Source organism: Streptomyces olivaceoviridis (assembly GCF_014650115.1).
Classification (GTDB): domain Bacteria; phylum Actinomycetota; class Actinomycetes; order Streptomycetales; family Streptomycetaceae; genus Streptomyces; species Streptomyces olivaceoviridis.
This window is the reverse complement of record NZ_BMUI01000013.1, coordinates 1-56,115: the sequence shown is the minus strand read 5'-3', so window position 1 is coordinate 56,115 and position 56,115 is coordinate 1. Positions and strand designations below refer to the sequence as shown.

Annotated in this window: 53 protein-coding genes and 1 pseudogene (1 of these 54 only partly in view); 17 read left to right on the top strand and 37 right to left on the bottom strand. The window is 72.7% G+C overall.

Going from position 1 to position 56,115, the window contains the following annotated elements; translation table 11 throughout:
* From rocD to IE273_RS23985, 8 genes are all read right to left on the bottom strand, one after another.
* On the bottom strand, positions 1-519 hold the 5' end (the start) of the coding sequence (gene rocD, locus IE273_RS24020; protein ID WP_189817244.1) for an ornithine--oxo-acid transaminase. It extends 699 nt beyond the left edge of the window; only the first 519 of its 1,218 coding nucleotides appear in the window; the start codon lies at positions 517-519; the stop codon falls past the left edge of the window.
* Positions 519-1,328, bottom strand: a complete 810-nt coding sequence (ddaH, locus tag IE273_RS24015; protein WP_189817243.1) for a dimethylargininase — start codon at positions 1,326-1,328, stop codon at positions 519-521. Before ddaH ends, rocD begins: the two co-directional genes overlap by 1 nt.
* Positions 1,329-1,481: 153 nt before the next feature.
* Entirely contained in the window at positions 1,482-1,967 is a 486-nt protein-coding gene (locus tag IE273_RS24010; protein ID WP_189817242.1) for an Lrp/AsnC family transcriptional regulator, read from the bottom strand.
* Positions 1,968-2,004: 37 nt separating this feature from the next.
* Positions 2,005-2,184 carry a hypothetical protein gene (locus IE273_RS24005; RefSeq protein WP_189817241.1) on the bottom strand — a complete coding sequence of 60 codons (180 nt, stop codon included), beginning with the start codon at positions 2,182-2,184 and terminating at the stop codon, positions 2,005-2,007.
* A gap of 91 nt (positions 2,185-2,275) precedes the next feature.
* A complete protein-coding gene (locus IE273_RS24000; protein ID WP_189817240.1) occupies positions 2,276-3,226 on the bottom strand; it encodes a cytochrome c oxidase assembly protein in 951 nt (316 codons plus the stop codon).
* Between the two features lie 100 nt (positions 3,227-3,326).
* Positions 3,327-4,352 (bottom strand): 6-phosphofructokinase, encoded by a 1,026-nt coding sequence (locus IE273_RS23995; protein ID WP_014671267.1) that lies wholly within the window; start codon positions 4,350-4,352, stop codon positions 3,327-3,329.
* Between the two features lie 252 nt (positions 4,353-4,604).
* Positions 4,605-5,333: a type 1 glutamine amidotransferase gene (locus tag IE273_RS23990; protein ID WP_189817239.1), complete on the bottom strand. Its 729-nt coding sequence runs from the start codon at positions 5,331-5,333 to the stop codon at positions 4,605-4,607.
* Positions 5,334-5,362: 29 nt separating this feature from the next.
* Positions 5,363-6,601, bottom strand: coding sequence for a MurT ligase domain-containing protein (locus IE273_RS23985; RefSeq protein WP_189817238.1), 1,239 nt, complete (start codon positions 6,599-6,601; stop codon positions 5,363-5,365).
* A 152-nt stretch (positions 6,602-6,753) separates the two neighbouring features.
* Here IE273_RS23985 and def point away from each other — a divergent pair, with 152 nt between their 5' ends.
* A complete protein-coding gene (gene def / locus IE273_RS23980) occupies positions 6,754-7,308 on the top strand; it encodes a peptide deformylase (RefSeq protein ID WP_189817237.1) in 555 nt (184 codons plus the stop codon).
* Positions 7,309-7,317: 9 nt separating this feature from the next.
* On the opposite strand, the gene IE273_RS23975 is transcribed toward def, so the two are convergent.
* Positions 7,318-7,962, bottom strand: coding sequence for a TetR/AcrR family transcriptional regulator (locus tag IE273_RS23975; protein ID WP_189817236.1), 645 nt, complete (start codon positions 7,960-7,962; stop codon positions 7,318-7,320).
* Between the two features lie 170 nt (positions 7,963-8,132).
* On the opposite strand from IE273_RS23975, the gene IE273_RS23970 reads away from it, so the two are divergent.
* Positions 8,133-9,359, top strand: coding sequence for an acyl-CoA dehydrogenase family protein (locus IE273_RS23970; RefSeq protein WP_189817235.1), 1,227 nt, complete (start codon positions 8,133-8,135; stop codon positions 9,357-9,359).
* Positions 9,360-9,373: 14 nt separating this feature from the next.
* Here the strand turns inward: IE273_RS23970 and IE273_RS23965 are convergent, their stop codons facing one another.
* The 8 genes from IE273_RS23965 to IE273_RS23930 form a co-directional block, all read right to left on the bottom strand.
* Complete coding sequence (locus tag IE273_RS23965) at positions 9,374-9,895, bottom strand: cupin domain-containing protein (RefSeq protein WP_014671261.1); 522 nt, start codon at positions 9,893-9,895, stop codon at positions 9,374-9,376.
* A 7-nt stretch (positions 9,896-9,902) separates the two neighbouring features.
* On the bottom strand, positions 9,903-11,090 hold the full coding sequence (locus IE273_RS23960; RefSeq protein WP_189817386.1) for a cytochrome P450: 1,188 nt from the start codon (positions 11,088-11,090) through the stop codon (positions 9,903-9,905).
* Positions 11,091-11,122: 32 nt separating this feature from the next.
* On the bottom strand, positions 11,123-12,187 hold the full coding sequence (locus IE273_RS23955; protein ID WP_189817234.1) for a type III polyketide synthase: 1,065 nt from the start codon (positions 12,185-12,187) through the stop codon (positions 11,123-11,125).
* 330 nt (positions 12,188-12,517) lie between these two features.
* Positions 12,518-12,751 (bottom strand): DUF6213 family protein, encoded by a 234-nt coding sequence (locus IE273_RS23950; RefSeq protein WP_030655224.1) that lies wholly within the window; start codon positions 12,749-12,751, stop codon positions 12,518-12,520.
* Positions 12,752-12,776: 25 nt separating this feature from the next.
* Positions 12,777-14,162 carry an NADP-dependent succinic semialdehyde dehydrogenase gene (locus IE273_RS23945; protein WP_189817233.1) on the bottom strand — a complete coding sequence of 462 codons (1,386 nt, stop codon included), beginning with the start codon at positions 14,160-14,162 and terminating at the stop codon, positions 12,777-12,779.
* A gap of 110 nt (positions 14,163-14,272) precedes the next feature.
* Positions 14,273-14,746 carry an NUDIX hydrolase gene (locus tag IE273_RS23940; protein WP_189817232.1) on the bottom strand — a complete coding sequence of 158 codons (474 nt, stop codon included), beginning with the start codon at positions 14,744-14,746 and terminating at the stop codon, positions 14,273-14,275.
* The gene (locus IE273_RS23935) at positions 14,743-16,281 is read right to left on the bottom strand and encodes an ATP-dependent DNA ligase (RefSeq protein ID WP_189817231.1); all 1,539 of its coding nucleotides are present in this window, start codon (positions 16,279-16,281) and stop codon (positions 14,743-14,745) included. Before IE273_RS23935 ends, IE273_RS23940 begins: the two co-directional genes overlap by 4 nt.
* Before the next feature lie 115 nt (positions 16,282-16,396).
* The gene (locus IE273_RS23930) at positions 16,397-17,329 is read right to left on the bottom strand and encodes an NAD(P)/FAD-dependent oxidoreductase (protein ID WP_189817230.1); all 933 of its coding nucleotides are present in this window, start codon (positions 17,327-17,329) and stop codon (positions 16,397-16,399) included.
* A 65-nt stretch (positions 17,330-17,394) separates the two neighbouring features.
* On the opposite strand from IE273_RS23930, the gene IE273_RS23925 reads away from it, so the two are divergent.
* The 6 genes from IE273_RS23925 (at position 17,395) to IE273_RS23900 (ending at position 22,605) form a co-directional block, all read left to right on the top strand.
* Complete coding sequence (locus tag IE273_RS23925; protein ID WP_171158641.1) at positions 17,395-17,967, top strand: helix-turn-helix domain-containing protein; 573 nt, start codon at positions 17,395-17,397, stop codon at positions 17,965-17,967.
* Positions 17,968-18,053: 86 nt separating this feature from the next.
* Positions 18,054-19,025, top strand: a complete 972-nt coding sequence (locus tag IE273_RS23920) for an NADPH:quinone oxidoreductase family protein (protein ID WP_189817229.1) — start codon at positions 18,054-18,056, stop codon at positions 19,023-19,025.
* Positions 19,022-20,203, top strand: coding sequence for an acyl-CoA dehydrogenase family protein (locus IE273_RS23915; protein ID WP_189817228.1), 1,182 nt, complete (start codon positions 19,022-19,024; stop codon positions 20,201-20,203). Before IE273_RS23920 ends, IE273_RS23915 begins: the two co-directional genes overlap by 4 nt.
* Positions 20,200-21,285, top strand: coding sequence for an acyl-CoA dehydrogenase family protein (locus IE273_RS23910; protein WP_189817227.1), 1,086 nt, complete (start codon positions 20,200-20,202; stop codon positions 21,283-21,285). The genes IE273_RS23915 and IE273_RS23910 overlap by 4 nt, the downstream gene beginning before the upstream one ends.
* A gap of 158 nt (positions 21,286-21,443) precedes the next feature.
* Complete coding sequence (locus IE273_RS23905) at positions 21,444-22,307, top strand: phosphatidylinositol-specific phospholipase C/glycerophosphodiester phosphodiesterase family protein (RefSeq protein WP_189817226.1); 864 nt, start codon at positions 21,444-21,446, stop codon at positions 22,305-22,307.
* 103 nt (positions 22,308-22,410) lie between these two features.
* Positions 22,411-22,605 carry a hypothetical protein gene (locus tag IE273_RS23900; protein WP_189817225.1) on the top strand — a complete coding sequence of 65 codons (195 nt, stop codon included), beginning with the start codon at positions 22,411-22,413 and terminating at the stop codon, positions 22,603-22,605.
* Between the two features lie 90 nt (positions 22,606-22,695).
* Here the strand turns inward: IE273_RS23900 and IE273_RS23895 are convergent, their stop codons facing one another.
* Positions 22,696-23,868 carry a phosphodiester glycosidase family protein gene (locus tag IE273_RS23895; RefSeq protein WP_189817224.1) on the bottom strand — a complete coding sequence of 391 codons (1,173 nt, stop codon included), beginning with the start codon at positions 23,866-23,868 and terminating at the stop codon, positions 22,696-22,698.
* Between the two features lie 140 nt (positions 23,869-24,008).
* Positions 24,009-24,368, bottom strand: coding sequence for a DUF779 domain-containing protein (locus IE273_RS23890; RefSeq protein WP_189817223.1), 360 nt, complete (start codon positions 24,366-24,368; stop codon positions 24,009-24,011).
* A gap of 126 nt (positions 24,369-24,494) precedes the next feature.
* Here IE273_RS23890 and IE273_RS23885 point away from each other — a divergent pair, with 126 nt between their 5' ends.
* Complete coding sequence (locus IE273_RS23885; protein WP_229887455.1) at positions 24,495-25,010, top strand: hypothetical protein; 516 nt, start codon at positions 24,495-24,497, stop codon at positions 25,008-25,010.
* Positions 25,011-25,394: 384 nt separating this feature from the next.
* Positions 25,395-26,027: a DUF2625 family protein gene (locus IE273_RS23880; protein ID WP_229887453.1), complete on the top strand. Its 633-nt coding sequence runs from the start codon at positions 25,395-25,397 to the stop codon at positions 26,025-26,027.
* A 104-nt stretch (positions 26,028-26,131) separates the two neighbouring features.
* On the opposite strand, the gene IE273_RS23875 is transcribed toward IE273_RS23880, so the two are convergent.
* The 4 genes from IE273_RS23875 to IE273_RS23860 all read right to left on the bottom strand — a co-directional run bounded on the left by IE273_RS23875 (position 26,132) and on the right by IE273_RS23860 (position 28,667).
* Positions 26,132-26,788: a DedA family protein gene (locus tag IE273_RS23875; RefSeq protein ID WP_189817221.1), complete on the bottom strand. Its 657-nt coding sequence runs from the start codon at positions 26,786-26,788 to the stop codon at positions 26,132-26,134.
* Positions 26,785-27,084, bottom strand: coding sequence for a tautomerase family protein (locus IE273_RS23870; protein ID WP_229887451.1), 300 nt, complete (start codon positions 27,082-27,084; stop codon positions 26,785-26,787). Before IE273_RS23870 ends, IE273_RS23875 begins: the two co-directional genes overlap by 4 nt.
* A gap of 28 nt (positions 27,085-27,112) precedes the next feature.
* Entirely contained in the window at positions 27,113-27,916 is an 804-nt protein-coding gene (locus IE273_RS23865; protein WP_189817220.1) for an MBL fold metallo-hydrolase, read from the bottom strand.
* Positions 27,917-28,055: 139 nt separating this feature from the next.
* Positions 28,056-28,667, bottom strand: a complete 612-nt coding sequence (locus IE273_RS23860) for a substrate-binding domain-containing protein (protein WP_189817219.1) — start codon at positions 28,665-28,667, stop codon at positions 28,056-28,058.
* Between the two features lie 473 nt (positions 28,668-29,140).
* On the opposite strand from IE273_RS23860, the pseudogene IE273_RS45210 reads away from it, so the two are divergent.
* A pseudogene (locus IE273_RS45210) lies at positions 29,141-30,167 on the top strand (NAD(P)H-dependent flavin oxidoreductase).
* Positions 30,168-30,572: 405 nt separating this feature from the next.
* Here IE273_RS45210 and exaC read toward each other — a convergent pair.
* The 7 genes from exaC to xylB form a co-directional block, all read right to left on the bottom strand.
* Entirely contained in the window at positions 30,573-32,096 is a 1,524-nt protein-coding gene (gene exaC / locus IE273_RS23850) for an acetaldehyde dehydrogenase ExaC (RefSeq protein WP_189817218.1), read from the bottom strand.
* Positions 32,097-32,151: 55 nt separating this feature from the next.
* Positions 32,152-33,459, bottom strand: coding sequence for a GAF domain-containing protein (locus tag IE273_RS23845; protein WP_189817217.1), 1,308 nt, complete (start codon positions 33,457-33,459; stop codon positions 32,152-32,154).
* A 186-nt stretch (positions 33,460-33,645) separates the two neighbouring features.
* The gene (locus IE273_RS23840; RefSeq protein WP_189817384.1) at positions 33,646-34,245 is read right to left on the bottom strand and encodes an N-acetylmuramoyl-L-alanine amidase; all 600 of its coding nucleotides are present in this window, start codon (positions 34,243-34,245) and stop codon (positions 33,646-33,648) included.
* A gap of 80 nt (positions 34,246-34,325) precedes the next feature.
* Positions 34,326-35,339 carry an acetamidase/formamidase family protein gene (locus IE273_RS23835; protein WP_189817216.1) on the bottom strand — a complete coding sequence of 338 codons (1,014 nt, stop codon included), beginning with the start codon at positions 35,337-35,339 and terminating at the stop codon, positions 34,326-34,328.
* 79 nt (positions 35,340-35,418) lie between these two features.
* Positions 35,419-36,903 (bottom strand): APC family permease, encoded by a 1,485-nt coding sequence (locus IE273_RS23830; protein ID WP_189817215.1) that lies wholly within the window; start codon positions 36,901-36,903, stop codon positions 35,419-35,421.
* Positions 36,904-37,720: 817 nt separating this feature from the next.
* Positions 37,721-38,929, bottom strand: coding sequence for an ROK family transcriptional regulator (locus IE273_RS23825; protein ID WP_189817214.1), 1,209 nt, complete (start codon positions 38,927-38,929; stop codon positions 37,721-37,723).
* A 53-nt stretch (positions 38,930-38,982) separates the two neighbouring features.
* A complete protein-coding gene (gene xylB, locus IE273_RS23820) occupies positions 38,983-40,428 on the bottom strand; it encodes a xylulokinase (protein WP_189817213.1) in 1,446 nt (481 codons plus the stop codon).
* A 158-nt stretch (positions 40,429-40,586) separates the two neighbouring features.
* On the opposite strand from xylB, the gene xylA reads away from it, so the two are divergent.
* Positions 40,587-41,753 (top strand): xylose isomerase, encoded by a 1,167-nt coding sequence (gene xylA, locus IE273_RS23815; protein ID WP_058079594.1) that lies wholly within the window; start codon positions 40,587-40,589, stop codon positions 41,751-41,753.
* Positions 41,754-41,817: 64 nt separating this feature from the next.
* Here xylA and IE273_RS23810 read toward each other — a convergent pair whose 3' ends face one another.
* The 3 genes from IE273_RS23810 to IE273_RS23800 all read right to left on the bottom strand — a co-directional run bounded on the left by IE273_RS23810 (position 41,818) and on the right by IE273_RS23800 (position 47,429).
* Complete coding sequence (locus IE273_RS23810) at positions 41,818-43,158, bottom strand: esterase-like activity of phytase family protein (RefSeq protein WP_189817212.1); 1,341 nt, start codon at positions 43,156-43,158, stop codon at positions 41,818-41,820.
* Positions 43,159-43,287: 129 nt separating this feature from the next.
* Positions 43,288-44,565: an SWIM zinc finger family protein gene (locus IE273_RS23805; RefSeq protein ID WP_189817211.1), complete on the bottom strand. Its 1,278-nt coding sequence runs from the start codon at positions 44,563-44,565 to the stop codon at positions 43,288-43,290.
* Positions 44,562-47,429 carry an SCO1167/SCO6262 family helicase gene (locus IE273_RS23800; RefSeq protein ID WP_189817210.1) on the bottom strand — a complete coding sequence of 956 codons (2,868 nt, stop codon included), beginning with the start codon at positions 47,427-47,429 and terminating at the stop codon, positions 44,562-44,564. The genes IE273_RS23805 and IE273_RS23800 overlap by 4 nt, the downstream gene beginning before the upstream one ends.
* A gap of 479 nt (positions 47,430-47,908) precedes the next feature.
* On the opposite strand from IE273_RS23800, the gene IE273_RS23795 reads away from it, so the two are divergent.
* Positions 47,909-48,091 (top strand): tail-anchor membrane protein, encoded by a 183-nt coding sequence (locus tag IE273_RS23795; RefSeq protein ID WP_014671229.1) that lies wholly within the window; start codon positions 47,909-47,911, stop codon positions 48,089-48,091.
* 133 nt (positions 48,092-48,224) lie between these two features.
* On the opposite strand, the gene IE273_RS23790 is transcribed toward IE273_RS23795, so the two are convergent.
* A complete protein-coding gene (locus IE273_RS23790) occupies positions 48,225-49,064 on the bottom strand; it encodes a hypothetical protein (protein ID WP_189817209.1) in 840 nt (279 codons plus the stop codon).
* A gap of 143 nt (positions 49,065-49,207) precedes the next feature.
* Positions 49,208-49,504 carry a hypothetical protein gene (locus IE273_RS23785; RefSeq protein WP_189817208.1) on the bottom strand — a complete coding sequence of 99 codons (297 nt, stop codon included), beginning with the start codon at positions 49,502-49,504 and terminating at the stop codon, positions 49,208-49,210.
* A gap of 96 nt (positions 49,505-49,600) precedes the next feature.
* Here IE273_RS23785 and IE273_RS23780 point away from each other — a divergent pair, with 96 nt between their 5' ends.
* Positions 49,601-50,506, top strand: a complete 906-nt coding sequence (locus IE273_RS23780; RefSeq protein ID WP_189817207.1) for an oxygenase MpaB family protein — start codon at positions 49,601-49,603, stop codon at positions 50,504-50,506.
* Here IE273_RS23780 and IE273_RS23775 read toward each other — a convergent pair.
* Entirely contained in the window at positions 50,483-51,016 is a 534-nt protein-coding gene (locus tag IE273_RS23775) for a PadR family transcriptional regulator (protein ID WP_189817206.1), read from the bottom strand. The genes IE273_RS23780 and IE273_RS23775 overlap by 24 nt on opposite strands.
* A 106-nt stretch (positions 51,017-51,122) precedes the next feature.
* On the opposite strand from IE273_RS23775, the gene IE273_RS23770 reads away from it, so the two are divergent.
* Positions 51,123-51,878 carry an alpha/beta fold hydrolase gene (locus tag IE273_RS23770; RefSeq protein WP_189817205.1) on the top strand — a complete coding sequence of 252 codons (756 nt, stop codon included), beginning with the start codon at positions 51,123-51,125 and terminating at the stop codon, positions 51,876-51,878.
* Positions 51,879-51,891: 13 nt separating this feature from the next.
* Here the strand turns inward: IE273_RS23770 and IE273_RS23765 are convergent, their stop codons facing one another.
* Positions 51,892-52,491 (bottom strand): class I SAM-dependent methyltransferase, encoded by a 600-nt coding sequence (locus tag IE273_RS23765; protein WP_189817204.1) that lies wholly within the window; start codon positions 52,489-52,491, stop codon positions 51,892-51,894.
* 152 nt (positions 52,492-52,643) lie between these two features.
* Here IE273_RS23765 and IE273_RS23760 point away from each other — a divergent pair, with 152 nt between their 5' ends.
* Both IE273_RS23760 and IE273_RS23755 read left to right on the top strand, forming a co-directional pair.
* Complete coding sequence (locus IE273_RS23760) at positions 52,644-53,417, top strand: MHYT domain-containing protein (RefSeq protein WP_189817203.1); 774 nt, start codon at positions 52,644-52,646, stop codon at positions 53,415-53,417.
* 46 nt (positions 53,418-53,463) lie between these two features.
* Entirely contained in the window at positions 53,464-56,076 is a 2,613-nt protein-coding gene (locus IE273_RS23755) for a sensor histidine kinase (protein WP_189817202.1), read from the top strand.
* The last annotated feature ends 39 nt before the right edge of the window (positions 56,077-56,115 follow it).

The window sequence follows — 56,115 nt, the reverse complement described above, 5'->3', positions numbered from 1 at the left end:
ACCGGGCGTGAACGGGCCGAAGCCGGACCGGGCCGTCTCGTCCGTGGAGAAGCTGACGATGGTCGTCGTACGGCCGTGGAAGTTCTCCGCCGCGACCACGATCGTCGCCTGTCCGGCCGGGACGCCCTTCACGTCGTACGCCCACTTGCGGGCCACCTTGATGCCGCTCTCCACCGCCTCCGCGCCGGTGTTCATCGGCAGCACCATGTCCAGGCCGGTCAGCTCCGCGAGCCGCTCGGCGAAGGAGGCCAGCCGGTCGTTGTGGAACGCGCGGGAGGTGAGGGTGAGCCGGTCGAGCTGGCGGTGCGCCGCCTCGACGAGCGCCGGGTGCCGGTGGCCGAAGTTGAGGGCCGAGTAGCCGGCCAGCATGTCGAGGTAGCGGTTGCCCTCGACGTCCTCCACCCAGGTGCCCTCGGCGCGGGCCACCACCACGGGCAGCGGGTGGTAGTTGTGCGCGAGAACCGGCTCCTCCGCGCGGATCAGGTCGTCGGACGTACGGGTGCGCGCGGGTGCGGTCATCAGCGGATCTCCTGGGTGCAGCACTTGATGCCGCCGCCGGCCTTGTGGAACTCGGAGAGGTCGACGGGGACGGGGACATAGCCGTGGCCGGTCAGGCGTTCGGCGAGCGCTTCCGCCTGTGGCGCGATGAAGACGTTCCGGCCGTCGGAGACGGAGTTCAGGCCGAACGCCACCGCGTCCTCGCGGGTGGCGAGCACCGCGTTCGGGTACAGGCGCTTGAGAACCTCCCGGCTGCCCGGCGAGAAGGCCTCCGGGTAGTAGCAGATGTTGTCGTCGTCGAGGACGAACAGCGCCGTGTCCAGGTGGTAGAAGTACGGGTCGACCAGGGTCAGGCCGATCACCGGGTGGCCGAGGAACTCCTGCGCCTCCCGGTGCGCCTCACGCGTCGTGCGGAACCCGGTGCCGGCGAGCACGTACCGGCCCGTCCACACCAGGTCGCCCTCGCCCTCGGTCACCGACTCGGGCCGGTGGACGTCGTAGCCGGCGGCCTTGAACCAGGTGTCGTAGTGCACCGACTCGGGGCGCCGCTCCGGGGCGTGGAACAGGGAGCCGAAGACCCGGCCGCCGACGACGAACGCCGCGTTGGCGGCGAACACCATGTCCGGCAGGCCGGGGACCGGCTCGACGGAGTCCACGGTGTGGCCGCGGGTCCGGTAGGCGCGGATCAGCTGCTGCCACTGCTCCTGGGCCAGGTCCACGTCGACGGGCTTGTCGGGGTGCATCCAGGGATTGATCGCGTACTGGACGGCGAAGTGTCTGGGTTCACAGACCAGAAACCGCCGGGAACGCGGCACACGACTGTCGGTCACAGAGGGTTCCCTCCGCTTTCCTGTGTGTCACTGAGGGGTGACACCACGGTAGGAAGGGAGGAAGACGGGCGACAAGCGAGAAAAGCTGCGCAGACAGGCAGGATCGCTGCGTTGTTGCCGGGCGTCACGCACGACTCCTGCGCGCCGGTCCGGTCACTCGGGGGCCGCGTGGGTGGCGCCCGCTTCCGGGCTTTCCGGGAGCAGATGGGACAGCACCATCACGCTGATCGTCTTCCGGATGAACGGCTCGGCGCGGATCCGCTCCAGCACCTCCTCGAAGTGCTCCACGTCCCGGGCGCGCACGTGCAGCAGCGCGTCGGCGCCACCGGTCACCGTCATGGCCGCCGCGATCTCCGGATGGTTGCGGACGACCTCCGCCAGCCGCCGGGGCGGGGCCGCGCCCTCGCAGTACACCTCGACGTACGCCTCCGTGCGCCAGCCCAGCGCGGACGGCTTGACCGTCGCCGTGAACCCGGTGATCACCCCGGTCTCCCGCAGCCGGTCCACCCGCCGCTTGACCGCGGTGGCGGACAGCCCGATCGCGGCTCCGATCTCGGCGAAGCTGGTCCGGGCGTTCGTCATGAGCGCGGTGATGATCTGGCGGTCCAGCTCGTCGAACGAGGGCGTCCTGCTGTTCATGCGGGCACTGTAGCCAGCCCCGCCCGCCCCGCGCGGCTCACGACTGGGTGACCACCAGGGCGAGCGTCAGCAGCCCCAGCACCACCCATCCGAACCACAGCCAGCCGTTGCCGCCGAGCGCGACCGTGTAGGCGGTCACGACGACCAGCCCGCCGACCGTGAGCGCCCCCATCGTCTTGGTGGAACCGTTCGTGGAACCGTTCGTGGAACCGGGCATCGCGACACCCTCCTCATGGTCCGTCCACGACCATGGTGCCCCGGTTCGGGCCCGGAGGGGACAGCCGCGGCCGGCCCCGGGGCCCGGTGCGCTAGCCCTCGCGCGCGTTCAGCGAGGCCAGGTAGGCGTTGTACGCCGCCAGCTCCTTGTCGCCGTCCCGGTCGGCGGCCCGGTCCTTGCGCTTGGCCTGCCGCTGTTCGGAGCGGTACCACTGGAACAGCAGCGCGATCAGGACCAGCACCGACGGGATCTCGCTGAACGCCCAGGCGATGCCGCCCGCGGCGCTCTGGTCGGACAGCGCGTCGATGCCCAGGGAGGCGGGCGGGTGCTCGAAGGTCTCCACCATCGGCGTCGACGCCATCATCAGCGCGATACCGAAGAACGCGTGGAACGGCATGCCCGCGAACAGTTCCAGCATCCGCATCAGATGGCCCGGCCGGTGCGGGCCCGGGTCGACACCGATGATCGGCCAGAAGAACACGACACCGACCGCGAGGAAGTGCACCATCATCGCGACGTGCCCGGTCTTCGAGCCCATCAGGAAGTCGAACAGCGGGGTGAAGTAGAGGGCGTACAGGCTCGCGATGAACAGCGGGATGGTGAACGCCGGGTGGGTGATGATCCGCATGTACCGGCTGTGCAGCAGCATCAGCAGCAGCTCACGCGGGCCCTTGCGGCCCTTGCCGGCAGCCGGCAGCGCGCGCAGCGCCAGGGTGACCGGGGCGCCGAGCAGGATCAGGATCGGCGACAGCATGCTGATCACCATGTGCTGCACCATGTGCACGCTGAACATGACCATGCCGTAGTCGTTCAGCCTGGTGCACATCACCAGCGCGATGGTGAGCACGCCGACGACGTACGAGACGGTACGGCTCACCGGCCAGGCGTCCCCGCGCCGCCGCAGCCGTACGACACCCCAGCCGTAGAGAGCCAGACCGGCGAGGCAGGCGATGAGGAAGAAGGGGTCCGCCGACCATGCGAGCCCTCGCCCCAGCGTGAACGGCGGCAGATCCATGGTCATGCCGTGCCCGCTGTGATCCATCCTGCGGCTCCTGTTTCGGGGGGTGTGCGAATTCTGTCCCGCCCAAGGGTAGAACTCGTCCCGCCCTCCCCTTCGACCGGGGTCGGGTGCGGCGAGGCCCCTACAGAACGCACTCCGCCTCGTCGTACCGCTCCGCCGGTACGGTCTTCAGCGTCTCCACGGCCTCCGCCAGCGACACCATGACGATGTCGGTCCCGCGCAGCGCCGTCATCATGCCGAACTCACCCCGGTGCACGGCCTCGACCGCGTGCCAGCCGAAGCGGGTCGCCAGCACCCGGTCGTACGGCGTCGGCGTGCCGCCCCGCTGCACATGCCCGAGGATCACCGGCCGGGCCTCCTTGCCGAGCCGCTGCTCCAGCTCGACCGACAGCTGCCGCGCGATGCCCGCGAAGCGCTCGTGGCCGTAGATGTCCTTGCCGCCCTCGTCGAACTCCATGGAACCGGGCCGTGGCTTGGCCCCCTCAGCGGCGACCACTATGGCGAACCGCTTGCCCGCCTCGAACCGCTCGCCGACCTTCTTCGTCAACTCGTCGATGTCGAAGGGCCGCTCGGGCACGACCACGGCGTGGGCGCCGGCCGCCATGCCGGAGTGCAGCGCGATCCAGCCGGTGTGCCGGCCCATGACCTCCACGATCAGGACGCGCTGGTGGGACTCGGCGGTGGTCTTCAGCCGGTCCAGGGCCTCGGTCGCCACGGTCACCGCCGTGTCGAAACCGAAGGTGACATCGGTGACGGCGATGTCGTTGTCGATGGTCTTGGGCACGCCCACGATCGGCAGCCCGCCGTCCGACAGCAGCCGGGCCGCCTTCAGCGTGCCCTCACCGCCGATCGGGATGATCGCGTCCAGACCGAGTTCGGCGACATGGCCCTTGGCCCGCTCCACACCGTCCCGCAGATGCTCCGGGCGGACCCGGGAGGAGCCGAGGATGGTGCCGCCGCGCGCGAGGATGCCGCCCACGGCGTCCAGGTCGAGCTTCAGGTAGTCGCATTCCAGGAGGCCCTTCCAGCCGTCCCGGAAACCGATGACCTCGTCGCCGTGGTCGGCGACGGCACGGTGCACGACGGACCGGATGACGGCGTTCAGGCCGGGGCAGTCGCCGCCGGACGTGAGGACACCAATGCGCATAGCCCGAATACCTTCTCAACGTGGGCCGGGTAACCGGACCACGATGTCCGGCGGATTCCCGGTCACCCTACCGGCGTGAGGGGGTGGCTCCGTAGCGGGCGTCCGCCTGCTGGACGCGCCCGCACATGTGAGCGGACGGGCCGTCAGGCGGGCCCGCCACGAGCCCGCCGGACCACACTGGAATCCGGCTGAAGAACCGGTTACGCGCGCTGCCGCGCAGCTGTTACTACGCCGGCTGCTGCGCAGTCGTCACTACGCCGGCTGCTGCGCAGCCTCGATGCGCTCGTTGCGGAGCGCCTCGTACCAGCGGTCGTCGATCGGCGGCAGCGCGTTGACGTCGAGCGCCAGCTTCAGCAGCAGGTCGGCGATCAGCGGGTTGCGGGCGAGGACCGGCCCGTGCATGTACGTACCGAAGACGGTCCCGTTGTACGCGCCCTCCGTGCCGTCCCCGGTGCCGTTGCCCTTGCCGATCTGCACCCGGGCGAGGGGGCGGGCCGTGGGGCCCAGGTGGGTGACGCCCTGGTGGTTCTCGAAGCCGGTCAGCTGGGGGAGACCGAGCTGCGGGTCGATGTCGGCCAGCACGTCACCGACGCACCGCTCGCCCTCGCCGCGCACCGAGACCACGTCGAGCAGGCCGAGGCCCGGCTCGCGCTGACCGAGGTCGTTGATGAACTCGTGGCCGAGGATCTGGTAGCCGGCGCAGACCGAGAAGACGATCGCGCCGTTCTCCACCGCCCGGTGCAGATGCCCGTCCCGGCGCAGCCGCTCGGCCGCGAGCCGCTGCGGACGGTCCTCGCCGCCGCCGATGAGGTAGATGTCACCGGAGGTCGGGATCGGCTGGTCGCTGCGCACGTCGAGGCGGGCCACGTCCAGGCCGCGCTGCCGGGCCCGGCGCTCCACGACGAGCGCGTTGCCCTGGTCGCCGTAGGTGCTCAGCAGGTCCGGGTAGATCCACACCAGCCGCAGTTGGTTGTCGCTCATGAGGTGATCGCCCTTCGAGGATCAGAAGATCAGTTGCCGACGCGGCGGCGCAGGTCCTGGAACGCGGTGTAGTTCGCGATGACCTCGATCCGGCCCGGCGGGCACATCTGCACGGCCTGGTCGAGGTTGTCGCAGACCTGGAAGTGCTGGTTGGCGACCTCCAGACGGACGGCGAGGTCCAGCTTCCGGTCGCCGACGACGAAGATCGGGTGGCCGGTCAGCCGGGTGTAGTCGACGTCCCACAGCCAGGAGGTGTCGGTGCCGTCGGCCCCGCGCGCGTTCACGGACAGGATCACCGGCGCGGGCGGCGGGTCGATCAGGGAGAACGTCTCCAGCCAGCCGGCCGGGTTCTTCGCCAGCAGCAGCCTGAGATCGCGGTTCTGGAACTGGACGACGTCGTACCGGCCGGCCACCGCCTGCACCTGGTACATCCGCTCCAGGGCGACCTGCGGCGGCACCCCGAAGACGGCGGCGACGGCCGCGGAGGAGGCCGCGTTCGCCTTGTTGGCACGGCCCGGCAGCTGGAGGTGGATCGGCCAGGCGGAGCCGTGCGGGTCCAGCACGTGGTCCCCGGACAGCGCCCAGGTCGGCGTCGGCCGCCGGAACCCGCACTCACCGCAGAACCAGTCGTCACCCGGGCGCTGCATCACGCCACCGCACGACGGGCAGGACCAGGCGTCGTCCTTCCACATCTGCCCGGCCGCGACCCAGATCACATTCGGGGACGACGAGGCGGCCCACACCACCAGCGGGTCGTCGCAGTTGGCGACGACGACGGCCTTGGAGCCGGCCAGACCCTCCCGCCAGTTCTCGGCGAGCATCCGGGTCTCGGCGGCGCGGTCGAGCTGGTCACGGGAGAGGTTCAGCAGGGCGATGCACTTCGGGCTGGTGTCCCGGGCCACACCGGCCAGGTACTTCTCGTCGACCTCGATGACGCCGAACTTGGCGTCCGAGCCGCCCGCCAGCGCGGAGGTGATGCCGGCCGGCATGTTGGCGCCGAGCGCGTTCGACACGACCGGGCCCGCGGCACGCAGCGCCTCGGCGATGAGCCGGGTGGTCGTGGTCTTGCCGTTGGTCGCCGACACCAGGATGACGTCCAGGTTCTGGGCGAGCCGGGCGAGCAGGTCGGGGTCGAGCTTCAGTGCGACCCGGCCGCCGATCACCGATCCACTGCCGCGCCCCGCGGCCCGCGATGCCGCAGCGACCGCCTTGCCCGCGGTCACGGCCAGCTTGGCCCGCGGCGTGAGCGGGTCCGAGTTGCCTGCCATCAGTTCTCGATCCTCCTTGCGTACGCGCCGCGCCTGGGGCCATCCGGCAACGTGGTGTGAACCTCAGCCTATCGAGATCCATTCCCATACCCGAATCCCGGCCCAGGGCTTGAGCGGCGGGCATGAGCGATACGAACCGTACCCTTGCCGCCATGCGACACGGTTCCATTCCGGGCGCCCACGGGCGCGTCCGGCCCCTCACCCTGCTCGGCGACGCGGTACTGCGCGAGCCCTGCCGGGACGTCACCGACTTCGGCCCCGACCTCGCCGCCCTCGTGGAGGACCTGTTCGCCACGATGTACGCGGCGCAGGGGGTGGGCCTGGCCGCGAATCAGATCGGGGTCGGTCTGCGGGTGTTCGTGTACGACTGTCCGGATGACGAGGACGTGCGTCACCTGGGGCATGTGGTGAACCCGCGCCTGGTGGAGGCGGACGGTGTGGTGATCCGGGGTCCCGAGGGCTGCCTGTCCCTGCCGGGCCTGGAGGCGGGAACCGAGCGCTACGACCACGCGGTGGTCGAGGGCTTCACGGTGGCCGGCGACCCGGTGACCGTGCACGGCACCGGCTTCTTTGCCAGATGCTTGCAACACGAGTGCGACCACCTTCAGGGCCGCGTGTACGCGGACCGCCTCACGGGGTGGCGGAAGCGGAGGCTGCTGAGGCAGGTCTCCAGGGCTTCCTGGCACCGGGCGGGCACCCAGGGCTGAGGGGGCCGTTCAGAACCCTGGGCCCCCCACCCTGTCCCCGGCCGCGGCCAGGCGGCCCCACAGCAGATCGGCGAGTGACCGCACCAACTCGGCGCGGGAACAGGGCCGTTCCCCCAGCCACCAGTCCCCGGCGGCGTGCATCATCCCGACGATCCCATGCCCCCACACCCGCGCCAGCCGCTGGCTCTCCGGTCCGAGGTCCACTCGCTCCTCGATGACCTGGGCCAGCTCCTCGCCCATCCGCCGCAGCAGCGGAGCCGAGTGCTTGCCGACGTCGAAGCCCTGGTCGCCGCCCGTGCTCCCCTCCGCGGGATGCATGAGGAACCGATACACCTGGGGCCGCGCCTCGATCGCGGCGAGATAGGTGTCCAGCGTGGACTCGACCCGCTCGCGCCGGTCGACCGGCGCGTCCAGCGCCGCCCGCAGCGATGCCAGCAACGCGTCGGTGTGCCGCATGGCCAAGGCCGCGTAAAGACCGCCCTTGTCGCCGAAGTGCCGGTAGAGGATCGGCTTCGTGATACCAGCTTCCGCCGCGATCGCGTTCATCGACGCCTGCGGGCCGTCGCGCAGCACCACCCGGTCGGCGGCCTCCAGCAGCTCGCGCCGTCGGCGGTCGGCGGACCGCTGCTGATCGGTCCGCTGCGTGGTGTCCATGTGCTCTCCCCACCCGTGCTGATTCGGTGACGCCTGCGCAAACTAACACTGACCGGGCCCCCGGCATCGAACGGGCAGCCGAGGCGTCATCGGCGGTTGACTTTTCCTACCGATCAGTAACAGACTCGTGTTACCGCAAGTAACATCGCACCACCGCCGCTGGAGGGGACATGGCCGAGTTCACCATGGAGCTGAACGAGGAACAGAAGGAAGTACGCGACTGGCTCCATGGCTTCGCCGCGGACGTGATCCGCCCCGCGGCGGCGGAGTGGGACGAGCGCGAGGAGACCCCCTGGCCGGTCATCCAGGAGGCCGCGAAGGTCGGCATCTACTCCCTCGACTTCTACGCGCAGCAGTACTTCGACCCCACCGGCCTCGGCATCCCGATGGCCATGGAGGAGCTGTTCTGGGGCGACGCGGGCATCGCCCTCTCCATCGTGGGCACCGGCCTGGCCGCCGTGGGCGTACTGGCCAACGGGACCGAGGAGCAGATCGGCACCTGGATACCCCAGATGTACGGCGACCAGAACGACGTCAAGGTCGCCGCGTTCTGCTCCTCCGAGCCCGACGCCGGCTCCGACGTCGCCTCCATGCGCACGCGGGCCGTGTACGACGAGGCCAAGGACGAGTGGGTGATCAACGGCACGAAGACCTGGGCGACCAACGGCGGCATCGCGGGCGTCCACGTCGTCGTCGCCGTCGTCGACCCGGAGCTGGGCTCCAAGGGCCACGCCTCCTTCATCGTCCCGCCGGGCACGCCCGGACTCTCCCAGGGACAGAAGTTCAAGAAGCACGGCATCCGCGCCTCGCACACCGCCGAGGTCATCCTCGACAACGTCCGGGTGCCCGGGTCCTGCCTGCTCGGCGGCAAGGAGAAGCTGGACGAGCGGCTGGCCCGGGCCCGGGAGAAGGCGAAGAAGGGCGGCGAACGCGTGAAGAACGCGGCCATGGCCACGTTCGAGGCGTCCCGCCCGGCGGTCGGCGCCATGGCGGTGGGCACCGCCCGGGCCGCGTACGAGGTCGCCCTCGACTACGCCACGACCCGCGAGCAGTTCGGCCGCCCGATCATCGACAACCAGGGCGTGGCCTTCCAGCTGGCGGACATGCGTACCCAGATCGACGCCGCCCGCCTGCTGGTGTGGCGTGCCTCCTGGATGGCGGTCAACGGCAAGCCGTTCACCGCCGCCGAGGGCTCCATGTCGAAGCTGTTCGCCAGCGAGACCGCCAAGAAGGTGACGGCCCAGGCGATCCAGATCCTCGGCGGCAACGGCTACACCCGTGAGTACCCGGTCGAGCGGATGCACCGGGACGCGGCCATCTACACCATCTTCGAGGGCACGAGCGAGATCCAGCGGCTGGTCATCGCGCGGACCCTGTCGGGGATGCCCATCCGCTAGCGCTCACCGGCGCCTCACCGGTGCCGGAGCGGTGTGAGCTGCTCGATGTCGTACTTGGCCCGCAGCGCCTCGATGGCCTCCTGGTCCGGCGGACCGCCGTTGCCGAGGATGTCCAGCAGCTCCTCGAAATACCGCTCGTGGTCCGGCGGGGGAGCGGCCTGGAAGAACATCTTCGCCGGTGTCTCCGTCGGATTCGCGAACGCGTGCGGGCAGCCGGGCGGTACGACGATGACCGTGCCCGGTGTCGCCCGGACCACCCGGCTGCCCGAGGACGACTCCCACTTCCGCCAGTTGTCGGGGGTGCGCACGCGCGGCTCGAAGGCGAGCACGTCCAGTTCGCCTTCGAGGATGTAGAACAACTCCTCGCTGCGCGTGTGCACATGGGCGCCCACGTCGAAGCCGGGCGGGACCTCCACCTCGAAGGTGGAGGCCATGCGCGAGTGCAGGCCGGTGACCTTGAAGGTCACCCGCTGGGCCGGTGTCTCGACGACCCGGCCGTGGCCCGGTGGCACGTACAGTCCCTCGGTCTCTGTCATGGGAACCTCACCAGGTCACCGGCAGGCACTCGGGCCCCCGGATCAAGGCGCCCTTCCGGAAGGGGACCTGATCCGGCGGTACGGCCAGTCTGAGGCCCGGTACCCGGTCCAGCAGGGCGTTCATCAGCAGTTCCTCCTCCAGCCGGGCCAGCATGCCGCCCGGGCAGTAGTGCGGGCCGAAACCGAACGCCACGTGCGGGTTCGGACGGCGGGAGAAGTCGACGGTGTCCGGCGCGGGGAAGACGTCCGGGTCCCGGTTGGCGGCCAGGTAGGAGACGTACACCGGATCGCCCGCGCGGATGCGGACGCCCGCGATCTCCACGTCCTCCAGGGCGATCCGGGACAGACCGACCGCGTTGCGGTGCGGGATGTAGCGCAGGAGTTCGTCGATCGCCCGGGGGCGGATCGCCGGCTCCGCGCGCAGCCGCGCCGTCAGACCGGGACGGGTCAGCAGCAGGTAGAACATCTGCCCGCTGTTGGCGGTGACCGCCTCGCCGCCGATCTGGAGGAGCACGGCGAGGCCCACGGCCTGCTCCAGGGTGATCTCGCGGCGGCCCACGGCGGCACCGAGCAGCGAGGTGACGTCCTCGCCCGCGCTGTTCTCGCGCAGCCCGATCAGGTCGGCGAAGTAGGAGCTCATCTCCCGCTTGGCCCGCTCGCTGACCTCCTTGCCGTGCGCGGCGGACAGGATCAGCTGCGTCCAGGTGTGCATGCCGTGCCGGTCGCCGGCCGGCACGCCCATCAGCTCGCAGATCACCGCGATCGGGAACGGGCCGAGGACCGTCGCCGTGAGATCAGCGGGCGGGCCGGCCCCGAGCAGGTCGTCGACCATCTCGTCCAGCATGCCGCGCGCCCGGTCGCGGACCCGTTCCACGCCCTTCGCCGTGAAGGCGGCGGCGACCGAACGGCGCAGCCGGGTGTGGTCGGGCGGGTCGAGGAAGCCGACCGCGCCCCGGTCGGGGATGAAGTGCGGGGCGAGCCGGGTGACCGGCCTGTCGACGACCGCCTCCCGGCCGAAGCGGGGGTCGTTCGTCACCATGCGCACGTCGTCGTACCGGGTGACCAGCCAGGCCCAGCCCTCGCCGTTGGGCAGCTGGACGCGGGTGACCGGGCCCTCGTCCATCAGCTCGGCCAGCACCGGGTCGAAGTCCGTGCCCGTGAGGTCGAGCGCCGGCCAGTGCCGGATCGGGGGCATGACCTCGACGCCGGTGCTCGTCACCTCCTCGATCACCGGGCGCCGCCGTCCGCGGTGACCCAGCGGCCCACCGACATCTCGGCGGTGATGCCGGGACCGAAGCCGGCGAGCAGTCCGCGTGCCCGGTCGTGAGCGCCGCCCTCGTCGAACAGCCGGCGCAGCGCGTCCAGGACGACGGCGCTGGCGATGTTGCCGTACTCGGTGAGCGTGGACCGGCTGAACCGGAAGGCGTGTGGGTCGACCTCAAGGAACGTGCTGAGGTCGTCGAGTATTCGGGGACCGCCCGCGTGGATGATGTAGAAGTCCAGGTCGGACGCGTCCCAGCCGTGGTCGCCGGCCAGGTCCTTGAGCGCCGGGGCGAGCGGCTCCATGGTCGCGGGCACCCGCTTGTCCAGCAGGAAGTGGAAGCCGGTGGCCCGGACGTCGTAGGCGATCCAGTCCTCGGTCTTCGGGATCAGGTAGGAGCCGTTGCGCTCCAGCCGGACGCCCGTGCCGCCCTGCCCGCGCACCACGGCTGCGGCGATGCCGTCGCCGAACAGACCGTTGGAGAGCAGCGAGCCGACGCCGAGGTCGGTGGGCTGGTAGCACAGCGAGCAGAACTCGCAGGCCACGATGAGCGCGTTGGCGTTCGGGTAGGCCGAGCAGAAGTCGTGCGCCCGGTTGATGGCCGCTCCGCCGGCCGCGCAGCCCAGCTGGGCGATGGGGAGCTGACGGGTGGTGCTGTCGAAGTCCATCTCGTTGATCAGCCACGCCGTGAGCGAGGGCATCATGAAGCCCGTGCACGACACGTAGATGATCACGTCGATGTCCCTGGTGAGCAGCTCCGCGTCGTCCAGCGCCTGCTGGATCACCGCGGGGACGCGGGCCTTGGCCTCGGCCTCGTAGAGCTTGTTGCGATCCTCGAAGCCCGGGTGCTTCAAGGTCTCCTCGATGGGCTGCACGATGTGCCGTGTCTTGACGCCGGTGTTCTCGATCAGCCTGAGGGCCAGTGGCAGTTGGGGGTGGTCCGCGTGGCGCGAGCGCGCCAGCTCCAGCGTCTCCTCCATCGTGATCACGTGTTCCGGGACCGACACCGAGGGCTTGCACAAAGTCGCCATGAACCGTCCCTGCTTTCCGCTCTCCGGGGGCCTTCGCCCACCGGCCAGAAGGTGGGTTCACCTCTGTGGGGTGCTACACCCACCGTCACCCGGGAGGACGACGATCTCGCGCTGGGCTACTCCGAATCGGGGACCCGCGGGTCAGGCGCCCAGGGCGATTCATGCCTCCGGACGAGGGAAAACGCGGCTACGGCCGTTACAGCGGGAGGGCGGTGACCGGGGGCCGCCGGGGCTGCCGGTGCTCCCGCGACGGAGCCGCCGCCGTCGCGGTGGGCACGGCTGCGGCGACGGGCACGGTCACGGCCGTGCCGACAGGCGCGGGTACGGCCGTCAGGGCGCCCCGCTGCTGTGGGCGATGCACGCCACGTCGATACGGTCCGCCAGCTTCGCCAGTTCGATGGTCAGCGCGGCGACCGTGTCCTCGTCCAGCCCCTGCTCCCCGGCCTCGACAAGATGCAGCCACCGCGCCCCCACGGTCCGCAACAACTTACTCACGTCCACCGCGGCCACCTGCAAGGTCCCGCGGTCGTCGACGATCAGAGGCAGGGTCACTTCGCGGTTCACAAACGGGATGGTAGCCGCGCGGCGCTCACGCACCCTGCCAAACCGTGGTGATGTTGCAGAACTCCCGGATTCCGTGCCCGGACAGCTCACGCCCGTACCCCGACCGCTTCACTCCACCGAACGGGAACGCCGGGTGGGAGGCGGTCATCCCGTTGACGAACACGGAGCCGGCCTCCAGGTCGCGCGCGAACCGCTCCACCTCGTTCTCGTCCCGCGTCCACACGTTCGAACTCAGCCCGAACGGCGAGTCGTTGGCGATCAGCACCGCCTCGTCCAGGTCGCCCGCCCGGTACAGCGTGGCCACCGGTCCGAACGCCTCCTCGCGGTGGATGCGCATCTCCCGGGTGATGCCGGTGAGCACGGTCGGCGGGTAGTACCAGCCGGGCCCGTCCGGCCGCTGCCCGCCGCACCGCACCTCGGCCCCGCTCCGCCGGGCGTCGTCGACGAGCTCCTCCAGGTCCTTCCTGCCCTGCTCGCTGGCGAGCGGCCCGATCTCGGTGTCCTCGGCCAGCGGGTCGCCGATCCTGAGGGCCTCCATGCCCGCGACGAACTTCTCGGCGAACGCGTCGTAGACGTCGGTGTGCACGATGAACCGCTTGGCGGCGATGCAGGACTGCCCGTTGTTCTGCACGCGGGCGGTCACCGCGACCTCGGCCGCGCGGTCCAGGTCGGCGGAGGGCATCACGACGTAGGGGTCGCTGCCGCCGAGCTCCAGCACCGTCTTCTTGATCATCTCCCCGGCGCTGGAGGCGACCGCCCGGCCGGCCGGCTCGCTGCCGGTCAGGGTGGCCGCCTTCACGCGCTCGTCACGCAGGACGTCGTCCACCGCGGCCGAGCCGATCAGCAGCGTCTGGAAGCAGCCCTCGGGGAAGCCCGCCCGGTGGAACAGGTCCTCCAGGTACAGCGCCGTCTGCGGGACGTTGGAGGCGTGCTTGAGCAGGCCCACGTTGCCCGCCATGAGCGCGGGCGCCGCGAACCGGACGACCTGCCACAGGGGGAAGTTCCAGGGCATCACCGCGAGCACCGGGCCGAGCGGCCGGTAGCGGACCCGGACCCGGGAGGCGCCGGAGTCCGTCACGTCCGACTCGGCCGGTTCCTCGTCGGCCAGCAGCCCCTCGGCGCGTTCCGCGTACCAGCGCATCGCCTTGGCGCACTTCGCGGCCTCCGCGCGGGCCTGCCTGACCGGCTTGCCCATCTCGGTGGTCATGATCCGGCCGATCTCCCGCTGGTCCTCGTCCAGCAGGTCGGCGGCCTTGTTCAGCAGTCGGGCGCGGTCGGCGAAGGAGGTCGTCCGGTACGTGCGGAAGGTGGCCTCGGCGAGTTCGAGCCGGCGCTCCAGCTCGTCCTCGTCCATGGGCTCGTACGTCTTGAGCGTCTCGCCGTTCGCCGGGTTCACCGTCGCGATGGGCATGGCTGACCTCCCTGGGAGCGGGCTTGTCTCGACCTTCGCGCGCGGCCCCGCAAGTCGCAACGCGACAGGCCCCTCGGGCGGTTTCCTCCGGTCGCCGCAGGGGGCTCCTGCTAGCCCGAGTGCTCCGCCAGCCGGTCGAGAAACGCGGCCTGCGCCGTGACGATCACCTCACGGGCCCGGTCCACACCGAACCACGCCACCCGGTCCAGCTCCGGGAACTCCTGTGTCCGCCCGGACCGCGGCGGCCACTCCATCGTGAAGGTCCCCGGGGTGATCGCCCGCGGGTCGAGGTCCGCCGCCACCGCCCACGCCGTGACGATCTTGCCGTTGCGCTGCACGACCTCGCCCAGCGGTACGGCCTCCCCGTCGGGCGGCGCCACCCCCAGTTCCTCCTGGAACTCCCGCCGGGCCGCCTCCCAGGCCGGCTCCGCCGGGTCGTACTCGCCCTTCGGCACGGTCCAGGCGCCCGCCTCCTTCTTCGCCCAGAGCGGCCCGCCCATATGGCCGAGCAATACCTCCAGCCCCTGGTCGGTGTGCCGGAACAACAGCAGTCCCGCGCTGCGCTTCGTCGTCCGTACTGTCACGGCGAGACCTCCGGGTGGGCTGCCAACAGGGCCTCCACGGTATCGGCCTCCTCGGGACGCTTGTCCTCGCGGTAGCGGACCACGCGGGCGAAGCGGAGGGTGACGCCGGCCGGGTAGCGGGTGGAGCGCTGGAGACCGTCGTAGGCGATCTCCACGACGAGTTCGGGGCGGACCCGGACCACCCAGCCGTTGTCCTCGACCGCCAGTTCCTTCAGCCGTTCGGTCTGCCAGCCGAGCACCGCGTCGGTCATGCCCTTGAAGGTCTTGCCGAGCATGGCGAAGCCGCCGTCCGGGGTGCGGGCGCCGAGATGGAGGTTGGAGAGCTTGCCGGTGCGCCGGCCATGACCCCACTCGGCGGCCAGCACCACCAGGTCGAGGGTGTGCACGGGCTTGACCTTCAGCCAGGCGGCGCCGCGCCGGCCCGCGCTGTAGGGCGCGTCGAGCGCCTTGACCACCACGCCCTCGTGGCCACGGGCCAGGGTGTCGGCGAGGAACCGTTCCGCCTCCGGGACGTCCCGGGGACCCGAGGCCACCGTGCGCCGGACCCGCATCGGCTCCGGCACCAGCCGGGCCAGCTCCGCGTGCCGCTCGGCGAAGGGCAGGTCGAGCAGGTCACGGCCGTCGACCGAGAGGGCGTCGAAGAAGACGGGGGAGACCGGGGTCTCCTCGGCCGCCCTCGCCACGTCCGTGCGCGAGCCGACCCGGCCCGCCGTCTCCTGGAAGGACCGGGGCCGGCCCGCCGCGTCGAAGGAGATCACCTCGCCGTCCAGGATGAACCGCTCGCCCCCCAACTCCATTGCGGCGGAGGTCACTTCGGGCAGTCGGCCGGTGATGTCGTCCAGGGTGCGGGTGTGGATCCGGACCGTGTCGCCGTCCCGGTGGACCTGGACCCGGATGCCGTCCAGCTTCTCCTCCACCGCGCACGCGCCCAGCTTCTCGACCGCCTCCGCGACCGAGGACGCGCTGTGCGCCAGCATCGGCAGCACCGGCCGGCCGACCGTGAGCCGGAACCGCTCCAGCGCGCCGGGTCCCTCGCCGAGCAGGGCCTGCGCCACCGTCTGCAACGACCCCGCCAGCATCACGGCCCGCCGCACGTCCGCCGGGTCCGCGCCGGTCGCCCGGGCCAGCCCCTCCACCGCGACCGCGTCCAGCGCGCCCTGCCGCACCTCGCCGGTGAGCAGGCCGAGCAGGAAGCGCTGCTCCTCCTCGGTGGCCGCGCCCATCAGCTCCCCGACGATCCGGGTCCGCTCGGCCTGGGAGCCGGGCCCGGACACCTTGCCCAGCCCGGTGAGCCGGGCGTCGACCTCCCGCACGGTGAGGGAGGGCTCGGCGGCGGGCGGGACCGGGCGGCCCAGCACCTTCCACCCGACGCCGAGCCGGCCCTGCGGCAGCCGGCCGGCGAGATACGGGATGACGATCGGCACGTCGTCCGCCTCCGCGTCCCGGAACAACTCCGCGAGCAGCGCGATCTTCCGGGACCGCGCCGCCGTCGCGGCGACCTCCCGGGACACCTGGGCCAACCGGGTCAGGAGCATGCAGTCATCGTGCCTCAGCGCATCGCCGGGTGCGCGGTTCCGTCCCGTGCGGGTGCCCGGGGGCTGATCGCGCCCGCGCGGCGGTAGCCGCACCTCGGACGCGGCCCCGCGCCCCTTACGAGGCGCTGTCGTCCAGGTCGGCCATCAGGAGCTCTCCGTTGATCGCCGCCCCGGCGCGGTAGCCACGGCTCGCCGCGTTGATCACCTGTTCCGCGAAGCCGCTCGCGTTGCCGGCCGCCCACAGGCCGGGCACGGTGGTCAGGCCCCGTTCGTCGATCACCGGGTAGCTGCCGAACGGGGTCTCGCGCAGCTCGGCGCCCAGCCTGATCAGCAGGTCGTTGTGGGGGACGGCGCGCGGGGCGGCGTACAGGACCTCGCGCTCGTGGACCGTGCCGTCCGCGAGCCGGACGCCGGTGAGGCGGTCGTCGGCGGTCACGAGTCCCGCCACCTCGCCGGGTACGACCGTGACCCCGGCGGCGGCCAGCCGGCGCAGGTCCTGGTCCGTCAGCTCCGCCTCGCCCACCTCGTGCAGGAAGAGCCGTACGTCCTTGGACCACTGGGTGACCATGAGCGCCTGGTGCACGCTGAGCGGCGAGGTGGCGAGGACGCCGGTCGGCAGGTCGCGCACCTCCCAGCCGTGGCAGTACGGGCAGTGGACCACGTCCCGGCCGAACCGCTCGGCGAGCCCGGGGACCGGCGGGAGCTCGTCCGTCAGGCCGGTCGCGATCACCAGGTGCCGGGCCCGCACGGTCCGGCCGCTCGCGAGGACGGCGGCGAAGTCCCCCTCACGGGCCACGTCCACCACCCGGTCCCGGAGCAGTTCCACCCCGTACCGGGCGACCTCCTCGCGCCCGACGGCCAGGAACTCCGCCGGGGACATGCCGTCCCGGGACAGATACCCCTGCATGTGCGCGGACGGCGCGTTGCGCGGCTCGCCAGCGTCGACGACCAGCGTGCGGCGCCGGGACCGGCCCAGCACCAGCGCGGCGGACAGGCCGGCGGCTCCGGCGCCGACGACGACGACTTCGTACCCGTTGTTCTCGGTCATGAGGCGACGGTCGCCCGGAGGCTGCGGGATTGACAAACGGATTTGCCGTTCCTGCAATAGGGGGCATGAGCACAGACGACGTACTGGCGGACGTGGGCCCGAGGCTGCGCCGCATCCGCAAGGAGCGGGAGGTGACCCTGGCCGCGCTGTCCGAGGCCACCGGCATCTCCGTGAGCACCCTCTCCCGGCTGGAGTCGGGCCTGCGCAAGCCCAGCCTCGAACTGCTGCTGCCGATCGCCCAGGCTCATCAGGTGCCGCTGGACGAGCTGGTCGGGGCGCCGCCGGTGGGGGACCCGCGGGTGCGGTCCAAGCCGATCGTCCGGGGCGGGCGCACCCACTGGCCGCTGACCCGCCAGCCCGGCGGCCTCCAGGCATTCAAGGTGCTCGAACCCCGGCGCAGACAGGAGCCCGACCCGCGGACCCACGAGGGCTACGAGTGGCTCTACGTCCTCTCCGGCCGACTCCGCCTGGTCCTCGGGGAGCACGACGTCGTGCTGTCCGCGGGCGAGGCGGCCGAGTTCGACACGCGGGTGCCGCACTGGTTCGGATCGACGGGCGAGGGGCCGGTGGAGTTCCTGAGTCTGTTCGGACCGCAGGGGGAGCGGATGCACGTACGGGCGCGGCCCGCCCGCACGTGACCCACGCGACTGTTCCCTGATTGGCAAGCGACCGCTTAGTATGCCGTCGGACCCGGTCAGACGAAGCAGTCCCGTGGAGGCCCCGCATGCAGGCATGGCAAGTGCACGAGAACGGCGAGCCGAGCGAGGTGATGCGCCTCCATGACGTCGAGCGGCCCACGCCCGGCGACGGCCAGGTGCTGCTGCGGGTGCGCGCCGCCAACGTCAACTTCCCGGACGCGCTGCTGTGCCGCGGCCAGTACCAGGTGCGTCCGCCGCTGCCCTTCACGCCCGGCGTGGAGATCTGCGGGGAGACCGAGGACGGCCGCCGGGTGATCGCCAACCCCGCGCTGCCCCACGGCGGCTTCGCCGAGTACGCCCTCGCCGACGCCCGCGCCCTGCTCCCCGCGCCCGATGCGCTGGACGACGCCGAGGCAGCCGCCCTGCACATCGGCTACCAGACCGGCTGGTTCGGCCTGCACCGCCGGGCCCGCCTGGAAGCCGGGGAGACCCTGCTGGTACACGCCGCCGCCGGTGGCGTCGGCAGTGCCGCCGTGCAGCTCGGCAAGGCGGCCGGCGCCACGGTGATCGGTGTCGTGGGCGGTGCGGACAAGGCCGCCGTCGCCCGGCGGCTGGGCTGTGATGTAGTGGTCGACCGGCGTTCCGAGGACGTCGTCGCCGCCGTGAAGGAGGCCACCGGCGGCCGGGGCGCCGACGTCGTCTACGACCCCGTCGGCGGCGAGGCCTACGCCCAGTCCGCCAAGCTGGTCGCCTTCGAGGGCCGGATCGTCGTCGTCGGCTTCGCCGGCGGCACCATCCCGAGCCCGGCCCTCAACCACGCCCTGGTGAAGAACTACTCGATCGTCGGCCTGCACTGGGGCCTGTACAACACCAAGAACCCGAAGCTGGTCCAGCGCTGCCACGAGGAACTGACCGAGCTGGCCGCCCGGGGCGCGATCAAGCCGCTGGTCAGCGAGCGGGTGCCGCTCGCCGAGGCGGCCGGTGCCGTGCAGCGGGTCGCCGACGGGGTGACCACGGGCCGGATCGCCGTCGTGCCGGAGAACGGAGCCGTCGCATGACCGACGCCGCGGAACTGCGCCGCCGTACCCGGGAGCTGCTCGCGCAGCACCCGCCCGCGAGCACCGACCGCCTGGACTTCCTCCGGGCCCGCTTCGACGCCGGCCTCGCCTGGGTGCACTACCCGGAGGGCCTCGGCGGACTGGGCGCCCCGCGCACCCTCCAGGGGATCGTGGACGCCGAGCTGGCGGCGGCCGGAGCCCCCGACAACGACCCCCGGCGCATCGGCATCGGGCTCGGCATGGCCGCGCCGACGATCCTGAAGTACGGCACGGAGGAGCAGAAGCGCCGCTATCTGCGCCCCCTGTGGACCGGTGAGGAGGTCTGGTGCCAGCTGTTCAGCGAGCCCGGCGCCGGTTCCGACCTCGCCGCGCTCGGCACCCGGGCGGTGCGTGAGGGCGACAGCTGGGTGGTCAACGGGCAGAAGGTGTGGACGTCGAGTGCGCACCTGGCCCGCTGGGCCATCCTCATCGCCCGCACCGACCCGGACGTGCCCAAGCACCAGGGCATCACCTACTTCGTCTGCGACATGACCGACCCGGGCGTCGAGGTCCGGCCGCTGCGCCAGATCACCGGCGAGGCCGAGTTCAACGAGGTCTTCCTCACCGAGGTCCGCATCCCCGACGACCGCCGCCTCGGCGAGGTCGGCGACGGCTGGCGGGTCGCCCAGACCACGCTGAACAACGAACGCGTCGCCATCGGCGGCATGGCGCTGCCCCGCGAGGGCGGCATGATCGGCCCGGTCGCCAAGACCTGGCGGGAACGCCCCGAACTGCGCACCCACGACCTGCACCAGCGCCTGCTGAAGCTGTGGGTCGAGGCCGAGGTCGCCCGGTTCACCGGCGAACGCCTGCGCCAGCAGCTCGTCGCCGGCCAGCCCGGCCCCGAGGGCTCCGGCATGAAGCTCGCCTTCGCCCGCCTCAACCAGGAGATCAGCGGCCTGGAGGTCGAACTCCGCGGCGAGGAGGGCCTGCTGTACGACGACTGGACCATGCGCCGCCCCGAGCTGGTCGATTTCACCGGCCGCGACGCCGGCTACCGCTACCTGCGCTCCAAGGGCAACAGCATCGAGGGCGGGACCAGCGAGGTCCTGCTGAACATCGTCGCCGAGCGCGTCCTGGGCCTGCCCGCCGAGCCGCGCACCGACAAGGACGTCGCCTGGAAGGACCTCGCCCGATGACCGACCTGCTGTACTCCGAGGAGGAAGAGGCGCTGCGGGCCGCCGTCCGCGACCTGCTCACGGACCACTGCGCACCGGCCGACGTGATCACCCGCGCCGAGTCGGACACCCCGCACGACCGCGCCCTGTGGAAGCTGCTCGCCGACGGCATGGGCCTGGCCGGCCTCCTGGTGCCCGAGGAGCGCGGCGGCCAGGGCGCCTCCGCGCGCGAAGTCGCCGTCGTGCTGGAGGAGCTGGGGCGGGCGGTGGCTCCCGTGCCGTACCTCACCAGCGCGGTCGTGGCCACCGAGGCCCTGCTCGTCTGCGACGACGCCGAGCTGCTGGGACAACTGGCCTCGGGGCGCACCATCGGCGCCCTCGCGGTCGGCCTGCACACCGCCCCGGGCGCCGGCCTCACGGCCGTACGCGTGGAGAACGGCACCCTGCACGGCGAGCTGACGGGGATCGCGGACGCGACCGTCGCCGACGTCCTGCTCGTCCCGGCCGACGACGGCGGCCTGTACGCCGTCGCCGCCGACGCCGTGACGGTCACCCCGCACGCCTCCCTGGACCTGACCCGCCCCCTCGCGGGCATACGGCTGGAGGGTGCTCCCGGCCGCCGGGTCGGCGCCGCCGGACCCGCCGTACGCCGTGCCCTGCGCGCCGCCGCCGGACTGCTCGTCTCCGAGCAGCTGGGCGTCGCCGAGTGGGCGTTGACGGAGACCGTCCGGTACCTGAAGGAGCGCAAGCAGTTCAACCGGCCGGTCGGCGGGTTCCAGGCGCTCAAGCACCGGCTCGCCCAGTTGTGGCTGGAGGTCGTGCACCTGCGGGCCGCCGCCCACGCCGCCGCCGACGCGCTCGCCACCGGCGAGGACGTGGAGGTCCGGGTCGCCGTCGCGCAGGCGTACGCGGCGCCCGCCGCCGTCCGTGTCACCGAGGAGGCGTTGCAGCTCCACGGCGGGATCGGGATGACCTGGGAGCACCCGGTCCACCTGTATCTCAAGCGGGCCAAGGCGGACTCGATCGCGTACGGCACGGCGGGCACCCACCGGGAGGCGCTGGCCGCGCTGGTCGACCTCCGGGCACCCCTCCCGGCACCCTGACACCCCCGCGGTGAAGCCCGCCCCACCCGGGGCGGGCTTTCTCGTGTCCGCGCACCGGCGAAGTGAACAGAGCGCCAACTCCCCGTGCGAGGGGGCCCCTTCGGTGGCGAGTGCACGCATACTCTCCCCGGTCCCCATCACCCCCAGGGAGGCAGTGCATGGCCCTCACCACCCGCCGCAGAGCTCTCACCACCCTCGGTGCCGCCCTCGCGGGCACGCTCGCCCTGCCCGCCGGTCCCGCGTCGGCCGGTGAGCGGACGCGTCGCCCGCGCCCGCTGTGGCACGCTCACGCCCACAACGACTACGAGCACCCGCGGCCCCTGTCCGACGCCCTCGACCACCGGTTCGGCAGCGTGGAAGCCGACATCTTCCTCGTCGGCGACCAGCTCCTCATCGGCCACGAGGCATCCGACCTCGACCCGTCCCGCACCCTCGAATCCCTCTACCTGGAACCGCTCGCCGCCCGGGTCCGGGCCAGCCACGGCACCGTCCACCGGGGTTCGCGCCGGCCGCTCCAGCTCCTCGTCGACATCAAGACCGAGGGCTCCGCCACGTACCTCGAACTCGACCGCCACCTGCGCCGCTACCCGCACCTGTTCACCCGCTACGCGCACGGCCGCGTCCACCCCGGCCCGGTTACCGCGGTCATCTCCGGCGACCGGGCGGCCCGTACCCCGATGGAGGCGCAGACCGAGCGCCGCGCCTTCTACGACGGCCGCCTCGCCGACCTCGGCGGCCCCGCCCCGGCCTCCCTCATCTCGCTGATCAGCGACAACTGGACGCAGAACTTCACCTGGACGGGCACCGGGACGTTCCCGGACGCCGAGCGGCAGAGACTGCGGAGCATCACCGGCGCCGCCCACGCGCGCGGGCAGCAGGTCCGGTTCTGGGCCACCCCCGACACCGCGGGCGCCGCCCGGGACGCGCTGTGGTCGGAACTGCTCGCCGCCGGGGTCGACTACCTCAACACCGACGACCTCGCCGGCCTGGAGGCCTTCCTCGACGCCCACCCCTCCACATAACACCACACGATCGGAGGACACGTCAGCAGCCCGGACAAACCCTCCGCTACGCCACACTTGCGGCCGAACGCCGCACACGGGGCGTGGCGGAGGAGGGTTCCCGATGGTCATTTCCATCTCTGTGGTGCTGCTGCTTCTGGTCCTGGCCGTGATCTTCATCCGAAACTGCTCGCTGAAGATCTCCCACGCCCTGGTCTGTCTGCTGCTCGGTTTCTACCTGGCCTGCACGAGGCTGGCGCCCACCATCCAGAGCGGGCTCACCGCGACCGCCGACCTGGTGAGCGGCCTGCGGCCCTGAGTCGCCGGGCGTCAGCCGGTGGAGCGCCGGCCTCAGTCGGTGGAGTGCCGGCCTCAGTCGGTGGAGTGCCGACGTCAGCCGTTTACCGGCTCAGCCGGTGGAGAAGACGCCGATGCCGTTGGGCACCGGGCGTTCGGCGCCGCCGCTGGGGTGATTGCGCACCGTCACGGCGGCGGCGTCCGTGTCGCGGGCGACCAGCTCCGTCGAGCCGCCGCCGTCGAGGTTGAAGGCGGCCGTGGCCCCCAGCGAGCGCATGGTCTTCGCCTCCTCGGCGACGGTCAGCCCGCTGCGGTACTTCGCCGAGCCGTCCAGCGCCAGCAGCAGCATCTGCTGTCCGCCGCCCTTGTACCCGACGACCGTCCGCACCGCCGAGGTGCTGTCGTCCAGTCCGGACAACGGGCTGCCGTCGCGCAGGACCGGGAAGCCGCCGATCGCGAACGCGTACGGCACCCCGGACGAGGCCGCCACCAACGTGTGCGTCACGTCCACCGGGTCACCGACCGACAGCTCGCGCAGCCGCCGCGCGCCCTCCTCGCGCCCCAGCAGGACCGTGGTGTCCGCCGGGATCGAGCCGCTGCCCGGGGCGGCGGTGGCGGAGACCACCCGGCCCCCGCGGACCTTCACCTCGTACGTGTCGTCGCTGCACGGCGCCGCGCGCCGGGTGTCCGTGCCGCACACGGCCCGCGCCCGGGAGGCACTGCCCCAGCGCACGGTGAAGGCGCCGACCGAATCCACCGGCAGCGCGTACTGGTTGAGGCCCTTCAGCGGCAACCGCCCCTCCGGTGTGCCGACCGAGCCGGAGAGGGAGAGGCGGTCCAGCCGGGCCCGCCGGTCGGTGCCCACGCCGAACACGTCCCGGGTGGTCGTGCCCGGGGGCAGCGCGGGTCCGAACCGCTGCCCCTTGGGCACCGCCGCCTTGAGTACCCGCCCGTCGGCCACGGCCGGTCCGACGGCCGCGCCCGTGGCCTGCACGCCCGGGTGCTGCGTCTCGGTGATGTTGAAGAAGTCGCCGTTCACCCCGGCGACCGCGCCGGCGGAGTCCGCCAGCCGGGAGACGGTCGCCCGCGCCGCCACCGCGCCCGGGTACAGCAGGTCGACGTGGACGTGCGGGTTGGCCAGGTCCACCGTGAGCAGGTGCGCGCGGGCCTTCCCCGCCGCCCCGTCGATGTCGAACTGCCGGTAGGTGACGCCCGGCGCCAGCCGCCTGCCCGCCGGCGCGGCACCGGCCGGTGCCGCCCCCGTCAGGGCCGCACCGGCCAGCACACCCAACGCCGTGACAACCGTGAGAACCGCTCTGCCTGCCGCCGAACGCCTGCGAGGTCTCGTCACCGTGCCCCCTGATGTCTCGTCAACTGTCCTCAGTGCAGGGGCAGTGCAGCAGACTCGGGCGGCCGGCGGGCCGACTAGGCGTCGACGACGCGAGAACGGGTGAGAAAACGCACCCCCTCGGGTGCCTCCAGGGAGAAGCCGCTGCCTCGTCCCGGCACGACGTCCACGATCAGCCGGGTGTGGCTCCAGGCCTGGTACTGATTCCGCGACATCCAGAACGTGACGGGCTCCGGCACGCCGTCCACCGCCAGTTCGGCCAGCAGCACGTCCGAGCCGCCGGTACGGAACTCGCCGTCCGGATAGCACATCGGGGCGCTGCCGTCGCAGCAGCCGCCGGACTGGTGGAACATCAGCGGGCCGTGCTCGGCGCGCAGCCGGCGCACCAGCTCCGCGGCCTGCGGGGTCAGCGCGACGCGCGGGATCTCCTCTTCCATGTCACCGTCCTGGACAGCGGGGTGTCGGATCGTCGGCTCCAGTCTCACGCATGGTCACGAACCCGTCCAGAACGCCTCGTGGCCCCGCCGCGTCCGCTCCCGGGGGAAGTTGGGACCATGGGACACATGCGCCCCTCCTCCCTGAGACCGCCCGAGCCGCGCTTCGTCCCCGCCGGTGAACACCCGCTGTGGGACGAGGCACTGGCGACGGTCAACCGCGACCTCGCGGCGACCCTGCCCGGGCAGCGCCCGCTGTGCCTCATCGCGTACCCGGCGGACGCACACGAGGACGAACAGGTCTACGTCGCACTGGCCGACGGCAACGCGCACGGCAACTCCCTCGGGCCGTCCGGCTCCGCCCACCGGGCGCTGTGGACCGTCGCCGAGGCCGCCCAGGACACGATCACGGGGTGCCTGTGGCAGGCGTGGCCGGTCTGCACGCTCCACGGCCTCGGGATGCACATGCGGGAGGAGTCCGGCCGCCCGGTCTGGAGCTGCGCCGGCGGCGGCCGGCCCGGCGATCCGGCCCATGTGCGCGCGGCGGTGGGAGAGCTGGACACGGTGCACCGACCTCACCGACCGAACCGGAAGCGCCGTAAGGACGGCAGGGGGCGTGAGGGCGGCAAGGGGCGGGGACGCTAGGGCGGCTTGGAACACCGGGGCGGCAGCCACCGTGAAGGCGCCGGGGTCGGCAAGGGGGGAGGGCGGCTGGGACCGTCAGGGTGGCAGGGAATGCCGGGGCGGCAGCCACCGTGAAGGCGCCGGGGTCGGCAAGGGGGGAGGGCGGCTGGGACCGTCAGGGTGGCAGGGAATGCCGGGGCGGCAGCCACCGTGAAGGCGCCAGGGACGGTAGGGGGCAGGGTGGCTGGGATCGCGGGGCCGCACGGCGCACCGGGTCGGCCGAGGTGAGGTCGGACGCTGCCGCGGTCATCCACGGATGCGAGAGATCGACGAGCTGGTCCAGGTGGCCGATCCGGCCTGGCCGGAGCTTGAGCGAGCGTTCACCGGCAGTGCCGTACCGTCCGCGTGCTGCCCGCCGACCCCGACGAGGGCCGCCGCTTCCTCCTCCGGTTGCAGGTGACGGCGAGGTCGGTGCTCGGTGCGCTGACCCTGCACTGCGGCGGGCTGGTCCTGGACGACGGCTGGCTACGGGTGTACGGCGCGGGCGGCGCCGACGGCGGGCTGCCGAGCCTCGGCCGGGTCAACGGGTTCCCCGAGGAGCCGGACCTCCACTGGCACCCGGCGGCCGGGCTCGTCGTCGGCCATGACGTGCTCGGCGGTGTCTTCTGCCGCAACGGCCACGACCCGGCGGGCAGCGACCGGCCCGGCGATCCGGGGCAGATGACCTGCTTCGCGCCCGACACCCTGGAGTGGGAGGCGCTGGACATGGGCCACTCGGCGTGGATCGGCTGGCTGCTGGCCGGTGGGCCGGAGAGGTTATACGCGGGGCTGCGCCGGCAGGGCTGGCGGGAGGAGGCGGCGGCCCTGGAGCTGTCCCAGGGCATCAGTGTCGTCCCGTTCCTGTGGTCCAAGGAGGCGCACGAGGACCTCGCCGCCATCAGCAGACGGGCCGTGGCGCTCCGCGAAGTCGTCGGCGTGTCCGCCGACTTCGCCCGGCGGCTGGGCCCGGCGGATCCGGGGTTCCTGGGCGAGTTGTGACGCCGCCGCACACCCGCGGGCCCGTCGGCAGGGCCGGGCCCGCGCCGCCCGGGACGGCGGCCCCGGGGCCGGTGCGGACAGCCGGCGGGTGAGCCGTGGCGCGTTCAGCGTGTGGAGTCGCGGCGGTCCCGGCGGGCGCGGTGGGCGCGGCGGGCGCGGCGGGCCTCCGGCAGCAGCGGGAGCAGCGACAGGACGATGACCACGGCGACCAGCAGCAGCAGATAGTCGTCGATGTGCGGGACGGACGCGCCCAGGGTGTACCCGGCGAGCACCAGCGTCTGCGACCACAGCACACCGCCCACCGCCTGCCAGAGGGTGAAGGTCCGCGCCGGCACACCCAGGGCCCCGGCCACCGGGTGCAGGACCGTCCGCAGCAGCGGCACGAACCGGCCGATCACCAGCGCCTTGCCGTGGCCGTAGCGCGCCAGCAGCCGCTCCGCCCGCGCCGCCGCGCCCTTCACCCGCCCGCTTCGCGTGCGCGCCAGCAGGGCCCGGCCGCCGTGCCGTCCGATCAGATACCCCACCTGGCCGCCCACCACCGCCCCGATCGCCGCGCACACCAGCACCTGCCACAGCGCCAGCCGCGGCTGCTGCTGGGCACTGCCCGCGCACAGCACACCGGCCGGGAACAGCAGCGTGTCACCGGGGAGGAAGAAGCCGACGACCAGCAGACCCGACTCTGCGAAGACCACGGCCAGGACGCCCAGCGCGCCGAACGCGGCCAGCACCGAGGCGCTGTCCATGGGGTTGACGGCGATCACCGGCCGCGCCTCCTGGGCTCCTCGGGGACCCTGTCCGCTCCCCAGCATCGCGTGCCCGGCGCACGTGTGCGCGCCGGTCGCGGAGAGCAGCCGGACGCGCCGGCCTCGGAGCGGTGTCCGCAATCGGAGCGTCCCGACTGGGTGAGGATGTGGATCATCACCAGGCCCTCGACGCCGGCCTCGAAGCCGAGGCCGGCGTCGAGGGCGACGAGGCGGTCGGCGTCGTGCTCCGTGATGATCTGGAACCTGTCCCGCTCGGGTATGTCCAGCGCGTCCACGAGCGCCCGGTGCGCCACGTCGGTGATCGCTGTCCGAACGAGGGGGTCAGTGGGTCAGCGGCACCCATGTGCCGTGGGGCGCGACCCGCAGCAGGGAGGACAGGCCGGCCTCGTGGAAGGCCAGTTCGATCTCGGGCAGCCCTTCGGAGAAGTGGGCCCAGCCGTCGTAGTGGGCCGGTACGACGACCTCCGCGCCCAGGACGGCGGCAGCGGCGGCGGCCCGGCGGCTGTCCAGGGACAGGGGCCGCCCGTCGAACTTCGCCGGCACACGTGCCGCTCCCGCGTGCAGGACGGCCGCGTCGATGCCGGGCACCCGGCGGGAGATCTCCGCGACCGTGCGGATCGAGGCGTTGTCGCCGCTGACGTACACGGTGGGAAGCCGCTGCCCGGACAGCACGAACCCGATGACCTCGCAGTTGACGTTGCCGTCCGCGTCGCGTTCGCCGTCCTCGGGACCGTGGACGGCGGGAACGGCCAGCACGGTCAGATCGCCGCCGCCGTCCGGCCGGGGCAGGCGGTGGACGGTCCACGGGGAGAGGCCGACGGCGGGTGAGCCGAGCCGCTCCGCCGCGCGTGGCCCCGTGAGCACCAGCGGGGCTGTCTTCGCGAACGCGCGGCCCCGCCCGTCGAGGTTGTCGGGGTGGGCTTCATGGCTGACCAGGACGAGGTCGACCGGCCCCACCGCGTCCTCGTCGGCGGCGGGCCCGGCGGTCTTGGTGAGGTACCCCTGGGGGCCCGCCTCGTCGAAGGTCGGATCGCTGACGATCCGCAGGCCACCGATGTCGATGACGGCCGTGGGGCCGCCCAGCACGGTGACCGCGCATTCCTGCCGGGACAGCCCTGTGCTCATCGCGGCCCTCGCAGAGTGGTCTTGGTGGTTCGGTTCACACCGCCCACGCTAACGATGTCCCGGTGGCCCGGGAAATGCCTGTGGAGACGCGTCCGTGCGCCGCGGGCATGGACGCCGCGTCACCTGGTCACGGCGGGTCTCACTCCGCCGTCGGAAGGGAGGCGTCCAGGAACCGGCGGATCAGCGCCCGCTGGGAGTCGGGGAAGTACACGAGGCGCACCGGGCTCGGCGGTGCGCCGGTGAGGGGGACGAAACTGACCGCGGGGTGCCGGGTACGGCGCCGCGCGACCTCCGGGACGATGCCGATGCCCCGGTCGGCCGCCACCGACTCCAGCCACTCGTCGTAGTTCGCCGTTTCGATGATCCGGTCCGGGCGCTGGTCCGCGGGCCACGACCAGGTACCTGTCGTACCGCTGACCGTGTTGACCACCAGCGGCCAGTACCGGACGTCCGCCCAGTCCAGATGCCCGAGGCGGGTCAGGTCGTTGTGCTCGGAGCACACGGCGACGCGCGGCTCGTCGAACAGGTGCAGGGTATGCGCCCCCCGCGGCGTGTCGCGCTCGCCGCGGACCACCGCGATGTCGACGGTGCGCCGGCGCAGCGCCTGAAGGGGATCGTCGGTCCGGACCAGGGCGACCGTCGCTCCGGTGTCCTCCTCGAACCGGCTGACGGTCCGCTGCGTCCACGGATCGGGCAGCAGCCAGCTGAAGCCGAGCCGCAGGGCTTCCAGGCATCCATGCCTGCCGTGCATAGCGCCAGCTCAATCGGCATTTCACAGGCAGACGAGCGCTGCCTAGCGTCACGTACGGACCCACTGACCGCCCGCAGGAAGGTGATCGAGACCGTGCAGTCATCAGCCCCTCCTCGTCCGGAGGGGCCCGCTCGCCGGACGCGCCAGGTCCTTCCGCTCACGCACACCCAGGCCGGACTCCCGGCCGGGCTCGGGGCGAACATGGCCACGGCCACCTTCATCGGCTACCTCGCCGGCACCCTGGCATCAGCCACACCATCGTCGGCACTTCCTCGGCGCGGCGATCGGACACGACATCGGCCAGATCCTCGGACCTGCCCGCCGCGCGCCACCGCTGAGCCATGGCTACCGCCAGGCGCTCCCGCCGGGCAGCGCGATGGCCCTCCTGGCCGCCTCGCTGCCGCCGCGCTCCGCGTCCGCTTCCCGTACCACCTCGCCCCCGCCACCTGAACATCCCGGCATGAGGAGTTGTCGTGAGCACGCTGCTGTCCGACCTCGGAGCAGACCTCCCCCTCGTCGCCGCGCCGCTGGCCGGCGGCCCGAGCACACCGCAACTGGTGACCGCCGCCGCCCGGGCGGGCGGCCTGGGCTTCCTGGCCGCCGGATACAACTCCGCCCAGGCCCTCGCCGGGCAGATCCACACCACGCGCGCGGAAGGTGTCGCCTTCGGCGTCAACCTGTTCGTGCCCAACCCGGTGCCCGTCTCCGGCCAGGCGTACCGGCGCTACGCCCGCGCGGTACAGCCCGAGGCCGACCGCTACGGCCTCACGCTGCCCCGCGAACCGATCGAGGACGACGACCACTGGACGGACAAGATCGACCTGCTGACCTCGGCTCCCGTCCCGTGGGTGTCCTTCACCTTCGGCATCCCGCCGCGCGGTCGTCAGTGCCCTGCGGCGGGCCGGGAGCACTCTGTTGCAGAGCGTCACCTCGGCCGACGAGGCACGCCAGGCGGCCGCGTCCGGCGTCGACGCGCTGATCGTGCAGGCTCCGGCGGCCGGCGGGCACTCGGCCACCCTCACCCCGGCCCGGCCCCTCGCGCCGGTCAGGCTGCCCGACCTGATCGCCTCCGTCCGCGGCGCCGTCACCCTGCCCGTCATCGCCACGGGCGGCATCGCCACCGCCGCCGACGTGACCGTCGCCCTGCGCGCGGGGGCCCAGGCCGCGATGGTGGGCACCGTGCTGCTGCGTACGCACGAGAGCGGAGCCTCCGCACCGCACAAGGCGGTCCTGGCCGATCCGGCCTCCGCCACCACGACCGTCACCGGCGCCTTCACGGGGCGGCCCGCCCGCGCCCTCCGCAACCACTTCACCGACCGCTTCGACCCCGTCGCCCCGGCCGGCTACCCGGCCCTGCACCACCTCACCGGCCCCCTCCGCAAGGCCGCCACCGCGGCCGGGGACACCCGCCTGATCCACCTGTGGGCCGGAACCGGTCACCGTGAGGCCCGGGTGGAATCCGCCGCGGAGACCTTCGAACGACTGGCCGGCCGGGTGTGAGGGGGCGGGTGGGCCGCGCGGGAGACGCGGACGCCAGGCCGTGGCGGCATCCAGCTCCCAGCGGTGGCGGATCTTCGGCCGGGCGAAGAAGGCCCGCAGCCGCGCGGCGACGACGTGAGGAAGCCCTTGGTGAAGCCCGGACCGCCACCGGGCGCGGGCCGGTTCGTCCGGGGCCGGGGTCCGCGGGGCGGTGAGCCCCTCCGGGCCGTCCGCCGCTGTCGCGGCGCGGCGCTCACGGGCGGTCCGCCGGGCGGCCAGGACCGCCCGGGCCCGAGGCAGACCAGGTAGGCCGCGCCGAGCAGCTTGATGGCGTCGACGCCGGGAGAAGCCGCCGCCGGGAGTACGGGCACGTCCGCAAGGGCGCCTGACGGACATCCTCCTTGGCCAGGCGCCCTTTCCCTGCGTCTAGAAGAAGCCCAGCTTCTTCGGTGAGTACGACACCAGGAGGTTCTTCGTCTGCTGGTAGTGGTCCAGCATCATCTTGTGCGTCTCACGGCCGATCCCCGACTGCTTGTAGCCACCGAACGCCGCGTGCGCGGGATAGGCGTGGTAGCAGTTGGTCCACACACGGCCGGCCTGGATCGCGCGGCCCGCGCGGTAGGCGGTGTTCATGTCCCGGGTCCACACGCCCGCGCCCAGGCCGTACAGCGTGTCGTTGGCGATTTTGATCGCGTCGTCGAAGTCGTCGAAGGAGGCCACCGAGACGACCGGGCCGAAGATCTCCTCCTGGAAGATCCGCATGCGGTTGTCGCCCTCGAAGATGGTCGGCTGGACGTAGTACCCGCCCTTCAACTCGCCCTCGTGCTCGAAGCGTTCACCGCCCGTGAGGATCTTCGCGCCCTCCTGGCGGCCGATGTCCAGGTAGGAGAGGATCTTCTCCAGCTGGTCGTTGGAGGCCTGCGCGCCGATCATGGTGTCGGTGTCCAGCGGGTGGCCCGGCTTGATGCGCCGGGTGCGTTCGACGGCCGCTTCCAGGAACTCCGCGTAGTGACCCCGCTGGATCAGCGCCCGGGACGGGCACGTGCAGACCTCGCCCTGGTTGAGCGCGAACATCGTGAAGCCTTCGAGCGCCTTGTCGCGGAAGTCGTCGTCGTGCGCCCACACGTCGTCGAAGAAGATGTTCGGCGACTTCCCGCCGAGTTCCAGGGTGACCGGCTTGATGTTCTCCGAGGCGTACTGCATGATCAGCCGCCCGGTCGTGGTCTCCCCGGTGAACGCGACCTTCGCCACCCGCGGGCTCGACGCCAGCGGCTTGCCCGCCTCCACACCGAAGCCGTTGACGATGTTCAGCACACCCGGCGGCAGCAGATCCGCCACCAGGCTCAGCCAGTAGTGGATGGAGGCCGGGGTCTGCTCGGCCGGCTTGAGGACGACCGCGTTGCCCGCGGCGAGCGCCGGCGCGAGCTTCCAGGTCGCCATCAGGATCGGGAAGTTCCACGGGATGATCTGCGCGACGACACCGAGCGGCTCGTGGAAGTGGTACGCCACCGTGTCGTCGTCCAGCTCGCCCAGCGAACCCTCCTGCGCCCGGATCGCCCCGGCGAAGTAGCGGAAGTGGTCGATCGCCAGGGGGATGTCGGCGGCCAGCGTCTCCCGGACCGGCTTGCCGTTCTCCCAGCTCTCGGCCACCGCCAGCGGCTCCAGGTGGGCCTCCATCCGGTCGGCGATCTTCAGCAGGATGTCGGAGCGCTCCGCGACCGGCGTACGACCCCACCCGGGCGCCGCCTCGTGCGCCGCGTCCAGCGCCCGCTCGACGTCCTCCGCGGTACCGCGCGCGATCTCCGTGAACGGCTGACCGTTGACCGGTGACGGGTTCTCGAAGTACTGCCCGCGCGCCGGCGGCACGTAGGCGCCGCCGATGTAGTGGTCGTAGCGCGCCTGGTAGGAGACGATCGAGCCTTCGGTGCCCGGCGCCGCGTAACGAGTCATCCTGGTTGCCTCCCGGTGCAGCGCTGCCCGCCGTTGGGCAGCTCTCGGCGCGAGGCTAGACACGCGGACGTTGCAAGTACGTTGCGCCGCGGGTCCGCGCCCGTGTCCGGCCGGCCGGCGCCGCCAGTTCGGCCTCCAGCGCGGCGAGCCGGGCCCGGACCGGTGCCGTCGGGCGTACGGCGGCGAGCGCCCGCCACGTCTCCAGGTCGTCCTCACCCCACGGCGTGCGCGCCCAGTCCGCCAGCAGATCGGGGTCGCCGTGCGCGATCAGCGCCGTGCGCAGTCCGCCGGCGAGCCGCTCCCGCAGCCGGACGATCGCCGGGGCCTGGGAGCCTGGCAGCAGCGGGCCGGTGTACGCCTCCGCCGCCGCGGTCAGCGCACCCGTCTCCAGCCGCCGCTCGACCGCGGTGGCGTCCGACTCGACCGCGGCCGTCAGCCGGTACGGCCGCGAGGCGAGCAGCCCCGGCCCCAGCAGTCTGCGCAGGCGCGCCAGCTCGGCCCGCAGCGTCACCGGGGTCACCGACTCGTCCGCGTACAGCGCGCACAGCAGCTCGTCGCCGCTCAGACCCTCGGGGTGCTGGGACAGCAGCACGAGGATCTCGCTGTGCCGACGGCTGAGCCTGATCCGCCGTCCGTTCAGGACGAGTTCGGCCTCGTCCCGGCCGAGCGCGCTCAGCAGCGGCCCCTCCTCGGCGGCGCGCGGCGGGGCGAGCAGGGCGAGCTGTGCCTCGGCGGCCCGCGCGACCGCCTGCACGAAGCCGAGGCTGTGCGGATGGGCGAGCCCGTCCCCGCCGGTGATGTCCACGGCCCCCAGGACCCGTCCGGTGCGTGGATCGTGCACCGGAGCGGCGGCGCAGGTCCACGGCTGCACCTGCCGTATGAAGTGCTCGGCGGCGAACACCTGCACGGGCCGGTCCACGGCGACCGCGGTGCCCGGCGCGTTGGTGCCGACCGCGCTCTCCGACCACCGGGCACCCGGCACGAAGTTCATCCGGTCCGCGCGGCGCCGGGTCGCCGTGTGCCCCTCCACCCACAGCAGCCTGCCGTGCGCGTCGCACACCGCCAGCAGATGCTCGCCATCGGCCGCGAAGGTGCCCATCAACTCCCGGAACAGGGGCATCACCCGGGACAGCGGATGCTCCGCGCGATAGGCGCCGAGATCGCCGTCGGTCAGCTCCACCCTGGCGGCGCCGTCCGGCCCGACACCGGCCCGCGCGCTGCGCCGCCACGACTCCGCCACCACCGACCGCACCGGGCGCGGCACCGTCCCCACCGTGGTGAACGTCTCGTGCGCCCGGCGCAGCAACCGGACGCGCTCGGCGGGATCGGCCCCCGGCTCCAGGGCAACCCACGGATCGGTCAACTCGGCCTCCCCGGACGGTGGAACGGTGGTGATGCGGTGCGGTACGGACGGTGATGCGGGGTACGGCGGCTCCGGGCGGTGCTGTGGCGGGCCCGGCGGTGGCACAGCGGCTGCTACGGTGGCCGGGACCATCGTCACCCAGGGTGTTCGCGCGGACAACCGGTGCGACGGCGGCTCCGCCTCCGGCTAGGCGAAGTTGACCATTCTGATGTACCGCACCCAGTCCCAGTTCGGTCCCGGGTCCGTGTGGTCGGTGCCCGGCACCTGGTAGTGGCCGATGATGTGCTCCCTGTCCCGGGGGATGCGGTACTTGGCGCAGATCGCCGCTGTGAGCTTCGCCGACTCCACGTAGAGGGCGTCGGTGAAGTAGGAGGGCTGGTCGGTCCAGCCCTCGTGCTCGATGCCGATGCTGCGGGTGTTGTAGGTCCAGTTACCGGCGTGCCAGGCGATGTCCGCCTCGTGGACGCACTGGGCGACGTGCCCGTCCGCCGAGCGGACCACATAGTGCGCGGAGACCTTCTTCTGCGGGTTGGCGAAGATCGCCAACGTGTCGGTGTACGTCTCCTGGGTGACGTGGATGATCACTCGGTCGACGGTGTAGTCACCGGGGCGGTCGGACACCGTGTAGTTGGAGCTGCTGGCCGCCTGCCACTCGGCGGGCGGATAGTCGACGGCCGCGCTCTGCGCACTGGCCCGCCCTTCGGGAAGCAGCGCGTACGGGACGGCGGCGAGTGCCGCGCCCTTGAGCAGCCGGCGCCGGCTGAGCCGGGGTCTGGCTCGGTCCATGTCCATGGCGGGATGCCTTTCGGGGTGCCTCGGGGAATGTCGTTCGGCAGGCTTTCCGGAGTCGGATTACGACGGGGACGTCAGCGGCGCAGCGCCCGCGCGGTCTCCCGCAGCCGGGCGTGCACACCGCGGTACGTCTCCCGCGCGGGCAGCCACTCCTTGCGGAGCTTGGCCACGCACGTGTAGTTCGTGTCGCACACGTTGGCCAACGGTGATTCGACCGCCTGGGTTGCGAATTGGTACGCGTCCAGCTCACTGAACCCGTAGTCGCGCACCAGCCACCGCACCAGGTCGAGCTGGGATATCCGGAACGCGTCCTCCAGCGGCCGGGCCGAGCCGGTCGAGATGATGTGCGTGTCCGACTCCAGCCGGGGCCACGGTGTGGCGACGTCCTTGAGGAGGTCGACGACCACCACCGTGTTCATCGCGCACTCCACGGCCACGCCACAGGTCTCGCCCTCGCCCTGCCGGGCATGCCCGTCGCCGAGGCTGAGCAGGGCACCGTCGACATTGACGCCCAGGAAGCAGGTGACGCCGGCCCGCATCTCAGGGGTGTCCATGTTGCCGCCGTGGGCGTCCGGCACCAGGGCCGAGCGCACCTCCAGGTTGGCGGGCGCCACGCCCACCGTGCCGTGCATCGGGTCCATGGGCAGCTCCACCTGGAGGTCGCTGTCCCGCGCCTGGAACAGGGCCGTCCTCCGAGCCCGGTCCAGTTGCCAGATCCACACCCGCTCCGGCAGCGGTGGCTGAAGGGTGGCCGTCGTGTGCGTGGAGGTCAGCGCGCCGAAGAGGGGGACCGTCGTGGACGCCGCCCAGTCGCGGGCCGGTTCGAGCGACACGAAGTGCACGGCCACGGTGTCACCGGGCTCGGCGCCCTCGATGTGGAACGGGCCGGTCTGCGGATTGAGGTAGGGGAACTCGCAGACCTCGGACACCAGGTCCTTCTCGGAGCGGACCCGGCCCGCGAAGCAGTCCTCCGTGTAGAGGTCGAGGACCGTGCCGGGCGCGATTCGTGCCAGGGGCGCCGCTCCACCGAACGTCCAGGCGTACTGGTCCGGTTCGGGGCGCACGGTGAGGATCCGGGGGTCGGTCATCGTGGCGTGACTCCCTTCTGAGGGCGATCCCGGGACGGGGATGCGGGCGGGCGTGGCTGTGGCGTCACGTGACGCGTGGTCAGCTCGGCACGGATCCGTCCATCCGGCCGGCGCCGGGGTCGTACGCGTCGAGGTGCACGCGCGCGGTCTCGGCTATGCGCTCGGGGTGCTGTCGTATGAGCACGAGCAGTACGACCACACCCACGGCCATCCACGCGCCGACGACCGGACCGGCGTAGGACACCGGTGGCGTCAGTTCCGTCACGAAGTCGAACACCGGGAGGCCGGCGGCCGTCAGCAGGGCGGGGATGAACGCGGCGATGCCAAGCACCGGGAACAGCAGGTGCCGCACCGGTTTGAAGGCAGCCCGGCCGGAGCGGAGGAAATGACCGGCGCAGGAGAGGTTCACGACGATGTAGACACCGACGACGACCGTGACGATCACCGTGGCGAGCAGCAGGAACGCGGTCACCGGGTCGTAGGCGAAGCCGAGCCCCAGCACCGCCGCGACCGCCACGACGGTCTGCAGGGCGATGCCGGCCACGGGGGAGCGGTGCCGGGGATGGAGCGTGGCGAGCAGGCCGGGCAGGACGCGGACACGGGCGAGGGCGAAGGCCGTGCGCGTCGAGACGTTCGCGCTCGCGTTGGCGTTCGCGATCGTGGAGTTGACCACAGCGAGGAACACCAGCACCCAGAAGAGACCGAAGGAGGCCCGGGCGACGCCCTCCCAAGAAGCCTCGCCCGAGGCGCCGAACTTCGCGAAGCGGTCGGGGCCGAACCAGACGGTCATCGCGTACGTCGTGAGGACGTAGAACAGGCCGATGCCCACGGCCGCTCCGAGGACCGCGCGGTGCATGGTCCGCCGCGGGTCGCGGGTCTCCTCGGCGAGCGGCGCCGCCGCCTCGAACCCGGCGAAGGCCAGCACCGTGTAGACGGATCCGGCGAACACCCCGGCGGCTCCCGCGTACCCGTCGGCGGTGTGCGACGTACCGAACACCGACAGGGTGTTGGCGCTGCCCGCCTTGGCGATGAGCAGCACGGCGAACACGAGGAGGACGAGGACCTCGAAGACGCCGAGGACGGTGCCGAAGCGGGCGGAGGCGCGGACGCCGAGGTAGCCGGAGACGGCGATCACCCCGGCACCCGCCAGCGCCCACGGCCACCACAGGTCCGCCGGGTACGCCGACCACTCGGCGTGCAGCGTGCCCGCCGTCGTGAAGCCCAGCTGGAGGAGCAGCAGGGGTGGCACCAGCATCTCCACGAAGACATAGGCCCACCCGACGAGGAAGCCGACCGCCGGGTGCAGGCCCCTTGCCGCGTACGTCGCCACGGAGCCCGCCGCGGGCAGCTCCCGCGCCAGCTCGGCTACGCAGGAGGCGGTGAACAGACAGGCCACCAGGGCCACGAGCACCGCGAGCGGGAGGCTGCCGCCAGCGAAAGCGGCGCCCGACGGAATCGACGCCGCCACCGCGGCGGCCGGCGCCATCGCCGTGATGCTCTGGAACAGGACCTCGCGCAGCCCGATGGCGTCGCGCCGCAGCGTCCCCTTCGTCTCCCCGTGCATGTGTCCCCCGATACGTGTCAGTCCGCCACCACCGACCGTGCGCTCCTCACTTCGCTGACACACGCCGGTCGGTGACGACCCGTTGGCTGCGCCTCGCGTGAATCACGGTACGACTCGGGCGGGTTGGGCAGAAGGGTGTGCCACGGTTCCGTGGACGAGTCACGGCTTGTGGACAACTTGCTCACTCGATCGGGTGATGTCTGGCGGTGAGCGGGGGAGCCTGGCACGTCACAGCCAGTGCGGGAAGCCAGCGCGTGGCCGGTGCTGGATGCCAGACGCCTGGTTTCCCGCACCGGAGGCTCGGCGCCCGGTCCGTCACGGTCACTCGCGCAGGCGGATTCCGTACCGGGGGCCCGACAGCCGCGCCTCACGGGCGGCAGCAGAGGCCGACAACCGGTGTCACGCGTCTCGCTGCGCCACCCCTCCCGCAGCTGCACCGCACCCCAGCAGCTACACCGCACCCCCGCCGCGCGCGGCCCCGTGCAGCCGGTCCTCGACTGCTTCTTCCACGGCGGCACGCCGGGCGCCGACGCCCCGGTGCGGCTGAGGGCGGAGCACGATCGGCACGGGTCGTTCTCGCTCGACGAACTGCCGACCAGGCATCCCCACCGTGATCCGGCATCCCGCCGGGCAGCCACCACTGCCCGGCGTCGGGCGCCCCGGACCGTAGCGCGGCAGCAGGACGCGCCCCTGCTCCTTCCGGCATCGGCACGCACGAGGCGAGCAGCGCCCACGGCCGAGACTTGATCATCCTCGCGGCACCCAGTCCGTCACCCGACCTCCCGCGGCCGTGGTCCCCGGCACGCGCCGAGCCGCGTCAGGATCGTTCCGCCACCACCGCCGGATCGTCCAGTACCGCTCGGACGACCGAGTGCCCGGCGCCCAGCAGGGGGCCCTGCGGGCCCAGTGGGGAGACCGTCACCGGGCAGGCCGGGCCGGCCGTACGGCCCTTCAGCTCCGTGTCCAGTGCCGGCAGCAGCCAGGGGGACAGCTCGGCTAGGGCGCCGCCCAGGACCACCGTCTCGGGGTCGAGCAGGTTCACCGCTCCGGTCAGGGCGATACCGAGGGCCGTACCGGCGTCCCGCAGCGCGGCCCGTACCCTCTCGTCGCCCGCCTCGGCGCGCTCGGCGAGCAGGCCCACCCGGTCGTCCCGCGGCTCCAGCCCGGCCGCGCGCAGAACCGCTTCCTCGCCCGCGTACTGCTCCAGGCACCCCCGGCTGCCGCACGGGCAGGCGGGACCGTCCGGCCGTACGGGCACGTGGCCCAGCTCGCCCGCGAAGCCCCGGGTTCCGCGCAGCAGCCGGCCGTCCACGACGACCGCCGCGCCGATGCCGATCTCGGCCGACACGTGCAGGAAGTCGCCCGGCGTACCGGCACCGAGCCACAGTTCGGCCAGCGCGCCGAAGTTGGCCTCGTTGTCCACGGTCAGCGGCCCATGGGCAGGCAGCAGGGAGCCGAGGTCGAGGTCGTGCCAGTCGAGGTTCGGGGCCCGTACGACCGTCCGCCCGTCCCTGGCCACCAGGCCGGGCACGGCGACCGCGAGCCCGGCGGGCCAGAGTTCCGCGCGTTCCGCCTCCGCGACGACCTGGTGGATCAGCGCCGTCAACTCCTCGATCACCGGTCCCGGTGCCCGGCCCCGGTTGGCGCCGCGCCGGACGGCCCGCGCGCGGACCTCGCCGCGCAGGTCGACGGCGCACACCGCGAGGTGGTCGACGCCGATCTCGGCTCCGATCCCCGCGGGCCCCCGGCCGCTCACCGCGAGCGCCGACCCGGGCCGGCCCACCCGCCCCGGCCGCTCGGGGCCCAGTTCCTCCAGCAGACCCCAGCGGATCAGCTCGTCCACCAGGGTCGACACCGCGGCCCGCGTCAGTCCGATCCGGGAGGCGACCGCCGCCCGGGACAGCGAGCCCTCGGCGCTCACGGCGTGCAGCACCCGGGCGAGGTTGCGCCGGCGCATGCCCTGCTGGGTGTCCGGCAGGGCGCGCCCGGCGCCCGGTGGGCGGGCCTCGTGCAGCGGTGCGGTCATGCCTCCGTCAATCCTCGGGTGTCTGCCGCCCGGCTGGTCGCGGGCGGCTCCGGTCACTCGGTGTCCGTCCCCCGCTCCAGCAGCGGGGCCGCGTCGGAGAGTACCCCGGTGATCCGGTCCAGCGTCGTCCGGTCTCGTTCCACGGCCTCCAGGACGGGGCCCGCGGCCGTGTTCCAGCGGCGAGCGACCGCCGCGGGATCCTCGCCGGTCAGCAGTCCGGCCGCCTGTGCCGCCGCACCCAGGGCGACCAGTTCCCTGGCCTCCGGGACCTGGACGGGCCGCCCCGAGAGCCGGCGCACGGTCTGCTGCCAGGCTGCCCCGCGGGCCCCGCCGCCGATCAGGAGCAGCGGGGTGTCGCGGTCCGCGTCCTCGTCGAGGACCAGGTCGAGTGCCTCGAGCAGTGCGTGCACCGCGCCGTCGTACGCGGCCTGGAGAAGCTGACCCGCGGTGGTGTCGTGCCGCAGACCGTGCAGCACTCCGGAGGCGTGCGGCAGGTTCGGGGTGCGCTCGCCGTCCAGGTACGGCAGCAGGGTCACGGAGCCGCCGGATTCCACCGCCTCGCGGTCCAGGCCCAGCAGGGTCGCGACACGGTCCACCGCGAGGGTGCAGTTCAGGGTGCAGGCCAGGGGCAGCCAGTCCCCGCGCGCGTCGGCGAAGCCCGCCACCGTCCCGGTCGGATCGGTGGGGCGGCGCCGGGAGACGGCGTACACCGTGCCGGACGTCCCGAGGCTCAGCACCGGCGTGCCGGGCCGCAGGCCCAGGCCCAGGGCCGCCGCCGCGTTGTCGCCGGTGCCCGGGGCCACCAGCGTGCCCTTCGAGAACGGCAGATCGTGGCTGTCGCGCACGGTGCCGGCCACCTCGCCGGGCCGTACCACCCGGGGCAGCAGCGCCGGGTCCAGGCCGACGTGCGCGAGGGTCTCCTCGTCGTACGCCTCCGTCCCGGACGCCCACCAGCCGGTGCCGGAGGCGTCGCCGCGGTCGGTCGTGCCCTGCCCGGTCAGGCGCTCGGTGAGGTAGTCGTGAGGGAGCCGTACCGCCCGGGTCGCACGGACCGCCTCCGGCTCGTGCTCGGCGAGCCACGCCCACTTGGTGACCGTGAAGGACGCCCCGGGCACACTGCCGGTGCGCTCCGCCCAGGCCTTCGGCCCGCCCAACTCCTCCACCAGGCGGCCGGCCTGCGGCGCCGAGCGGACGTCGTTCCAGAGCAGCGCCGGACGCACCGGCTCGCCGCGTTCGTCCAAGGTGACCAGGCCGTGCTGCTGGCCGCCGATCGACACCGCCGCCGCCTCGTGCGCCGCGTCACCGCACTGGCGCAGCGCCTCGCACAGCGCGTCCCACCACTGGCGCGGATCGCTCTCCCGGCCGGCGCCGGACGACACCGTGTGCGGTGCCTGGCCGCTCGCCACCACCTGACCGGTGGCCGCGTCGACGACCAGTGCCTTCGTGGACTGGGTGGACGTGTCCACTCCGACGACGAGCGGACCCTCGGCTGCTGACATCGGGCTCTCCCTCTTCCGCGGCTCCGCGGGACGTGCGGTGTGTGGTTTCGAAGACACCTTGCTGTCGAAGACATCTTGTCTCTTCCCAGAGGTGCGTCGGCATACTAATTTGTAAACCGCCATGACGAAATAGTCGCAACGCAGCAAGGAGCCGCGGCATGAGCTACCAGCCCACCCCCGAGGACAGGTTCACGTTCGGACTCTGGACCGTCGGCTGGCAGGGAAGGGACCCGTTCGGCGACGCCACCCGCCGCGCCCTCGACCCGGTCGAGACGGTGCAGCGCCTGGCGGAACTCGGTGCCCACGGAGTGACCTTCCACGACGACGACCTGATTCCCTTCGGTTCGTCGGACACCGAGCGCGAGTCGCACATCAAGCGGTTCCGCCAGGCCCTGGACGCCACCGGCATGACCGTGCCGATGGCCACCACGAACCTCTTCACGCACCCCGTCTTCAAGGACGGCGCGTTCACCGCCAACGACCGCGACGTGCGCCGCTACGCCCTGCGCAAGACGATCCGCAACATCGACCTGGCGGCCGAGCTGGGCGCGAAGACGTACGTCGCCTGGGGCGGCCGCGAGGGCGCCGAGTCCGGCGCCGCCAAGGACGTGCGTTCCGCCCTGGACCGCATGAAGGAGGCCTTCGACCTCCTCGGCGAGTACGTCACCTCGCAGGGCTACGACCTCCGCTTCGCCATCGAGCCCAAGCCGAACGAGCCCCGCGGCGACATCCTGCTGCCCACCGTCGGGCACGCGCTGGCCTTCATCGAGCGCCTCGAGCGGCCCGAGCTCTACGGCGTCAACCCCGAGGTCGGCCACGAGCAGATGGCAGGCCTGAACTTCCCGCACGGCATCGCGCAGGCCCTGTGGGCCGGGAAGCTCTTCCACATCGACCTCAACGGCCAGTCCGGCATCAAGTACGACCAGGACCTGCGGTTCGGCGCGGGCGACCTGCGGTCCGCCTTCTGGCTGGTCGACCTCCTGGAGAGCGCCGGTTACGAAGGACCGCGCCACTTCGACTTCAAGCCGCCGCGGACCGAGGACCTCGACGGCGTGTGGGCCTCGGCGGCGGGCTGCATGCGCAACTACCTCATCCTGAAGGAGCGCGCGGCAGCCTTCCGCGCCGACCCCGAGGTGCAGGAGGCGCTGCGCGCCTCGCGCCTGGACCAACTGGCCCAGCCGACCGCGGCCGACGGCCTGGAGGACCTGCTCGCCGACCGCGCGGCCTTCGAGGACTTCGACGTGGAGGCCGCCGCCGCGCGCGGCATGGCCTTCGAACGCCTCGACCAGCTGGCGATGGACCACCTGCTGGGCGCGCGGGGCTGAAACGGAGGAGGGCCGGGGCGAGCGGCAGCGGCTCACCCCGGCCCCCCCGGCCGCGAGGCCGGTGTCAGCGGCCCTTGGGCAGCCGGACGTATGTCACGGTCGTCTTGACGCCGCTGTCGACCAGGCGGCCCTGGGCGTCGAACGCGTCCGTACCGTCGGTCATCCCGAAGTCGTTGTCGTTGACGAGCGCGAGCGTGTCGTGATCCACGCGCGCGATGCCCTCGATCTTCCCGGGCACCCCCGCGACCTTGCCCAGGTCGACCACCAGGCGCTTGGCCGGCACCGGCACGCCCCGCGCCGCGGGATCGTCCAGCCGCTCCAGCGACGGAGCCGTGGTGTCGTCGTCCCAGGGACCGCCGAGGATGTCCGACGTGCGCCCGAGGCTGACCAGCTGAAGCCGGGCGGCCTTGTCCGTGCGCTCCTCGACCAGCAGCCGGTCACCGCCGATCGCGACCACCGAGGAGATCTTCAGCTCGGAGGTGTCGTCCTCGCTCGGGTCCACCACGTCCACCGGATCGAAGCGGTAGGCGTACTCGGCCGTGACGGCCGTCTCGCGGGGTGAGAAGCGCAGCAGGCGGGTGGTGCGCGAGGCGTCCCCGGCGTCCGCGTCCGGGAGCGACAACGGGCTCTGGAGGGCCATCACCAGATCACCGCCGGGAAGCTGCGCCAGCCCTTCGAACCCGCGGTTGACCTTGCGGTGCAAAAGGATCGACGGCAGCGCCTCCACCACCGGGTAGTCCGCGCCCGTCAGACCGAGCCCCTTGGGCACGTAGCGCGCGAGGACCTTCCCGCGCGCGGAGACGTGCACGAGGGAGGGCCCGTACTCGTCCGTGAGCCAGAAACCGCCGTCACCGGCCCGAACGATGCCCTCGGTGTCGAGGCCGTTCGGGTCGTAGGAGAGCGGCGTCTGCGCGTCGTAGGTGTACGGCGCCTCGTCCCGGCTCTTCTGGTTCGGCAGTCCGGTGACGGCCTTCCCGGAGGAGGTGGTCAGCGGTACCGCGTCGATCACCTTGATCGTGCCCCCGGAGACCCGGATCTTCACGATCGCGGGATCGAATCCCGGCACCGGGAAGGTGCGGCGCTTCTTGCCGTCCACCTTGATCTGCCCGTTGGGGCCGCGGTCGGTCACCGTCCAGTACTCACCCTTGCGGCCGGCCGGGTAGATGTCACTGCCGATGCCGCCGAGCTCGATCCCGTGGTCGTCGGCCACGCTGCCGGGCAGCAGCGCGTTGCTGAACGCGCCGAGCGGGATCTCGCCGAGGGCCGCCGTGCGGATCACGCGGGCGTCCCCGGACGGCGCCGCGGTGGCCGTCCCCGCCGCGACGAGGACGGCGGCCAGGGCCAGGGGCAGACCCGTGGCGACGGAACGGTGGACGCGGCGCAGGCCGGCGGCACGCGAGGACATCGGGCCTCTTGGAGCAAAGCCATGAGCTGCCGACACCATTGGGCCCCCGGAGGAACGCCGCGCGACCGCGCGGTGAACGGCCGGCGTCCGCCGCTCATCGGATCGCGCCGATCCCGCGATGACGGCGTGTCAGGAACCTTCCGGTGCGGGAGCCTTCACGTCCCACCGCGCGGAGGCCAGTGCCGTCGCGGGATCGGGATCGGCCCCGCCCGCCGGGACCCAGCGTCCTCCTTCCTCCCGATACGGCCACCAGTGGCCCTCGCGCCCGAGCCGCAGCTGAACGCCTTCCTCCTGGACGGTCCACCGGTTGCCGCTCCTGTGGAACACCGGCCGCTCGTCCGCCGCCCAGGCCGCTTCCAGAGCCGCACGCACGCGTGCGAGCGCCGCGCCCTCCACCTCCCGGTCCTCGTCGAGCACCGCCAGCGCCGCCGGGCCACCGGTCCGCCAGGCGCGGACGGCTGTCATGAGCCCGTCGCGTCCACGCCCTGACCCCGCGGCGAGCCGCTCGGCGACGGCGGCGGGGGCCGCACCACACGCCAGGCGTACGGCGTCCTGAGCGGCCGTCAGGTCCGCGCAGGCCCGCGCCCCACCACGCGACGCAGCCAGCAGCCGGTACGCCTCCACGGCGGTGCGACCGGCCAGGTGTTCCAGCGCCGCGGGATCCACCCCCGGCGCGGCCGGTGACCCGGCGAAGGACGGTGCCGCGCCGGGTGCCGAAGGGAGCCCGGGCAACTCGGGCAGCGACGGCAGGATCTCGCCGGCCGCCCATGCCTCGGCCGCGTCCACCCCCGTGGCCGGAGGCGTCGCCCCGGACGGCGCCGCGGTATTGCGGACGTGCAGCTCCGCCAGGAAGGCGTCCTTGTCCCGCCCGCGCACCAGCAGGAGCAGAAACGGATCCTCGTCCAGCAGCCGCGCCACCTGGTGGCAGAGGGCGACGGTGTGCCCGCAGTGGTCCCAGGCACCGCAGTCGCACTCCGGATCCAGATCGCCCAGGCCCGGCAGGAGTTCGATCCCCGCCACCGCCGCGTCCTCCATCAGATGCGGCGGAAGCTCCCGGTCGAGCAGCGCGGCCATGTGGCCGGCCTGCTCCACGGCGAGATCCTCGAAGCGTGCCCACTCCTCGTCGGACAGCCGCGGCAGCAGGACGTCGGCCCGGTGCGCCGCACCTGAGGGGTCACGTACGACGGCGGTGACCCGGCCCGGCCGTACCGTCACCGCACCGACGCCGCCCGCGCGCGCGAGCCGGCGCCCGGCCTTGACCGCAGCGGCTTCCAGGGCGGCGTCCTCCAGCGCCCGCAGCCAGGCGCGCCCCCACCAGCTCCGGGCGAAGGCGCGCCCGCGCGCGGGCGGCAGCGCGGCGAACGTGCGCCCCGCGTCACGTCCGTCCTCGTCGTCGTAGCGGCTCATCGCGCCTCCCCGCGCAGTTCCACCAGTGCGGCCAGTTCCTCGTCCGACAGTTCCGTCAGAGCCGCCTCGCCGGAACCGAGCACGGCGTCGGCCAGCTCCCGCTTGCGGCCCAGCATCTCCGCGATGCGGTCCTCCAGGGTCCCCTCGGCGATCAGCCGGTGTACCTGCACCGGACGGGTCTGCCCGATGCGGTACGCCCGGTCGGTGGCCTGCGCCTCCACCGCCGGATTCCACCAGCGGTCGTAGTGCACGACGTGCTCGGCCCGGGTGAGGTTCAGTCCCGTCCCGGCGGCCTTGAGGGACAGCAGGAACACCGGGGCCTCGCCCGCCTGGAAGCGCCGCACCAGATCCTCACGCGCGGCGACCGGCGTCCCGCCGTGCAGAAGCAGCGAGGACACCCCGCGGGCCGCCAGGTGCCGTTCGAGCAGCCGGGCCATGCGCACGTACTGCGTGAAGACCAGCACGCCCGAGTCCGCGGCGAGGATGGTGCCGAGCAGTTCGTCCAGCAACTCCAGCTTGCCCGAGCGTCCCGCGAGCCGCGGATCGTCCTCCTTGAGGAACTGCGCCGGATGATTGCAGATCTGCTTCAGACCGGTCAGCAGCCGCATGACCAGGCCACGGCGGGCCATGTCGTCGACGGCCGCGATGTGGTCCAGGGTCTCGCGCACCAACGCCTCGTACAGCCCCGCCTGTTCAGCCGTGAGCGGCACCGGGTGATCCGTCTCGGTCTTCGGCGGAAGCTCGGGGGCGATGCCGGGATCGGATTTGCGCCGCCGCAGCAGGAACGGTCCGACGAGCCGGGCGAGCCGTTGTGCCGCGGCGGGGTCCCGGCCGCCTTCGACGGGCTGTGCGTAGCGCGCGCGGAAACCGCCGAGTCCCCCCAGCAGGCCGGGTGTCGTCCAGTCGATGATCGCCCACAGTTCCGTGAGGTTGTTCTCCACCGGCGTGCCGGTGAGTGCCACGCGCGCGCGTGCGCCGACCGTGCGCAGCGCCCGCGCGGTCGCCGAGTAGGGATTCTTCACATGCTGCGCCTCGTCGGCCACGACCATCCCCCACGGGACCCCGGCGAGCCGGGCGCCGTCCAGGCGCAGGGTGCCGTACGTGGTCAGGACGAACTCGCCGTCCCCCAAAGACGCCAGATCGCGTCCGGGTCCGTGGAACCGGCGCACCGGCACCCCGGGAGCGAACCGCTCGATCTCACGCTGCCAGTTGCCCAGCAGCGAGGCCGGGCAGACCACGAGAGTGGGCCCGGCCGCCGCCGGATCTGTCTGCCGGTGCAGGTGCAGCGCGATCAACGTGACCGTCTTGCCGAGTCCCATGTCGTCGGCCAGGCAGCAGCCAAGCCCGAGCGATGTCGTGCGGGCCAGCCAGTCGAGACCGCGCAGCTGGTAGTCCCGCAGGGTCGCGGCCAGGCCCGGCGGCTGCCCGACGGTGAGGGCCGGGTCCTCGGCCGTCAGCCGCTCCCGCAGCCCCTCCAGCCACCCCGTGGGCCGTACGTCGACCCGTCGGCCGTCGACCTCCGTCGAGCCCGTCAGAGCCGCGGCCAGCGCCTCGACGGGAGCGACGGAACGGTCCCGCTCGGTCCGGGCCCGCTCCGCCTCCCGCGGATCGACCAGGACCCAGCCGTCGCGCAGCCGCACCAGGGGACGCTTGGCCTCCGCCAGCCGGTCCAGCTCCTCCCGGGACAGCTCCCGCCCGCCCAGGTCGAACCACCAGCTGAACGTGACCCTCTCGTCCGCGCTGAGGAACGACGGAACGGCGGAGGTTCCGGACGATGCGGTGCCGTCGTCCGGCGGGCCGACGGCCGCGTGCGCGGTGAGGCCGCGTGCCAGGTGCCGGGGCCAGTGCACGTCGACCCCTGCGGCGGCCAGCGCCCGCGCGCCCTCGCCCAGCAGTTCGGCGATCTCGTCGTCGGCGAGGTCCACGGCGTCCGGCACGGCGGCGGAGAGCAGCGGCGCCAGCGGCGGCCAGGCCCGGGCCGCCCGGCGCAGCGCCAGCAACGCGTCCGCACGCGCGCGTGGAGCGAACGCCGCGGGCCCGGTGCCCGCACCGGTCCACAGTCCGGCGGCATCCACGACATCCGCCGGCCCGCCCTGGCCGTGCACCTGGAGGACCGCACGGAAGCGGACCGGAGCCTCGTCTCGGGAGACGGTGTCGTCGAGACCGGACGCCTCCACGCGCAGCGACAGCCGCACCCCCGCGTCATGACCGGCGGCGATGTCGTCGGCCCACGCCCGCAGCGCGGGCAGACGCCGCGGCTCCAGCGCCGTGTACGCGGGGCCGCCGGTCACCAGCGGGGCGGCGGGGGAGCGCGGCAGCACGTCGGCGATCGCGTCGAGGAAGGCGCGCAGCAGCCGCTCCGGGTCGGGCAACAACGGTGGCCCGTCCGCCGTGAGCGGCACGGCATGCGTCTCCGGGGGCATGGCGGCGGCGAGTTCGCGGACCAGTTCCGCGTCGCGCGCGGACAGCGGTCCCACGCGCCAGGCGTCGTGATCGCCGGCGGACAGGCCCGGCAGGAGCAGACCCCGCGCCACGAAGCCGAGGGCCAGTTCGTACGCGGTCCGCCAGAACGTGGCGGCCCGGTCTTCCCACGGCAGCGCACGCGCGCGTGCGAACACCGGAAGGGCGGTGCGGACGGGGAGGAGGAGGACGGGCAGCGGGACGCGTTCGACGCCGCCGTCGGCTGAGGGCAGCATGAGGTCCAGATCGTCCAGCGAACCCTCCGCGTGTGCGGGCGGAGGCCCACCGTCCGGTCGCCAGAAGCCGATGCGGCCCGCGCGCGGGGGATCGGACGGCAGGAACACGACGCGGCACTGGGTCAGTTCGGCCAGGTCGGAGGGTGATGCCGTGGGGATGGTCTGCACAGCTCTGCCGCACTCCTCAAATTTGACTACTCGACCGGAGTCGCCGAGGGTACAGGACGTCCAGGGCGTTCTCGTCCTGGCGATGGCATGACGTGAGTCACTCCACGATTTGTTCGAAGGAGCCGTGCTCGTCACCTGTAAGGGCCGTGCTCGTCACCTGTAAGGGCGGCAAGCGCGACGCGGAGCGAAAGGGGGATCGGGGCCGGGCGGAAGAGATCGCATGCCGTCGGATCCAACGGCTCAGCGCGTCTCGCCGGCCGCCCACGCCCACCGCGTCCCGCCACCCGCCTCCCCACGCCCCGCCCGCCTCCCACGCCTGGCCGCATCCCGCCCACTGCCAGCAGCCTTTCGGTGCGCGTCGAGGACCACCACTAGGGGTGCGGCTCAGGGATGTCTCAGGGTCGGGGTGCGGAACCGCGGGGAGCGGAGGGCCGTTCTCAGAGCAGAGAGCGGCAGGGGCCGCGAAGGAGGCGACGCTCATGTCCATGAACGCGAAGATCGCCGCAGGGGGCGTGGCGGTCGGGCTGATCCTGCTCATATGGCTGCCCTGGTGGGTGGCGTTCCTGATCGTCGTGGGAGTTCCGGCAGCCGCCTACCTCGCCCTGGACCCCTCACAGCGGCGCAGGCTGCGCAGGGTCGCCCGCAAGGAGCTCGGCCGCTGAGGCACCGGCGCACGGCAAGGCGCCACTCGCCGAGCGGCCCGGATGGGCCGACCGCGCCCTGGGGAGCCGCGTCGCCCAGGCGCGGCGCGGCTCACGGGGGAGCGCCCGGGCGGCCTCGTCCGGCCGCCCCGACTCACCGGGGCCGTACGGCCATCTTGTCGAGCGCCTCCAGCAGACCGGGCAGCTCGGGCCCCCGGCCCACCGGCAGTACCTCGCCGGGCTCCTCGTCGAGCAGGACGAACGCGATGTCGTCGGTGCGGGCAACGATCGACCAGCCGGGGCCGTCCGCACGCAGCGTACGGGCCTCGCCGGGAGCGAACGACGAGCGTACGCGGCCGAGCGGCGGCGGGGAGTCGACGTAGGCGCGCGCTTCCGCGAGCACCCGGCGGACCCCGGTGTGGCCGCCGGCCCTGGCGCCCTCGCCCTCCTGCGTGGACTCCGCGGCCTGCGCGGGCTCACCGGGCACGGGGAAGTCGGCGTCGTTGATCTGCTCCCGCCAGGCGGCCCACTGCAACGCTATCTCGTCGGCACCCAGCCGGCGCTGGGCGGGCCCCCAGGAGCCGGTGTCCGGCGGGCACAGCGCCGGCCGTCCGGCCTCCTCGGCGGGCGGGTCGTGGGGAGCGGGCACGCCGGGTGCCGCGACGGCGACGGCCAGGGGCCATCCCGGCAGGGCGGTCACGACCGCGCGCTCGTCCGGCGACAGCTCGTACTCCATGCCGCAGTCCCAGGAGGCGATGGCCACGGCGACCAGCGAGACGTCGTCGATCACGACCGTCCAGCGAGCGCCGTGCCCGTCCTGGCCCAGCACCAGGCCGTACCCGTCGGCCCGTGGCGCCAGGTCCAGCGCCGCACACGCCTCCGCGTAGTCGTCGCCCAGCACGCTCGGAAACTGCGCCGGCGTGAGCAGTACCGCCGTCAGCACGTACAGCGCATCGTCCGCGGCGGCGACGGGCTCATCGTCCGTCCCGGCCATCCCTGCCTCCCCAGTGGTTCGTCCATCGGCGCGCACCCTAGTGCGAGCGGAAGCCGCTTGTCACGACTCCGCGCACCACGTGGAGCTGCAGGTTTCCGCCTGGACAGGGGCGAAACGGCCACATGTGGAGAAGGAAGTTCCGTTCAGGCCGCAGGCAGTCCGAGGAGGTCGCGGGCCACTGCGGCGGGTGTCTCGTCGCGTTCCCGGGCCAGCGCGACGACCGCCCGGCAGGCCAGCTCGCTCACCCCGAAGGACAGGGCCTCCGGGGACACCCACGCTGCCGCTTCCTCGATCCGGTCCTGGTCGTCCTCCGCGCGAGCCGCGACATAGACGGCCGCCGCTTCGAACAAGTTGTGCGCGTGCCTCTCCCTGGCATCCTCCGGCCGCTCCTGTGCGGAGCTGCCGAGCCGGCCTGCGTACCTGCGGATCCTGTCGAACACGCGGACCACCTTTCCCTGAACGGGGTCAGTACGATCGCCCATCTGCTGCTCCACAACGTAGAGTTGGAGGTTCGGCGGCAGAAGGGGGACGACGCGGTGAAGCGGTTCGAGCGGCTCGCGGAGATCCGCCGGCTGGACCCGGTGGCGGACGCGCTGGAGATCTACCGGACCAGCGTCGCGTACGAGTTCCCCTGGGACTACACCCGCGCTCTTGAGCTGGCTCTGTACCGCACCTACGCGGTCCCCGCCATCGGGCGGCTGCTCGCGCGGACGGCGGAGCTGACCGAGCGCACGCAGAAGCGGTACGACGACACCGTGCTGCTCCTGGACACCATCGTGGAACACGGCTTCGCGGCGGAGCAGGGACGTACCGCGATCCGTCGTATCAACCGGATGCACCGCAGCTACGACATCAGCGACGACGACATGCGGTACGTGCTGAGCACCTTCGTGGTGATGCCCCGGCGCTGGATCGACGCCTACGGCTGGCGACGGCTGTCCCGGCACGAGATCGTCGCCACCACCGAGTACTACCGCACCCTCGGCCGACACATGGGCATCCCGGACATCCCCCGCACCTACGAGGAGTTCGAGGCCCTTCTCGACTCCTACGAAGAGGCCCACTTCGGCTGGGACGAGGAGGCCCGCCAGGTCTCCGACGCCACCCTCGACCTGATGGCGTCCTGGTACCCGCGCCCCCTGGCGCCGCTGCTGCGCACGGCCACGCTCGCGCTGCTCGACGAGCCCCTGCTGCGCGCGTTCCGCTACCCGCGACCCGGCGCTGCCACCTCCGCGCTGGTGCGCCGCGCCGTACGGACGCGCGGCCGGTTGGTCCGGCTGCTGCCGCCACGCCGCGGCCCGCACTTCGCGCGCCAGAACTGGGAGGTCAAGGGCTACCCGAACGGCTATCGCGTCGCCGACCTGGGCACGCGGCCGGTCCCCGGTCTGCGCGGTTGCCCGGTACGGCACCAGGACGGCTCAGCGGCCGGCCCTGTCGAGTGACGCCAGGGTGTCACGCAGCCAGGCCAGTTCGGCCCGGCTCGTGGCGCGCGCGATGGTGAGGACGCCGCGCCGGAACGGGTCGTCCAGTTCCTCGGCGCGCAGCGGCCGGTCGCCGTCGTAGAAGAAGCTCGCCGGCTCCTCCAGGAAGGCCAGCCGGCGCCGCAGCACGGCCGCCTGCGCGGCGGGGTCCTCCAGGTGCCGCAGGAACGCGAGCAGCGTGAACCAGTGGTTCTCGTCGGTGATCTCACGCTGGGCGGGCTCGGCGAGCCGGCGCTTCAGCTCGCGCCCGCCGTCCTCGGTCAGTCTCAGCACATGGCGCGGCGCGGCCACGGCGCCGGGTTCGGTGGCCCGTACCAGCAGACCGGCCTTCTCCAAGCGCTTGATCGCCGGGTACAGCGTGCTCTCGGCGACGGGCCGCACATGGCCGGTGAGCGCCGCGATGTGGCGGCGCAGAACGTATCCGTGCAGGGGGGCGCCGTACAGGAATCCGAGGATGGCGAGTTCGAGCATGGCCGCATTCTCCCGCACTTATACATCGTTGAGCCAATACCGTCTTGACGGCATACATCGTCACCGAGGTATTGTCTCGGCGTCGCGGAACACAGGGAGGGGCACGGTGCAGCAGGCCACGTTCGACAACAGGGGAAGCCGGATCCGGTGGACCGAGGTGCCAGGGGCGGAACCCGCCCGGGTGTATCTGCACGGACTCGGAGCGATGTCCGCCGTGTACCACGCGCACATCGCGGCACGCCCCGAACTCGCGCGGCGCCGCAGTCTGTTCGTGGACCTGCCGGGACACGGCACGAGCGACCGCCCCCAGGACTTCGGGTACACGCTGGAGGACCACGCCGACGCGGTGGCCACCGCGCTGGACGCGGCGAAGGTCGCCGGTGCCGAACTGATCGCGCACAGCATGGGCGGTGCCGTAGCCGTCGTCCTCGCCCACCGGCGGCCCGACCTGGTCTCCCGGCTGGTGCTGACGGAGGCCAACCTGGACGCCTTTCCGCCGCCGACCGCCGGCAGCAGCGGAATCGCCGCCTACGAGGAGGACGAGTTCGTCGAAGGGGGGCACGCGCGCGTGCTGGAGGCGGTCGGCCCGCTGTGGGCGGCGACGATGCGGCTGGCCGACCCGCGCGCGTTGCACCGCAGTGCCGTCGGCCTGCGCAAGGGCTCCGAACCCGTGATGCGGACGCTCCTTGAAGGGCTGCCCGTCGACCGTGTCTTCCTCCAGGGCGAGCACAGCGGCGAACTCGCGGGCCGGGAGGGCCTGGAAGCCGCCGGGGTGCGCGTGGTGACGGTGCCGGGCGCCGGGCACAACGTGATGTTCGACAACCCCGACGCCTTCGTGGCAGCCGTCACCGGAACGGGCTGACCCGACCCGATCTTCAGCCCTCGCGCACCGCGAGCGCCAGGAAGCGGGCGTCCTCGTCGGTGTACGACGTCATCCGCCAGCCCGCACGCGCGAGGAGTGGTCGGAGGTTGGTCTCGGCCCGCAGGTCGTCGGGGGTGATCTGGCGCCCCTGACGTGCCGCGAGGGCCGCGCGGCCGATGGGATGGAAGAGTGCGAGCGTCCCGCCCGGCCGTGCGCCACGGGCCAGTTCCCGCAGGTTGTCCACCGGATGCGGCAGGTGGGCGATCAGGCCCGCGGCGAACACGGCGTCCAGACAACCCGAGCGCAGCGGGAGCGCGGCGACGTCGGCGAGCACCAGCCGCCCGTCGCGGTGCCTGCCCGTTCGTACGGCGGCCTGGAGCATCGCCGGGGTCAGATCCACCCCCAGCACCACCCCGGAGGGGCCCACGGCGGCCCGCAGGGGTGGCAGGGCCCGCCCCGTGCCGCAGCCCGCGTCCAGCACGCGGTCCCCTTGCCGCAGCCCCAGGTCGGCCACGGCCGCTGCGTAGGCCGGACCGTCGTCCGGGAACCGGCTGTCCCAGTCGGCGGCGCGGGCGGCGAAGAAATCCTGGACGTGTGTGTGGTCGTCGTTCATGTTCCGCATGATTCCTCACCGTCACGAGGGAAGTCCTTGTGCGCATGTTCGAGCGGGACGCGATCGTTCCAGTACAACTGTGCGCCATATTCCGGCACCTTTCGAAATGCGCCCCCTTTGTGCGCCCTTGCCCCCGCTAGCGTCCCGGGGCCATGGGACACCTGGACCACGCCGCCTTCGGCTGGCTGACACCCGTGCTGTCGTACGTGATGGCCTGCATAGGCGCCGCACTCGGACTGCGCTGCACCGTCCGCGCGCTCGCCGCCACCGGCCGCGCGCGTCGGAACTGGCTCGTCACCGCCGCCTCGTCGATCGGGACGGGCATCTGGACCATGCACTTCGTGGCCATGCTCGGCTTCCGTGTCAGCGGCAGCGACATCCGCTACGACGTGCCGCTGACCATCCTCAGCCTTCTCGTCGCCATGGTCGTCGTCTGTGCCGGCGTCTTCGCCGTCGGCCACAGCCGCGACCGCAACCGCGCGCTCCTCCTCGGCGGTCTCACCACCGGGCTGGGCGTCGCCAGCATGCACTACCTGGGCATGGCAGCCGTCCGGCTGCACGGCGACGTCACGTACGACCCCGTCCTCGTCGGACTGTCGGTACTGATCGCCGTGGTCGCGGCGACCGCGGCCCTGTGGGCCGGACTCAACATCAAGTCGCCCCTCGCGGTCACCGTCGCCTCCCTCGGCATGGGAGCGGCCGTCACCAGCATGCACTACACCGGGATGTTCGCGGTGAGCGTGCGCGTGAACCCCTCCGGCGATGTTCTGCCCGGGGCCACGGCGATGCAGTTCATCTTCCCCCTCGCCGTCGGCCTCGGGTCCTACCTGTTCATCACCTCGGCCTTCGTCGCCCTCTCGCCCACCGCCGACGAGCGCGAGGCGTCCGCCTCCGCCCAGCGGCCCGTCGAAAGCGTCGCCCGCTAGCGGGCCCCGGCCCGAGCGCACCGACCACGTCCCGAGCGAGGAGGCCATGCGCCCACCCCGTACACCCGAGAACGCCGCCGCCCCGGCACACCGTCCGCGCGGACGCCGCGCACACGCCGGACCGCCCGCCGACGAGGGCCGCGGCACGCTCGGCCCGTCGCCCGACTCCGTACGCGCGCGTGGAAGCCGCCGGCACCTGCGCCCCCGCACGGTGCGCGCCAAGGTGGTCAGCCTTCTGATGGTGCCCGTCGTGTCCCTGCTCGCCCTCTGGGCGTACGCCACCGTCAGCACCGCTCAGGACGTCGCCCGGCTGCGCCAGTCGCAACGGGTCGACGCCGAACTGCGCAGCCCGGTGGCCGCGGCCGTGACCGCGTTGCAGGCCGAGCGCACCGCGGCCGTCCGCTACGCCACGGACCCCCGCGCCGGCGCCGGCGGCGCTCTGGAAGACCTCGCGGCCCGCACCGACCGAGCCGTGGACAGGCTGCGGCTCGGCCGGGACAGTACTGTCGCCGACAGCCAGGAACTGCCCGCCGGCGTCTCCAGACGCCTCGATGCCTTCGTCACGGGCGCCGAGCACCTCCGCGCACTGCGAACAGCCGTACGGGGCCACAAGACGGGCTGGGGCGAGGTGTACACGCAGTACACGAAGACCATCGGCGCCGCCTTCGCGGTCGACGGTGCCCTCACCGGTGTCCAGCAGGCCGACGTCGCCTCCGACGCGCGCGTGCTGCTCGAATTCTCCCGCGCCGCCGAAGCGCTGGCCCAGGAGGACGCCCTGCTGGGCAGCGCTCGGACCGCCGGCACCCTCCAGGGAGAGCGACTGCGGCTCTTCAGCGCCGCCGTCGCCACGCGCCGTGCCCTCACCGAGACCGCGGTGACCGACCTTCCCGCCGCCCAGCGCGCCGCCTGGCGGGATCTGACCGCCGCCGGTCCCTACACCACCCTGCGCACCACCGAGAACGACCTGCTCGCCGCCGGACCGGGCGTCCAAGTCGCCGACAAGGCCCCACAGGCCGCCTGGAGCGCCGCACACGCGCGCGTACAGGACGGCATGCGGACCATCGCGGCAGCCGCCGGCCGTGCCGTCGCCGGCCGCGCCGACCCGGTCGCCCGCGGCCTGCTCAGCCCCGCCGGAGCCGCCGTACTCCTGGGACTCGCCGCCGTCGCCGCCTCCCTCGTCATCTCCGTCCGCATCGGACGGGCTCTCGTGGTCGAACTCGTCAGTCTGCGCAACGACGCGCTGGAGATCGCCCGCCGGAAACTCCCGGAAGCGATGCGCAGGCTGCGCGCGGGCGAGGAGATCGACATCCGGGCCGAGGCCCCCTCCGGACCGCCGGCCGAGGACGAGACCGGTCAGGTCACGGAAGCCCTGACCACCGTGCACCGCGCCGCGCTGCGCGCCGCCGTGGAGCGCGCCGAGCTCGCCGGCGGCATCTCCGGGGTCTTCGTCAACCTGGCCCGTCGCAGCCAGGTCCTGGTTCACCGTCAGCTCAGCCTCCTGGACAGCATGGAGCGGCGTTCCGACGACCCGGACGAACTCAGTGACCTGTTCCGCCTGGACCACCTCACGACCCGGATGCGGCGCCATGCCGAGAGCCTGATCATCCTGTCCGGCGCCGCGCCCGGCCGGGCCTGGCGGATGCCGGTGTCCCTGACGAACGTCGTACGCGCCGCCGTCTCGGAGATCGAGGACTACGCGCGCGTGGAGGTACGCCAGTTCCCCGAGGCGTACGTCATCGGCGCGGCGGTCGCCGACCTCACCCATCTGCTCGCCGAAGTCGTCGAGAACGCCGCCCAGTTCTCACCACCGCACACGCGCGTGCGGGTCACCGGCGAACCGGTCGGCAACGGCTACGCCCTGGAGGTCGAGGACCGGGGGCTCGGTATGGGCCCCGAGACCCTGGCCGAGGCCAACCGCCGCATCGAACAGTCGGAGGCGCTGGACCTCTTCGACAGCGACCGTCTCGGACTCTTCGTGGTCAGCAGGCTCGCCTCCCGGCACGACATCAAGGTGCATCTGCGGACCTCACCGTACGGAGGCACCACCGCCGTGGTCCTGCTGCCGAAGGCCCTGCTGTACAGCGGCTCACCAAAATCCCCGGGCGAACAGACCCGACCCGACGAGGAACGCGCCTACGCGCGCGTGCCCGGCGCGACCTCGGCCCAGGAGACCGCCGTCACCGCGTGGCCGGACCGTCCCGCCCTGGCAGCCACCGCACCCGGCCCGCACGGCACCACGAGGACGCCTGGCCCCCAGAGCACCGGGAAGGCGGCCGACCCCCACGGCACCCGGCCGGCCCCGGGCCCGGACGGCGCCGGCACGGCGGCCCGCTCGCACGACACCGCCCATGAACCCCCGCCCCCCGGCGTCACCGCCCTGAGGCTGCACCGCTCGCCGGACGGCTCCGAGCCCTCCGACGACCTCCCACGCCGTGTGCGCCAGGCGAGCCTCGCCCCGCAACTGCGCCACCAGCGCCCCGAAGAGCCGGCCCAGCAGCCCGCCCGCCACGGCGACGACCGGCGCACTCCCGAACTCGTACGGGACCGTATGGCGGCCTACCGAGACGGATGGGCGCGTGGCGGTGGCAGGCGGCCCGGCGTCGGCGCCGCACCGGAACCGGAAACGGGCAGTCACAGCAGCGAAGGAGAATCTCAATGATCGTGTCAAGCCGCCTGCGTGACCGGCGGGCTGGAGGTG

Coding starts and splice junctions, on each gene's coding strand:
- IE273_RS24010 (WP_189817242.1), bottom strand. CDS start 1,967: ATGAACAGCAGGACGCCCTCGTTCGACGAGCTGGACCGCCAGATCATC.
- IE273_RS24005 (WP_189817241.1), bottom strand. CDS start 2,184: ATGCCCGGTTCCACGAACGGTTCCACGAACGGTTCCACCAAGACGATG.
- IE273_RS24000 (WP_189817240.1), bottom strand. CDS start 3,226: ATGGATCACAGCGGGCACGGCATGACCATGGATCTGCCGCCGTTCACG.
- IE273_RS23995 (WP_014671267.1), bottom strand. CDS start 4,352: ATGCGCATTGGTGTCCTCACGTCCGGCGGCGACTGCCCCGGCCTGAAC.
- IE273_RS23990 (WP_189817239.1), bottom strand. CDS start 5,333: ATGAGCGACAACCAACTGCGGCTGGTGTGGATCTACCCGGACCTGCTG.
- IE273_RS23985 (WP_189817238.1), bottom strand. CDS start 6,601: ATGGCAGGCAACTCGGACCCGCTCACGCCGCGGGCCAAGCTGGCCGTG.
- def (WP_189817237.1), top strand. CDS start 6,754: ATGCGACACGGTTCCATTCCGGGCGCCCACGGGCGCGTCCGGCCCCTC.
- IE273_RS23975 (WP_189817236.1), bottom strand. CDS start 7,962: ATGGACACCACGCAGCGGACCGATCAGCAGCGGTCCGCCGACCGCCGA.
- IE273_RS23970 (WP_189817235.1), top strand. CDS start 8,133: ATGGCCGAGTTCACCATGGAGCTGAACGAGGAACAGAAGGAAGTACGC.
- IE273_RS23965 (WP_014671261.1), bottom strand. CDS start 9,895: ATGACAGAGACCGAGGGACTGTACGTGCCACCGGGCCACGGCCGGGTC.
- IE273_RS23960 (WP_189817386.1), bottom strand. CDS start 11,090: ATGCCCCCGATCCGGCACTGGCCGGCGCTCGACCTCACGGGCACGGAC.
- IE273_RS23955 (WP_189817234.1), bottom strand. CDS start 12,187: ATGGCGACTTTGTGCAAGCCCTCGGTGTCGGTCCCGGAACACGTGATC.
- IE273_RS23945 (WP_189817233.1), bottom strand. CDS start 14,162: ATGCCCATCGCGACGGTGAACCCGGCGAACGGCGAGACGCTCAAGACG.
- IE273_RS23935 (WP_189817231.1), bottom strand. CDS start 16,281: ATGCTCCTGACCCGGTTGGCCCAGGTGTCCCGGGAGGTCGCCGCGACG.
- IE273_RS23930 (WP_189817230.1), bottom strand. CDS start 17,329: ATGACCGAGAACAACGGGTACGAAGTCGTCGTCGTCGGCGCCGGAGCC.
- IE273_RS23925 (WP_171158641.1), top strand. CDS start 17,395: ATGAGCACAGACGACGTACTGGCGGACGTGGGCCCGAGGCTGCGCCGC.
- IE273_RS23920 (WP_189817229.1), top strand. CDS start 18,054: ATGCAGGCATGGCAAGTGCACGAGAACGGCGAGCCGAGCGAGGTGATG.
- IE273_RS23915 (WP_189817228.1), top strand. CDS start 19,022: ATGACCGACGCCGCGGAACTGCGCCGCCGTACCCGGGAGCTGCTCGCG.
- IE273_RS23910 (WP_189817227.1), top strand. CDS start 20,200: ATGACCGACCTGCTGTACTCCGAGGAGGAAGAGGCGCTGCGGGCCGCC.
- IE273_RS23905 (WP_189817226.1), top strand. CDS start 21,444: ATGGCCCTCACCACCCGCCGCAGAGCTCTCACCACCCTCGGTGCCGCC.
- IE273_RS23900 (WP_189817225.1), top strand. CDS start 22,411: ATGGTCATTTCCATCTCTGTGGTGCTGCTGCTTCTGGTCCTGGCCGTG.
- IE273_RS23890 (WP_189817223.1), bottom strand. CDS start 24,368: ATGGAAGAGGAGATCCCGCGCGTCGCGCTGACCCCGCAGGCCGCGGAG.
- IE273_RS23885 (WP_229887455.1), top strand. CDS start 24,495: ATGCGCCCCTCCTCCCTGAGACCGCCCGAGCCGCGCTTCGTCCCCGCC.
- IE273_RS23865 (WP_189817220.1), bottom strand. CDS start 27,916: ATGAGCACAGGGCTGTCCCGGCAGGAATGCGCGGTCACCGTGCTGGGC.
- IE273_RS23860 (WP_189817219.1), bottom strand. CDS start 28,667: ATGCACGGCAGGCATGGATGCCTGGAAGCCCTGCGGCTCGGCTTCAGC.
- exaC (WP_189817218.1), bottom strand. CDS start 32,096: ATGACTCGTTACGCGGCGCCGGGCACCGAAGGCTCGATCGTCTCCTAC.
- IE273_RS23840 (WP_189817384.1), bottom strand. CDS start 34,245: ATGGACCGAGCCAGACCCCGGCTCAGCCGGCGCCGGCTGCTCAAGGGC.
- IE273_RS23835 (WP_189817216.1), bottom strand. CDS start 35,339: ATGACCGACCCCCGGATCCTCACCGTGCGCCCCGAACCGGACCAGTAC.
- IE273_RS23830 (WP_189817215.1), bottom strand. CDS start 36,903: ATGCACGGGGAGACGAAGGGGACGCTGCGGCGCGACGCCATCGGGCTG.
- IE273_RS23825 (WP_189817214.1), bottom strand. CDS start 38,929: ATGACCGCACCGCTGCACGAGGCCCGCCCACCGGGCGCCGGGCGCGCC.
- xylB (WP_189817213.1), bottom strand. CDS start 40,428: ATGTCAGCAGCCGAGGGTCCGCTCGTCGTCGGAGTGGACACGTCCACC.
- xylA (WP_058079594.1), top strand. CDS start 40,587: ATGAGCTACCAGCCCACCCCCGAGGACAGGTTCACGTTCGGACTCTGG.
- IE273_RS23810 (WP_189817212.1), bottom strand. CDS start 43,158: ATGTCCTCGCGTGCCGCCGGCCTGCGCCGCGTCCACCGTTCCGTCGCC.
- IE273_RS23805 (WP_189817211.1), bottom strand. CDS start 44,565: ATGAGCCGCTACGACGACGAGGACGGACGTGACGCGGGGCGCACGTTC.
- IE273_RS23795 (WP_014671229.1), top strand. CDS start 47,909: ATGTCCATGAACGCGAAGATCGCCGCAGGGGGCGTGGCGGTCGGGCTG.
- IE273_RS23790 (WP_189817209.1), bottom strand. CDS start 49,064: ATGGCCGGGACGGACGATGAGCCCGTCGCCGCCGCGGACGATGCGCTG.
- IE273_RS23775 (WP_189817206.1), bottom strand. CDS start 51,016: ATGCTCGAACTCGCCATCCTCGGATTCCTGTACGGCGCCCCCCTGCAC.
- IE273_RS23765 (WP_189817204.1), bottom strand. CDS start 52,491: ATGAACGACGACCACACACACGTCCAGGATTTCTTCGCCGCCCGCGCC.
- IE273_RS23760 (WP_189817203.1), top strand. CDS start 52,644: ATGGGACACCTGGACCACGCCGCCTTCGGCTGGCTGACACCCGTGCTG.
- IE273_RS23755 (WP_189817202.1), top strand. CDS start 53,464: ATGCGCCCACCCCGTACACCCGAGAACGCCGCCGCCCCGGCACACCGT.